The sequence below is a fragment of the Pirellulaceae bacterium genome, from assembly GCA_029243025.1.
Lineage (GTDB): Bacteria > Planctomycetota > Planctomycetia > Pirellulales > Pirellulaceae.
The window spans coordinates 1-57,671 of record JAQWSU010000052.1 but is presented as its reverse complement, the minus strand read 5'-3'; the positions used below and the strand labels follow the sequence as shown (position 1 = coordinate 57,671).

General features: G+C 53.7%; 46 protein-coding genes and 1 tRNA gene. 13 read left to right on the top strand and 34 right to left on the bottom strand.

Features of this window, described 5'->3' with window-relative positions; genetic code table 11:
- Window positions 1-946 precede the first annotated feature (946 nt).
- The 6 genes from P8N76_25585 to P8N76_25560 all read right to left on the bottom strand — a co-directional run bounded on the left by P8N76_25585 (window position 947) and on the right by P8N76_25560 (window position 5,878).
- Entirely contained in the window at window positions 947-1,768 is an 822-nt protein-coding gene (locus tag P8N76_25585; protein MDG2385069.1) for a DUF3137 domain-containing protein, read from the bottom strand.
- Window positions 1,769-2,020: 252 nt separating this feature from the next.
- Window positions 2,021-2,914, bottom strand: coding sequence for a hypothetical protein (locus P8N76_25580; GenBank protein ID MDG2385068.1), 894 nt, complete (start codon window positions 2,912-2,914; stop codon window positions 2,021-2,023).
- Window positions 2,915-3,274: 360 nt separating this feature from the next.
- Window positions 3,275-3,457: a hypothetical protein gene (locus tag P8N76_25575; GenBank protein ID MDG2385067.1), complete on the bottom strand. Its 183-nt coding sequence runs from the start codon at window positions 3,455-3,457 to the stop codon at window positions 3,275-3,277.
- A 114-nt stretch (window positions 3,458-3,571) separates the two neighbouring features.
- Window positions 3,572-4,279 (bottom strand): hypothetical protein, encoded by a 708-nt coding sequence (locus P8N76_25570; protein ID MDG2385066.1) that lies wholly within the window; start codon window positions 4,277-4,279, stop codon window positions 3,572-3,574.
- Window positions 4,266-5,144 (bottom strand): hypothetical protein, encoded by an 879-nt coding sequence (locus P8N76_25565; GenBank protein ID MDG2385065.1) that lies wholly within the window; start codon window positions 5,142-5,144, stop codon window positions 4,266-4,268. The genes P8N76_25570 and P8N76_25565 overlap by 14 nt, the downstream gene beginning before the upstream one ends.
- On the bottom strand, window positions 5,141-5,878 hold the full coding sequence (locus tag P8N76_25560) for a hypothetical protein (GenBank protein ID MDG2385064.1): 738 nt from the start codon (window positions 5,876-5,878) through the stop codon (window positions 5,141-5,143). Before P8N76_25560 ends, P8N76_25565 begins: the two co-directional genes overlap by 4 nt.
- Window positions 5,879-6,126: 248 nt before the next feature.
- On the opposite strand from P8N76_25560, the gene P8N76_25555 reads away from it, so the two are divergent.
- Window positions 6,127-6,510: a hypothetical protein gene (locus P8N76_25555; protein ID MDG2385063.1), complete on the top strand. Its 384-nt coding sequence runs from the start codon at window positions 6,127-6,129 to the stop codon at window positions 6,508-6,510.
- Between the two features lie 661 nt (window positions 6,511-7,171).
- On the opposite strand, the gene P8N76_25550 is transcribed toward P8N76_25555, so the two are convergent.
- Entirely contained in the window at window positions 7,172-8,332 is a 1,161-nt protein-coding gene (locus tag P8N76_25550) for an acyltransferase (GenBank protein MDG2385062.1), read from the bottom strand.
- Window positions 8,333-8,711: 379 nt separating this feature from the next.
- Window positions 8,712-8,897 (bottom strand): hypothetical protein, encoded by a 186-nt coding sequence (locus tag P8N76_25545; protein MDG2385061.1) that lies wholly within the window; start codon window positions 8,895-8,897, stop codon window positions 8,712-8,714.
- A 284-nt stretch (window positions 8,898-9,181) separates the two neighbouring features.
- Between P8N76_25545 and P8N76_25540 the strand changes: the two genes are divergently transcribed.
- A complete protein-coding gene (locus tag P8N76_25540; protein ID MDG2385060.1) occupies window positions 9,182-10,027 on the top strand; it encodes a hypothetical protein in 846 nt (281 codons plus the stop codon).
- A gap of 214 nt (window positions 10,028-10,241) precedes the next feature.
- Here the strand turns inward: P8N76_25540 and P8N76_25535 are convergent, their stop codons facing one another.
- The 6 genes from P8N76_25535 to P8N76_25510 form a co-directional block, all read right to left on the bottom strand.
- Window positions 10,242-10,685, bottom strand: coding sequence for a hypothetical protein (locus P8N76_25535; GenBank protein ID MDG2385059.1), 444 nt, complete (start codon window positions 10,683-10,685; stop codon window positions 10,242-10,244).
- A gap of 22 nt (window positions 10,686-10,707) precedes the next feature.
- Window positions 10,708-11,058, bottom strand: coding sequence for a DUF4357 domain-containing protein (locus P8N76_25530; GenBank protein MDG2385058.1), 351 nt, complete (start codon window positions 11,056-11,058; stop codon window positions 10,708-10,710).
- A 617-nt stretch (window positions 11,059-11,675) separates the two neighbouring features.
- Entirely contained in the window at window positions 11,676-13,328 is a 1,653-nt protein-coding gene (locus tag P8N76_25525; GenBank protein ID MDG2385057.1) for a leucine-rich repeat domain-containing protein, read from the bottom strand.
- A 33-nt stretch (window positions 13,329-13,361) separates the two neighbouring features.
- Window positions 13,362-13,514 (bottom strand): hypothetical protein, encoded by a 153-nt coding sequence (locus P8N76_25520; GenBank protein MDG2385056.1) that lies wholly within the window; start codon window positions 13,512-13,514, stop codon window positions 13,362-13,364.
- A 470-nt stretch (window positions 13,515-13,984) separates the two neighbouring features.
- Window positions 13,985-15,163: a site-specific integrase gene (locus P8N76_25515; protein MDG2385055.1), complete on the bottom strand. Its 1,179-nt coding sequence runs from the start codon at window positions 15,161-15,163 to the stop codon at window positions 13,985-13,987.
- A gap of 108 nt (window positions 15,164-15,271) precedes the next feature.
- Window positions 15,272-15,345: transfer RNA gene (locus P8N76_25510), tRNA-Met, on the bottom strand.
- A 337-nt stretch (window positions 15,346-15,682) separates the two neighbouring features.
- On the opposite strand from P8N76_25510, the gene P8N76_25505 reads away from it, so the two are divergent.
- Window positions 15,683-17,299, top strand: coding sequence for a squalene--hopene cyclase (locus tag P8N76_25505; protein MDG2385054.1), 1,617 nt, complete (start codon window positions 15,683-15,685; stop codon window positions 17,297-17,299).
- On the opposite strand, the gene P8N76_25500 is transcribed toward P8N76_25505, so the two are convergent.
- Together P8N76_25500 and P8N76_25495 are read right to left on the bottom strand one after the other, a co-directional pair.
- Window positions 17,293-17,790, bottom strand: coding sequence for a tRNA (cytidine(34)-2'-O)-methyltransferase (locus tag P8N76_25500; protein MDG2385053.1), 498 nt, complete (start codon window positions 17,788-17,790; stop codon window positions 17,293-17,295). The genes P8N76_25505 and P8N76_25500 overlap by 7 nt on opposite strands.
- A gap of 117 nt (window positions 17,791-17,907) precedes the next feature.
- Complete coding sequence (locus tag P8N76_25495; protein MDG2385052.1) at window positions 17,908-18,249, bottom strand: VanZ family protein; 342 nt, start codon at window positions 18,247-18,249, stop codon at window positions 17,908-17,910.
- Between the two features lie 433 nt (window positions 18,250-18,682).
- Between P8N76_25495 and P8N76_25490 the strand changes: the two genes are divergently transcribed.
- Both P8N76_25490 and P8N76_25485 read left to right on the top strand, forming a co-directional pair.
- Window positions 18,683-22,510: a DUF1592 domain-containing protein gene (locus tag P8N76_25490; protein MDG2385051.1), complete on the top strand. Its 3,828-nt coding sequence runs from the start codon at window positions 18,683-18,685 to the stop codon at window positions 22,508-22,510.
- 108 nt (window positions 22,511-22,618) lie between these two features.
- Window positions 22,619-23,821, top strand: a complete 1,203-nt coding sequence (locus P8N76_25485) for a DUF1552 domain-containing protein (protein MDG2385050.1) — start codon at window positions 22,619-22,621, stop codon at window positions 23,819-23,821.
- A 12-nt stretch (window positions 23,822-23,833) separates the two neighbouring features.
- Here P8N76_25485 and argJ read toward each other — a convergent pair whose 3' ends face one another.
- The 7 genes from argJ to P8N76_25450 all read right to left on the bottom strand — a co-directional run bounded on the left by argJ (window position 23,834) and on the right by P8N76_25450 (window position 32,909).
- Window positions 23,834-25,021 carry a bifunctional glutamate N-acetyltransferase/amino-acid acetyltransferase ArgJ gene (gene argJ / locus P8N76_25480; GenBank protein ID MDG2385049.1) on the bottom strand — a complete coding sequence of 396 codons (1,188 nt, stop codon included), beginning with the start codon at window positions 25,019-25,021 and terminating at the stop codon, window positions 23,834-23,836.
- Between the two features lie 38 nt (window positions 25,022-25,059).
- Window positions 25,060-26,067 carry an N-acetyl-gamma-glutamyl-phosphate reductase gene (argC, locus tag P8N76_25475; protein MDG2385048.1) on the bottom strand — a complete coding sequence of 336 codons (1,008 nt, stop codon included), beginning with the start codon at window positions 26,065-26,067 and terminating at the stop codon, window positions 25,060-25,062.
- 183 nt (window positions 26,068-26,250) lie between these two features.
- On the bottom strand, window positions 26,251-26,892 hold the full coding sequence (locus P8N76_25470; protein MDG2385047.1) for a CoA pyrophosphatase: 642 nt from the start codon (window positions 26,890-26,892) through the stop codon (window positions 26,251-26,253).
- Window positions 26,893-26,901: 9 nt separating this feature from the next.
- Window positions 26,902-28,470: a hypothetical protein gene (locus P8N76_25465; GenBank protein MDG2385046.1), complete on the bottom strand. Its 1,569-nt coding sequence runs from the start codon at window positions 28,468-28,470 to the stop codon at window positions 26,902-26,904.
- A 56-nt stretch (window positions 28,471-28,526) separates the two neighbouring features.
- Complete coding sequence (locus P8N76_25460; GenBank protein MDG2385045.1) at window positions 28,527-30,293, bottom strand: aspartate kinase; 1,767 nt, start codon at window positions 30,291-30,293, stop codon at window positions 28,527-28,529.
- A 69-nt stretch (window positions 30,294-30,362) separates the two neighbouring features.
- Window positions 30,363-31,565 carry a cofactor-independent phosphoglycerate mutase gene (locus P8N76_25455; protein MDG2385044.1) on the bottom strand — a complete coding sequence of 401 codons (1,203 nt, stop codon included), beginning with the start codon at window positions 31,563-31,565 and terminating at the stop codon, window positions 30,363-30,365.
- 39 nt (window positions 31,566-31,604) lie between these two features.
- Window positions 31,605-32,909 (bottom strand): homoserine dehydrogenase, encoded by a 1,305-nt coding sequence (locus P8N76_25450; protein ID MDG2385043.1) that lies wholly within the window; start codon window positions 32,907-32,909, stop codon window positions 31,605-31,607.
- Window positions 32,910-33,389: 480 nt separating this feature from the next.
- Between P8N76_25450 and P8N76_25445 the strand changes: the two genes are divergently transcribed.
- From P8N76_25445 to P8N76_25415, 7 genes are all read left to right on the top strand, one after another.
- Window positions 33,390-34,448: a M42 family metallopeptidase gene (locus tag P8N76_25445; GenBank protein MDG2385042.1), complete on the top strand. Its 1,059-nt coding sequence runs from the start codon at window positions 33,390-33,392 to the stop codon at window positions 34,446-34,448.
- A 411-nt stretch (window positions 34,449-34,859) separates the two neighbouring features.
- Complete coding sequence (gene groL / locus P8N76_25440; GenBank protein ID MDG2385041.1) at window positions 34,860-36,578, top strand: chaperonin GroEL; 1,719 nt, start codon at window positions 34,860-34,862, stop codon at window positions 36,576-36,578.
- A gap of 64 nt (window positions 36,579-36,642) precedes the next feature.
- Complete coding sequence (groES, locus tag P8N76_25435; GenBank protein ID MDG2385040.1) at window positions 36,643-36,945, top strand: co-chaperone GroES; 303 nt, start codon at window positions 36,643-36,645, stop codon at window positions 36,943-36,945.
- A 79-nt stretch (window positions 36,946-37,024) separates the two neighbouring features.
- Window positions 37,025-38,644 (top strand): chaperonin GroEL, encoded by a 1,620-nt coding sequence (gene groL, locus P8N76_25430; GenBank protein MDG2385039.1) that lies wholly within the window; start codon window positions 37,025-37,027, stop codon window positions 38,642-38,644.
- 244 nt (window positions 38,645-38,888) lie between these two features.
- On the top strand, window positions 38,889-40,043 hold the full coding sequence (gene dnaJ, locus P8N76_25425) for a molecular chaperone DnaJ (protein ID MDG2385038.1): 1,155 nt from the start codon (window positions 38,889-38,891) through the stop codon (window positions 40,041-40,043).
- A gap of 11 nt (window positions 40,044-40,054) precedes the next feature.
- Window positions 40,055-40,600, top strand: coding sequence for a nucleotide exchange factor GrpE (gene grpE, locus P8N76_25420; protein ID MDG2385037.1), 546 nt, complete (start codon window positions 40,055-40,057; stop codon window positions 40,598-40,600).
- A gap of 49 nt (window positions 40,601-40,649) precedes the next feature.
- Window positions 40,650-40,949 carry a zinc ribbon domain-containing protein gene (locus tag P8N76_25415; protein ID MDG2385036.1) on the top strand — a complete coding sequence of 100 codons (300 nt, stop codon included), beginning with the start codon at window positions 40,650-40,652 and terminating at the stop codon, window positions 40,947-40,949.
- Between the two features lie 50 nt (window positions 40,950-40,999).
- Here the strand turns inward: P8N76_25415 and P8N76_25410 are convergent, their stop codons facing one another.
- Window positions 41,000-41,254, bottom strand: a complete 255-nt coding sequence (locus P8N76_25410; GenBank protein MDG2385035.1) for a hypothetical protein — start codon at window positions 41,252-41,254, stop codon at window positions 41,000-41,002.
- 317 nt (window positions 41,255-41,571) lie between these two features.
- On the opposite strand from P8N76_25410, the gene P8N76_25405 reads away from it, so the two are divergent.
- Window positions 41,572-42,291 (top strand): CPBP family intramembrane metalloprotease, encoded by a 720-nt coding sequence (locus P8N76_25405; GenBank protein ID MDG2385034.1) that lies wholly within the window; start codon window positions 41,572-41,574, stop codon window positions 42,289-42,291.
- Between the two features lie 158 nt (window positions 42,292-42,449).
- On the opposite strand, the gene P8N76_25400 is transcribed toward P8N76_25405, so the two are convergent.
- From P8N76_25400 to P8N76_25355, 10 genes are all read right to left on the bottom strand, one after another.
- Window positions 42,450-42,950: a CPBP family glutamic-type intramembrane protease gene (locus tag P8N76_25400; protein MDG2385033.1), complete on the bottom strand. Its 501-nt coding sequence runs from the start codon at window positions 42,948-42,950 to the stop codon at window positions 42,450-42,452.
- Between the two features lie 393 nt (window positions 42,951-43,343).
- The gene (locus P8N76_25395) at window positions 43,344-45,083 is read right to left on the bottom strand and encodes a hypothetical protein (GenBank protein ID MDG2385032.1); all 1,740 of its coding nucleotides are present in this window, start codon (window positions 45,081-45,083) and stop codon (window positions 43,344-43,346) included.
- Between the two features lie 32 nt (window positions 45,084-45,115).
- Window positions 45,116-45,862, bottom strand: a complete 747-nt coding sequence (locus P8N76_25390) for an ABC transporter ATP-binding protein (GenBank protein ID MDG2385031.1) — start codon at window positions 45,860-45,862, stop codon at window positions 45,116-45,118.
- Window positions 45,855-46,763, bottom strand: coding sequence for a hypothetical protein (locus tag P8N76_25385; GenBank protein ID MDG2385030.1), 909 nt, complete (start codon window positions 46,761-46,763; stop codon window positions 45,855-45,857). The genes P8N76_25390 and P8N76_25385 overlap by 8 nt, the downstream gene beginning before the upstream one ends.
- A 968-nt stretch (window positions 46,764-47,731) precedes the next feature.
- Complete coding sequence (gene aroA, locus P8N76_25380; protein ID MDG2385029.1) at window positions 47,732-49,006, bottom strand: 3-phosphoshikimate 1-carboxyvinyltransferase; 1,275 nt, start codon at window positions 49,004-49,006, stop codon at window positions 47,732-47,734.
- An 8-nt stretch (window positions 49,007-49,014) separates the two neighbouring features.
- Window positions 49,015-50,220 (bottom strand): PQQ-binding-like beta-propeller repeat protein, encoded by a 1,206-nt coding sequence (locus tag P8N76_25375; protein ID MDG2385028.1) that lies wholly within the window; start codon window positions 50,218-50,220, stop codon window positions 49,015-49,017.
- Window positions 50,221-50,289: 69 nt separating this feature from the next.
- The gene (locus tag P8N76_25370) at window positions 50,290-51,438 is read right to left on the bottom strand and encodes a hypothetical protein (GenBank protein MDG2385027.1); all 1,149 of its coding nucleotides are present in this window, start codon (window positions 51,436-51,438) and stop codon (window positions 50,290-50,292) included.
- Between the two features lie 100 nt (window positions 51,439-51,538).
- The gene (locus P8N76_25365) at window positions 51,539-54,691 is read right to left on the bottom strand and encodes an error-prone DNA polymerase (protein ID MDG2385026.1); all 3,153 of its coding nucleotides are present in this window, start codon (window positions 54,689-54,691) and stop codon (window positions 51,539-51,541) included.
- On the bottom strand, window positions 54,688-56,007 hold the full coding sequence (locus tag P8N76_25360) for a DNA polymerase Y family protein (GenBank protein MDG2385025.1): 1,320 nt from the start codon (window positions 56,005-56,007) through the stop codon (window positions 54,688-54,690). The genes P8N76_25365 and P8N76_25360 overlap by 4 nt, the downstream gene beginning before the upstream one ends.
- Before the next feature lie 319 nt (window positions 56,008-56,326).
- Window positions 56,327-57,103 (bottom strand): hypothetical protein, encoded by a 777-nt coding sequence (locus P8N76_25355; protein ID MDG2385024.1) that lies wholly within the window; start codon window positions 57,101-57,103, stop codon window positions 56,327-56,329.
- Between the last annotated feature and the right edge of the window lie 568 nt (window positions 57,104-57,671).

The window sequence follows — 57,671 nt, the reverse complement described above, 5'->3', positions numbered from 1 at the left end:
CACATTCGCAAACTGGGGGCCGACCACAACTCGGCTGCATCATTTTGTTAGATGAGAACATCAGGTAACCGAACATACCAATTGAGGAATGCTACAAATGGCCTGACACAAATCGCCTGGATCAACAGCCCGCAGAACGATGCGATGAAGAACCAAACAAGCGACAAAGCCAGTGTGGATACTGTTGTAACCAAATTGTCGTGCGGGACAGCAAGAACTTGACTTGCGCTCCACCAGCCCGTGAATACAAGAGGCAGGAGACTCATCCATCGCACTTGCGAAAATGCAAGAATGCGAGAGAGAAGGATAGTTTTGGATTTAAGTGAATCAATCGCAATGTCGGATAGTTGAGATTTGGTGTGAAACATGTCGAGAAAGCGTTGGCGTGCGTCGTCGAGGCTCAGTGAATCGTCGCAGCTGATATCATGTGAGCGAAATGAGTTTAGGTCATACTGGTGCAGAATGGTGTCGCGTGATCTCAACAGATCACGCCACCCAAGCAAAAAGACCCGGGAGTGACAATGGTGAGCTCGGCGGTGTGGGTGTTTGTTGAGATGTTTCGGGCGTAGCCGCGTCCATAATCCGTAAGGCTCGGACTTGTGTCATCGAACGACCAGCGTCACCGGTCGGCAACTCCGGTGCATGCGTTTGTTATGCCGCTAGTTCAGGGTCAACCGAAGATTTCGGCATGTGTATCAGTGAATGCGATCCCGTCCATCGAGTTCACGATTACGCTGTGACCCCAAAACATGTTTTCGTCATCGTAAAAAAAGTCGAGCATGTTTCCGGTCACGTTGATGGCGTGAAGAGTCAATTTGTTTATGAATTCGTCTGGCGTCAACTTCGGATTGGAAACAGCTTTCAGCGTGCCATCTTACTCATAGGGATTACCTCAGGCTCTAGAACCCGCAGGGCATTCCTGGCGATGTCATGTCGTGATGCTGGATCAGGACGACGAGGAATTCGGTAGAAGGGACATCGCGGGCAGGAGATCGTCGGGCACCGCTTTCGTCAACTCCTCGAACCAGCGTATGCACTTTTCGAGGCCGACCGTGTTGTCGATGCTGTTGGAGTCGTATCGAATCACGACGATGTCACCCGTGAATTCGATCGCACAGTCCATGGTGATCTGGTTCAAGTAATCGATGGTGGATTGATCCAGGTAGTCATAGGCGGATTTCGGATCCGTGCTCATGACGATCCAGCTCTTGTTGAATTCCGTTGACTCGAACTCGACCTTGTGCCGGTTGCTGGGCCATGGGATCTTCGAAACAAGGCTCGCGGATTTTGACGACATGATCGTGATGTCGGGACATTTATTCGGATGGTGTGCGACCAGATAGTCGTCGTCTCCCTCCCCCTCATCGGTGTTCTGCTTTACGATGGAGCAAAGGACGACTCGGGAATCCCCATCTCCTCGGTGATACAGGTCACCCGAGTAGGCGGGATCCCGACTCCATAGATGGGATGAACCAAGCCCGGCCTGGAACGATTCCATGATCGAATCGGCCTGACTCAGGTTGCTTTTGACCCAGCCATTGCGCTGGGCCCAATTCTTCATCTCTTTCGAGCGTTGAATACTGAACTTCAGTGCGAAGTAGCACAACGGTGGACCGATCAGGAATCCGATCGGGAACCATGCGATTCCACCCAGGATGAATCCCACGACACAGGCAATGATGGTCTGGCCACGGGTCAAGGTCACGGATTTTGTGGAATCGATGAACGTCTTTTCCGTGCTCTGCAGAAGATCGTCGTCTCTTTTCATGACTGGCTGCTCAATATTTTCATGGGTTTGAGAAGGTCATCTGGAACCGCTTCCGAGAAGTGTTCGACCCATCTCATGGGTGTCTCACGACCGGCAACTCACAGAATTCACCCGCCCGCGGCACGCAACAAACAACACCAAAGAAATCTTTAACGTTGATGAGAGGCACGCTGGTGCGGGTCGGGTGGAATGATTTGTTGCTCGCATCGTTGTTTTCCAAACAACTCCGTGAATAGAGGCATCAGCCAAAAGTCACACAGCGGTCTTTGTCGTAGGGGGCCAGGGCGAACCTATCGCTGTTCGATCATTGAATAGGTACATTGAGATCGTTTCCATGATCTTGGCCTGATTGGTCGGCTCATGAAATCCAACATCGCTCAATTTCTGAAGGTACGTCCTGAAGTCATGGAACACCCTCTTGCCTGCGCCGGCGTGGAAGCGAATTTGATGCCATGAAAACTCCGGCCTGTATCCGAAGTAGGATAGCCCCAACAATTCTCGCGTGAGGACACGGGGACCACCCCAAGGAAAGAAGAACATCCTTTTCTGGGAATTGAGGAATGATTTCCACGCAATAATCAATGCCGGCGTATCTCCAAATCTGGTGGCGACGACCGCAGTTTTGTTCGCTTTTGCGCCATTCATGGCATTCCAATCCGCTTGCTCTGCAGGAGTCAAACCCAGGGCGAAGTCCTGACCTGCAGTGATTGCACCCAGAATCAGTGAGTCGTTCAGGATGGGGGTCCAACCTTTTTCGCTCAGGATGCTTTCGACGACGGTGACTGGCGCAGGCGATCGGTCTGGATTGCGCGAACTTGGATGGGGATTCATCGCCCGCTGATCACGCCTAGTCTGCTCTTCGCGAACCCATCTTTCGGTTTCATTGTCCTGAATTTCGTTTGCCGCCGACACCCCGAAATTCCGCACATAAGTCTCATCCAAGCGAATTTCTGTTCCGCCCAGCACAGTCAGCTTCAGGGCATTCCTCGCTGTGGCTGCACACAATGTGTATGCGAATCCGATGAATCTCGTCATGACGGCTTCGTTATTCCAACTTTCGTTCCAGTTGCCGACCCAGGCGTTGTCCTGTCGATATTGGACTTTTAAGTCAAATAACTGGTTCGTGAACTGTCGCACAGACAGCATGCGGACCTCCAGATCTTTGGTTACTGTGTAGTTGCCCAACGTCCGGGTTCACCGGGCCGCGGCGAACGACATTGTTTTCAAGACCCGCGCGGCCCGCGGCTTGACTCATAGGGATTTTGATCCACTGAGGGTCTGCATTTTGGCCGTACTTTGAGCGGTTGTCAAACATTCGGCCTCAATTTTCGCCGCCCCATTTGTCCCGTGACAATCGTGCGGTTCGAGTTTGGTGGAGCGGGGTTCAAATCGCTATCGAGTCATCCGAACTCGCTTGGATTTGAAGATAGTGTGACTTTCAGGCGACCCGTGGCGCGCACCGATTACGAGTCCGGGTTGACGGCGGCTAAAATGTCGCAAAACCGTTTACAGGAACTCGGGGTCGAGGACCAACTGTAACTCGCGTGATGCCTGCGTCTCGCGACACTGGGATTCGCGACACTGGGATTCGAGGAACTCGCCATCGGGAACCAACTCGAATTCGCTCGGTGGTGTCGGCTTGAGAAGGTCATCTGGAACCGCTTCCGAGAAGTGTTCGACCCATCTCATGGGTGTCTCACGACCGGCAACTCATAGGAACTTCCTTTATCGGCGGCTACGACATTCACCCAAGGGTAGGCAGAGACAGGATCGGTGCTTTGAGATAAGATCCCGTAGGGTGCTCTATTCCTGCCGCTTCGGCAGTTTGTCGGACGAGTTGAACAGTACTTCGCCCACGTGAAACTGCCACTCGTAATCGATATCGAATGCTTCGAGTTCATCCAATTCGAAAAGTGAGAGGTCCCCCGGTCGATCCATGTCACCCATCCAGATACCCTGACCAATCCGATCGAGGCGGCCGGCATACAGGCAATGCGCGGCCTCGTAATACGGCGCCACCAACTTGGTATCCATGGCAGCCCCCTGGCCGGGCGACTCCGAGGCCAGGGTTCCGTCCAGGTGCCAGGTGTAGTTGCGCTTTTTCATTACGCCAAACAGGCCATCACTTTCATTGCGGGCATATTGCAAAACGAAGCGGTCAATCGTGTCGATGGTCAACAGGGGATTACAGGCGTTGATCAGCACGGCGTACTTGAAGGGAAGCTTGTCCCACCATTCATACAGCAATGTCAGGGGAACGCCTTCCGCCTGGGCGGATGCAAGGCTCCTGTGGAAGATGTTCACGCCATATCGATGGCCAATGGCGAGCAATTCGGGTTCGTGTACCGCCAGGTAGAGTTGCTCTGCACCAAATACGGTGGAAGTAGTCATTTTCGTGACCGCGATGTCCAACAAGGTGGTGCCTGCGAATGGCCGGATCATTTTGTTGGGAACCCGCTCAGATTCAAGTCGTGCCTGAACGATGACTGCAATGTCGTCAAGATGTTTCATGTTGTCTTACCAATCGCGACAGGGTGTCATCCATGGTAATCCGACTGTCGCGCTGGACCAACCGACAAAAAATTTCGAATAGGTTATCTGCGTTGTGGTGGGTTCCATCTCCCTCGCGTTGTCGCAGGCCACCGTGAGGGCCGGGGTACCCATCATAGTCGTTTTCTCGATTGAAGGTGATGCCGGTGACATGGAGTTCACTGAGGTCGCAGTCCAGCAATTCACAAATGGCAAAAAAACCCGTGTTGACCACTCCCCGGGGCTTCTCTCCCATCCTGGCGAGATAGCGCATGGTCCTGCCATGGTGAAAGTCGGTTTGCGGAACCTTGTGCTCTCGGCACGCCGAGCTAATCGACGAATATTGATTGGGTAAGCCGGGTGGGTCAACCTCGGTGTCGCCGCTCCAGATCTTCCACCACCACCAGTGCAGGCTCTGGCCATTTACGTGCGGCATCAGCCGGACATGGAGAATATCTGCAAATCCTTCCGCCTGGCCGATGTGCTCAGAATGAATCACCTCGTTACACACGTGATACCAGATCTCGCAGCGTGCCCCAGTGTGTGCCTGCCGTTTGCTATCCACGGGCCAGGTATTGTTCAGGCGCACGATTACGTCGTAGGATTCCACGGCAGAACGATTGAGAAGTTCAATGGATTTCGAAGGACCGGCAATACACACTTTCCTGCCGCGAAGAATGTTCTCCAACTCCGCCGGTGGCCGTCCCGGGAAGAAGCGGAAAAACCAGCGGTCCGCCCAGACGACTGCTCGCAGCAACAGGCGCAGCGGTAACGGAGCTCCGTTGGGAAATCTTTGGGGCCAGGCATAGATCAGCTGGAGTGAAGTCTTGCCCCTCAGTAACCTCATTTGCGGAAATCCCGGAAGTGCCCCCCCCAGGGATCATTGAAGGCGGGAACCAGGGGCGCCAGTTTCCGTTTCAGGCGCCGCAGTGGACCGGGCAGGCTGAGCCCGATCATGATGACGTCGCGATGACCTGTACGGCAGTAATTCCCTTTGTGAGGAATATTGCTTTTGAAAATGATGGTGGTGCCGGCTGGCCCCGTCACCTTGTGACCATGTCCCGGATTCGCAATGCGCGTATCCCTCCAGCTCAGGGAAGAATCCGGTGGGTGATATTGAACGGGGGTGAGATACTCGAACGGTCCATTGTCTTCGCCCACATCGGTAAGGTAGATCAGTATTTTGAATGCGTCCGGGGGGTAATTATCGGCGTGCCAGAGCTCGGATATCCAGGCGCCTTTGGCCGGCGTCTTTTTACCGCGGTCTGATGACTGTTGTGTTTCCAGCAGGCGAAATACGGTCAATTCAATCACCTGGGCTTCGTAGCTGTTGGCGATTTTCGCAATATCCGTTTCAAGGAATGTGGTGTCACCCAGGCTTTTTCTCACGCCGCGCTCATCGGAATCGTCTGGCGCCTGTTGGTCCAGCTTTGCCTTGATGAAAGCGCCATGCCTGCGCATCAACGCGTGGTGTTTGTCGCTGATGTGAACCTCCTCGAGTTCCTTCAGCTCCGAGGGTAGCCTTTCCGGGCTGCGGTAGCGTAACCAGCGGCGTGCGAAGTGGAGAATACGGAGAACCATCAGCTGTTTTGTCTCGTCGGGGTAGCGGCGAACTGATTACTCATCGGGATTTTGATCCACTGAGGGCCTGCATTTTGGCCGTGCGTTGAGCGGTTGTCAAACATTCGGCCTCGATGTTTGTACAGCAACTGCTCGATTTCTCTCATTGAATTCGGTCGAAGCCCAGCATGATTTATTTCAATCTGAGAGTACGTTATCATCTTTAATGATAATTCAAGCCGATGTGCTCTGGGCGTAAGCTTTCAACGATGGATAACCCCTTTCACTCACCAGAAGCCGACACACACCGGCCGCAGCGTTCCTCGCCCCCCCCGCAGACTTCGCGTGGAACGCTTGTCATCTTCTGGCCACCCATTGTGTATGCGATCGCATTTCTTCTCAGCGAAATAGGCATTCGAGATTTTTACAACCCCGGTGGGTGGGGAGGGGGACTTGGACTTTGGATCCTGGGCAATCTCTTCTGTTTTTGGCTGCTGCCTCCGCTGGCCTTGTTGCAACTCGCATTGGGCATCTGGAAAGTATGCACGAAACGTGTTTCAGGCCAGCTTCATGTTTATTCGTTTCTGATTGTCTTCTTTCTGACGCTCGCCTACTTGGGGTGGGTCTCTATGGGGAATTTTCCCACGGTGTAGGCACACCTGATTAACGGACAAACTCTTGATTCGTCAGCGATCCTAGGGCATTGAATCGATGTTGAGAAAGCCAGTCGTCGTGATTGAATAGAACCTGCTCGTTCGAAAAAGGTTTCGAGCGTTGCCGTGTGAATATCTTCTGGGATTGGACCGATCGGGTATTCCGTGAGCGAAGGAATCCGTCGAATGCATCCCGCCATTGATTCTAGAGATTACAAACCATTCAGCCGATTCGACCTGGACAGCTCATTGGCCAGGTCCAGTTTTGGGTTTCAACCGGCAATTACATGAGAGGAAGGTATGAAATTGATTAGTGTGGGAAAAGAACGAGCATGTTAAATACCGCTTTTTCCGATTGGCCTTCGTAGACTCAGGAAGAGGTGAATGCTGTGACTCATAGGCATTACCGGTGGCAACGACTGGAAGTGCAGCGAGTGGAAGTGCAGCGACGGGTATTTCTTATGGCCTCACTAAAATAGGCGACACATCCTCTGCCTCCGCCAGTCTCTTCCTGCTTTATATACGCGGCGAGCAAAAAGTCTTTGGCTCAGAACAGCGACCTCCAGACGGATGTAGGTCCATGAGCAACAGAAACCTCAACAGTCGACTCTATGCCCGGTCCCGTTCCGCTTTCGCCGTCTTTATGTAGCCATGGACTCAGTCACACCACACGGCGGACAACCGGAATACGCCTCAACTGGTGACTCACTCCAAACGAGAGCACGATCCCAAGAACGGATCCAAGCAACCAGCTGACCCAATCGTTCAAGTCAACTAGCGAGATCACACCCATGACAAAAACAAGCAACAGCGAGTGGATGATGTAGGCCCCGTAGCTGTCGACGCCAGCTTGAGCAAGCCAATGACCCCCCAGTGCTTCATGGCGCTGCTTCCAGACAAGTAGATAGGCCATCACGCCCCAGCCAACGAAAGGGTTTAAGGCCGCTTTTAGCACGTCAAACCTGGCTACCTGTTTGGCGAGATCACCCTTCAGAGCCTTAAGATCAGCAACGCTGACGGTTCGATTTATTTCACTTGCTGCCTGTTTGGCGAGGTCACCCTGCAGAGCCAGCACCAACACAATGCCAAGCACGACGAGGGAAAGAAAAACGGACACACGGAACCAGCGGACGGCAAACTGGACATCGATACGCTCTAGCCAGCGGTGTGAAGCCGCCTTGCAGCCAACGGCGAACAAGAAGCCGTAGGTGAAGGAATGTGCCCCCTGGATACCTAAGCCATCTAGGGGAGACCGGGTCAGTGCCCTCCAGAGCCAGGTTTGCTGACCCATTAACACCTCCAGCAAAGCCAGCACCACCGCGCTGATCACCCAGTAGCGAACACCCGGTAGTGCCACGCTGTCGTCAACTTCGAATTCATAGCTGCGCAGAGCAACAAAGACACAATAGAGCAGTTCAAATCCAAACAGCATCACCAGGTACCACAAGACGGTGATGTGATTGAACGGAAATTCAGCCCATGATTTCCATTTGAATACGCTGGTTGGAAAGACGTCCCCGACCAGGAAAGTGAGATTGTTGATCAGTAGCAGGCCAAAAAGAAAAGGGAGACCAATCCGCAACAAGCGATCCTTGAGGTAACCCTTGATTCCTTTTTTATGCACGGAGCGTGGTGTGAAATAGCCTGCCATCAGGAAAAGTATGCACATGCCAAACGAATTAAGGAACCAATATGAAAAATCATTGATCGCTTGAAAGATAGGACCGGGTTCCTGACTGACAACAACACCAAACCACCCCCACGTTGTGAAAGCAAGGCCGGCGTGGTGCAAAATTACCAGAGCAATGATGATCGCTCTGATCTGATCAAAAAAGAGAATGTGGCGACGTGAAATGGTCTGAACTCCGGGCGGATGGAAATTTCAGAGGGCCATTCTACACACTGGGCCACGACCGGTACAGTTCACAGAGGGGGGACAGGGGCTTCCCTAGGTGGGCGGCGGTACACCAACAGGTGTTTGGCGAAGGTCGCGGGTGGCGCTTGGCAACGTGAGGCGGCGAAGCGCGGTCTGATCGCGTTTACGCATAGGTTGTGCGCACCTTACATGTAGGTCTCAGTTCGTTCGGTTCTTGGCTAGACGCAGAACGGGGGGATGTGTGGTGCAAGGTTCATTTTTCTAACGGTTGCTTTCCGGTCATCAAGAAATGGTGCAACTTGGTCGATCCACTTATGATTAATAGTTATCCGTCCAAAAACACTGCAATTACACCGAACCATTGATGAAGTTGCCAAGAGGTGTCGCTGGCGAACAGCAAACCGAAAAGTAGTTCATTCGGAAATGGAAATCGAATTGGAGTTGGTGTCGCAATCGGTGTCGCAATCGGTGTCGCGATGGGTGCGGCATACGGAGCATCATCGGGAAACATGGCACAGAGCGTAGCAATGGGAACGGCGTTCGGAGCGATCTTTGACTTCAGCCAACGTAGAAGATCAAAGGTGAGCAATCTCCGAATGTAACAATTAGGGGTGGATAACCAAGCGGTGAACGGGAGCCGCCGATCACGCGGATTTTGAAATCATAGTTTTTTTGTGACGGCTCCGTTACCGCTGTCGTTATTCCGCTTCCCCAACTACGGCAGTACTCTACGTGAGCTTGGCAAGGCCGCTACAATAGAATCTAGATCCTTCCGTTAAACATGTACCATCGCCCATGAACTTCATCAATCCAGTCTCAAACCACTGGCAGCCAGAGGACTTCAACTTATCACACTCAGTGCTTTCGCCTTCGATTCTGCACATTACTGAAACAGTCTGCCTCCTTGAATCTCGATGCGATGACTATGCGGACTACTTGCGGGCAATCTTTCGCGACCGAGAATCGCGTTGGAACATCGCCATCGACCAATGGAACACCGAGGAATGCCAACATGGCGTGATGTTGCGGCGTTTGTCCGAATCAGTAGATTCCTCATTCAATTTTCCTAATTCGATTTCGCACTACGAGGGAATCGTTACTTACCACGCGCCCACCGGGGAGTCTGTGCGTGGCTCGGTGGCTGCCGAAATGGTATCGAGGTGTGTCGTCGAGGCTCTGGCCAGCACGCTTTACAGAGTTCTCGCTGACGCAACTACGGATCCGTCCGGAACGAACGTCTATTCTGCACTTGCCCAAGATGAAGCACGTCACTTTGGGATGTTTTTGAAGATGTTGGAAACAGAATCTGAGAACCAAAACGTTGGGTTTTACACTCGCATCAAATTCGCGTTCCAACGGATGCTGGAACTTGAGGACTCCCAGATTATCGTCGCATCTTGTGTCGTCGCTGGCCGGTCGAAACAAACGATCAGGCTCCGACGCGAGGCCAACGAATATCTGGCAGGCCTATACGCACTCTATCGTTGGAGGCATCTGCGAAATGCGTCGAAAATGCTTCTGCACACAGTAGGAATTCGGCCGCGTCGTTTGCCGCTGTTTGCTGCTACGCTTGTCCTTTGGTCAGGCGTTCGGCTCCGCGGATTCTGGGCAAACGTGTCGCGTCGCATCTTCCCGCCCTAACCCACCGCAAGTAACGTAATTCTAGCCCTTTTGAAATGTTGAAATATGCGGAATAACAATGTGATGCACGCGAAGCCGGACTTGCGGGGGGGGCAAATCGCTATCGAGCGATCCGATCTCGCTCGGATTTGAAGCTAGTGTGACTTTCAGGCGACCCGTGGCGCGCCCCGATTACGAGTCCGGGTTGACGGCGGCTAAAATGTCGCCAAACCGTTTACAGGAACTCGGGGTCGAGGACCAACTGTAACTTGCGTGATGGCTGCGTCTCGCGAAACTCGTCATCGGGAACCAACTCGAATTCGCTCCGTGGTGTCGGCAGCGGTTGTTTGGCCGCCAGAGGCGCTCGCGGCGCGGCATGGGTGCGAATGAAACCTTGCCATAGACCGCAGTGGCGGAGTATTCGCTGAATGACATCCGTTTCGAAAAACTCGGCGTAGATACGCAAAAAGGCCGGCGTCGTCTGACACCAGCTTTTTGATGAGCGTTTATAACCCTGCGGTCTTCCAGTTTCGCTACTGGAAAAACAAGTGGCGGGGACAGGATTCGAACCTGCGACCTCGAGGTTATGAGGCGGATCGGTCGGTCCCGAATCAACTCTAAAAAACAAGTGCTGTGGCGCGATGATAACCGCTTTTCGACCCAGTGCAAGGTGTCGCATTCATGTGCACTTTTGAGCGTGTTTAGGCAACATCGCGCATTTCGTTGAGGCGCAACTGTACATAAGATTCGTAGAATCGACGAACGGCTTTTCTTTGTAGGAGTCTTTGGACATCCTCGTTGTTTTCAGCCGTGGTTTGCAATTGTTTTAAGGTCACACCCTCAGCTGTTTTCCAGTCTTTCCTGCCGTCAGTGCTGCGCCCCAGGATGACACCAGCAGCCGTTGATGGCGAAGGAAATACGTGGTCTTCAGCGAACAGGCTCTGATCGTCTTGGGCTTGAACAACACCTTGCTCGATCAAGTTTTTTCGGAGCGTTGAGATGTGTTGATGAATCGATATCGTCTCTCCGGACACCATTTCTGAACCGGCCATCACTACAAATCCCTTCGCGTCTTCGTAACCCGACGCCCTGACGCGTCGTCGGACCATGCGAGGCGAGTTGCGGAATAGGAGGCCTCGGGGAAGTGATTGCGAATCTAAAGGCCTAGACTGTATCCATAGCGTTTCAGCTACCGTTGTACCTGACGGACGCGGCCACCGGTGCCGAGCGAGTAAGCGGAGCCTGCGACTGGAGATGCCAAGCAGCTTTGCGTTGTTGGCCCTGAGTCTGTTGGCACTGTTGGGCTGCCGGTCGTCAAAACAAAATGCGAAGTCGTACCGGCTGTTACTGGCGAACGACTTGCTCCTGCGGGACGGCGAGAGCGGTGAGTCCTTCCGGCTCTCAGTAGCTAAGATCATATCACTTGCTACCACCGTTTCGACGTTGCCGAAATCCGTCTAGCCGAAGCCCCGCGAAAGCTAGCCGTCTTCGGCAGCCAGAGTTGATGCCAGCAAGGCAACGAATCGCAGTGTTCTCATGATATCCTCGCAAGAGCTTGCAGATGCTGGATTCAGGACCGGATAAGCCTAGTTGCAGACAACCCGGCATTGCTCGAGTGCTTAACGCGGCCTACTCGGCGAAAGTCCGCCAATGAAAACCCCGGGGATATTCAAACGCGTCTACGCTTTGTCAGTAAGAAGAGCCCGGCGAGCGTCAGCAACGCAAAGCTGCTCGGCTCCGGTACCGCATTAACTACCGCCTCTTGCTCGTAGCGTCCACCTGCCGAGTCGATGCCTCCAGAAAAAGCAACGATCAGATCGGCCGTATCGAAATCGCCATCGCTATTCCAGTCGCCTTCGGTCCAGTAAGAGTTCCCAGCAATATCGTCCTCGTACTTCCCAGACGCCAGAACCTGCACAAGGTCGCTGCTGTTGAACTTGCCGTCCAGGTTCGCGTCCCCATAGAAAATGACCGACAGCGTGTTTCCAGCTTCGGCAGCAAACCCATTCAGTTCGTCGGTATAACTTTTGTACAGGCCTTCGTCGACCGTTAGATTGCTGAGACTACCAATATTGAGTAGCCCTGAAAGGTTCGCAGGTTGATCACCGGAAAACCGAAGCCCAACCAGCGACACATTGGACAATGAATGCGTTTTGGAAAGAATGACGCGCAGAGACCGGTCGCTCAGCAGTGCATCGTCAAGCAACAAGCTGGCCACGGGAGCATCCGATCGGAGAAATCCCAGACTTTGCAAACTAGCTTGAGTCAAATTCAGTTCGGTGATTTGGTTGCCGTAAAGGTAAAGCATTTTCAAGCTGCTCAGCCCCTCGAAGCTACCGGGCTCGATGCTCGTGATTTGGTTGCTGCCGAATTCAAGCTCCGTCAAGCTGCTCAGCCCCTCGAAGCTACCGGCCTCGATGCTCGTGATTTGGTTGTTGCCAAGGTAAAGCGTCGTCAGGCTGCTCAGCCCCTCGAAGTCACCGGCTTCGATGCTCGTGATTGGGTTGTTGCGAAGGTTAAGGTTCTTCAAGCTGCTCAGCCCCTCGAAGTCACCCGGCTCGATGCTCGTGATTTGGTTGCCGAAAAGGATAAGACTCGTCAGGCTGCTCAGCCCCTCGAAGTCACCGGCCTCGATACTCGTGATTTGGTTGTTGCCAAGGTAAAGCGTCGTCAGGCTGCTCAGCCCCCCGAAGTCACCCGGCTCGATGCTCGTGATTTGGTTGCGGTCAAGGCTAAGACTCGTCAAGCTGCTCAGCCCCTCGAAGTCACCGGCCTCAATACTCGTGATTTGGTTCTCGGAAAGGCCAAGCGTCTTCAAGCTGCTCAGCTCTTCGAAGTCACCGGCCTCGATGCTCGTGATTTGGTTGCGGTCAAGGCTAAGACTCGTCAAGCTGCTCAGCCCCTCGAAGTCACCCGCTTCGATGCTCGTGATTTGGTTGCTGGGAAGGCTAAGCTGGGTCAAGCTGCTCAGCCCCTCGAAGCTACCGGGCTCAATTTTCGTGAGTTGGTTGCGGCCAAGGCTAAGACTCGTCAAGCTGCTCAGCCCGTGGAAGGTGCCGGCTTCGATGTTCGTGATTCGGTTGCCATTCAGCCCAAGCGACGTCAAGCTGCTCAGCCCCTGGAAGGTGGCGGCCTCGATGCTCGTGATTTGGTTGCGGTCAAGGCTAAGACTCGTCAAGCTACTCAGCCCTTCGAAGCTACCGGGCTCAATGCTCGTGATTTGGTTGTTCACAAGGTAAAGCCCCGTCAAGCTGCTCAGCCCCTCGAAGTCACCCGCTTCGATGCTCGTGATTTGGTTCTCGGAAAGGGGAAGGTGCTGCAACAAGCTGCTCAGCTGACTTGCACCATCTAGATCCTAAACGCCAGAATCAGCGTAATCACTTGAGAAAGCATCGGGATCAAACCCCGGCACATCCATCAAGTCCAATAAACCATCGCCATCGGTATCGACGGCCATGGCGACAGGCGACACAGATAGAAAGATGGCAAGTGCAAATAGTGATCTCATCGGTTCCCCCTCGTCCCGTTGAAGTGTGTAGCACGTCCGCCAGTAAACCATCTTGGCAAAGTTCTGTACAGCAAATCGTCTGTTAGGGCCTTCAGGTACACCGTCGAGAATGTGTACCTGAGATCGCCATTTTGGCCACATCTCCGCAGAAGGCCAATTTGAGCCTTTTGCACTAGTGTAGAAGTATTCATCGGCTCACATTGCTGGCTACTCCCGGGCACGTCACTGCGACTCAGAGCGGTTCTGGTCGATCGCCTATGTCCAACCTTTTCGACGGGGACTTTCAAGGCCAGAGTCGTCGCCCCTTTGTGGAGAGAGCAAGGGAAGGCCAATTGGAGGTGGGTACTCCGATGACTTTTGGGCGTGTGCCGACCGCCCTACCCGGCCTTTTCCCGTCAGTGCAGGTTTGGCCGGAGCTTTCGTTGAGACGATTGAGCAGCTTTTGCGTCAGGTCGGGGGCGACGTTGGGCTTAGCCTAACTCTCTGGCAATTTGCCTTGCCAACCGGTCGTTTCGTTCGGCATAAACCTCAGTGATGTTCGCGGTTTTGTGGCCCAGTACCACTTGGGCTGCTTCGATGCCGTATTGTTCGCGAATTTCGGTGGCGGCCGTGTGCCGAAGTCGGTTGGGTGACCATTTATCGACCCCCGCTTGTTGGCAGGCGTGATGGATGGCACGGCGATAAGAATTCGTCGTATAGCTTTCGCCAGCTTTTCGTTTTGGCGACGGTTTGCGATTGCTACCAGGACGATTGCCACAGGATGCGGGTGTCTTTCGTTGGGAATTAGCTTTAGCGCGGCGGTCAGCTTCGCTTTTGGCTGGTGAGAAGCAGAAGCGTTGCGGGTCTGACAGGTAAGGCCGCAGGATGTCCTGTGCCCGGGGGCCGATGGGGATAATACGCGATTGGTTGTGGTGTTGGTTTTTGTGATCGGCGACGTGGTAGCTCCAGACTTCTCCTTTTGAGTGAATGTGGCAGGGTTTTAAGGAGCAAATTTCGCCGGGGCGTGATCCGGTCAAACGTTGGAAGCGAACCCTATCGGCCACGACCCGCGGCAAATGGGGAAGTGTTTGGTTGATCGTCTCATCGTCAACGATTTGGACGGGTGGCCGATCAAAGGCTCTGGTCCTGCCTTTTTTGAGACCGGCGACCATTGCCAGGGCGTGTGGCGCGTCTGCGGGGATTAATTCTTCGGAGGCAGCCCAACGGAAAGCGCGTGTGATCCGGCTAATTTGCTTGTTGATATAACCGCGCGACCAATCCTTTTGGATCATTTGTTCGCGTACTGCTTTGAGAGCTAGGGGGCCAAAGTCGTGGACAGGCTGTCGACCGTACAGTTCACACATGAGGCGAAGCGCCTCGACGATACAGCCGACTTCACGCGTGGGTTTCCCGTGCTTGCGGTAGTATTGTTTTGCGTGGCGTTGAAAGGCGGCAGCCATTTCGACGACGGAAATCGTTTGGGTTTCATGGGGTCGGACGGGTTGCCGGCCGATGAGCAGCCATTCGGCGATGAGCCGATCGTACTCACGTTTGCTATCGGGGCTACCGAAGTGGCCCAGGTAGTGGGTTTTACCTGAGAGTGTGACAATGGCATGTTTGCCATTGCTGTGCCGACGATACTTCGGCATAGCGGCGGAGAGTTTCGGCATGCTGCGAGCTCCAAAAAGACACGTGTCGTTTTGCACGTGTCTTCCGAGCCGCACTGCCGACCGCCGGCAGGTAACCTAAAGTGAGGTTTCGGCGGTAATTAAAAAAAGTGGCGGGGACAGGATTCGAACCTGCGACCTCGAGGTTATGAGCCTCGCGAGCTACCGGGCTGCTCCACCCCGCGTCGTGATTTGGCCCATTGTAACTCATCTCTGTTTTCCGGAAAGGGGCCATTCCCGAAGTGAATAATGCAGATCGTCACACAAGGTCGAAACTCTTGACCCTTTTCTCCGGCAACTCCTATTATTCAACATGAAAAGGCTAGTTTTCGTCCTCCTAACCTACTTCCGGAAAAAGAGTTGTTGCTTGATGCAATGGGGGGACCGACTTAGACTGTAGTGGAGCGATGCTGCTCACTGGAATCAGATTGGAACGATGATTTCGCCGCGGTCCGTGTCGTCGAATTGCGGTTGGATCGGTCAGGCTCGGGTAAATTCGCTCGATTGATTGCGAGGCAAAATATGGATTCTCGACGGGATTCGTCGACCCTGTCGCCTTCGTCGGGCGTCACGCCTCCTCCGTTGGAGCCTTCTGCCGGAGCCCAAGCGGGTTCCCCGGGGGTATCCCCCCCCGTGCCGGGTAAGCCCCAAGGAACACCGGTCGGTGCAGTCCCATCGGAAGTTGGGCAGCGCCCACTTCCCGATCGACCCGCTGATCCACATGAACTGGTGATCCAGACTGAATCAGATTTGTCGGATCCTGAGGGGGCGCGGATGGAGCCAGATGATCCGGTTCGCCAAAATCTGGTTAACGCCACCCCACCCTGGTTGATCAGCCTGTTATTGCACATGGCGATGTTGCTCGTGATGGGGCTAATCTTACTGCCGACGGTGGCTCCGAAAGCGCTTCAGATCAGTGCTCAATTCGCCGATGAGTTTGGCGAGCAATTGGAAGAGGATTCCATTCGCGTGGCCCTGGATGACGAGGAATCTCTGGAGCAAGTATTGACTCCGGATGATTTGCCGGAGGTCGATCAGCCTTTAGTCGCTCCGGCGGAGGTGCAACTGGATCCCTTGGGGTTGAACTCGACCAGCGATTTAATTGCTCCTCATATTGGCGTCGCGTTGACCGGTCGCGAACCGGGCATGAAAAAAGCCCTGTTGGCCGCTTACGGCGGTAACGCAATGACGGAGGAAGCCGTCACGATGGGGCTCGAATGGCTTAAGAAAAATCAATTGCCGGATGGCAGCTGGTCGTTGGCGGGCCCTTATTCCGATGGCGGCTACAACGAGAATCCAACCGCTGCAACGGCCATGGCGTTGCTCGCTTTCCTCGGAGCTGGAAACACTCACAAGGCGGGCAATTTTAAAGCGGTTGTCAAACGGGGTAGTGATGCCTTATTGAAAATGCAAAATAAGGAAGGTGATTTCTTCAAGGGAAACGTTGCTCACCATCGCTTGTACAGTCAAGCTCAGGCGATGATCGCCATTTGCGAGCTCTACGGCATGACGAAGGATTCTCGCTTGCGCGAACCGGCTCAGCTCTCGGTCGACTATGCCGTTAAGACTCAAGATTCACTCGGCGGCTGGCGTTATCGCCCGGGGTTCGACAGTGATACATCGGTTACCGGTTGGTTTGTAATGGGGCTGCAAAGCGCCATGATGGCGGGGCTTGAGGTGCCCAGTGAGACGCTGGAGCGAATTAGCGGTTATCTCGATCGCGTTGTCGCGGCAGATGGGGCCCGCTATGGCTACCAACCCGGTAACGACGCGACCTATCCGATGACCGCCGAGGCGCTGCTCTGTCGGCAATATCTAGGGTGGGAAAAGGATGATCCACGTCTCCAAAACGGTGTGGAAATTATCGGCGACGAGCCGATGAATATGCAGCAACGAAACGTGTATTACTGGTACTACGCGACGCAGGTGCTCCATCACATGGGAGGGGATGCCTGGGATAGTTGGAACCGTGTGATGCGGAAGGAATTACCCGCAACGCAGACACGAGCTGGCGCGGAAAGAGGCAGTTGGTCTCCAGTCGATGATCAATGGGGCACCCACGGAGGACGGCTTTATGTCACCTGCCTTAGCCTCTACATGTTAGAGGTCTACTACCGTCATCTACCGATCTATCAGTAATTCTCAGCTGCATCATTCGATTGAGACGGGTCAATTCCCCGCTGTCGCAGCGCCTCGTAAAGCACAATGGCCACGCTGTTGGATAAATTGAGGCTCCGCACATTCGAGGACATCGGGATCTGAAGCGTGCGACGTTCGTCCTGTTCAATCAAACTCGGCGGAAGCCCTTTGGTTTCACTGCCGAAAACCAGATAGTCCCCACGTTGATAGGCAGCATCGGTGTAGCATCGTCGGCCACGTTTTGAAAAATACCAAATCCGTTCCGGGGCGACGTCAGCCGCCAACGCTTCCCAGTTCGAGACGTCCGACCAGTTTAAGTGTTGCCAATAATCCAATCCCGAGCGTCGCAAATTGCGATCGTCCAGTCGGAACGCCGTCGGCCGGACAATCCAGAGCTTGGAGTTGGTCGCGACGCACGTGCGGCCAATGTTTCCCGTGTTCTGCGGGATCTCGGGCTCATGAAGAACGACGTTGAAGAGTGGTTCAATCAAGCTTGAGGCTCGCGTTGGAAGACGCTGACTGAAATTGAAATCCTCATAACGCGCCTCCTGTCAGCGTCGTCAAGTCGCATCGTGGGCGCTGTGGTTCCTTGGCAGTGAATGACTGAGTCAGACGCTTGGGAAGATGCGGCTCGTGGTGAAAGCGGCAAGGGTGCCACAGCTATTGGCCGCCATGTCCCAGAGTTCAAACGCACGGCCGGGCACAAACAGTTGCCCAAATTCCAGCGCGACCCCAAGGGCGGTCAACGATAGAAGCAATCCAATTTGGTTGGTTCGACGCCGAAAGGCTGCGATCGCGAGAAGACCAACAAAAGCGTAGGCGACGAAATGCAGCAACTTGTCATTCATGCTTGGAATGCCGCCACCGTTGGATGGCTGTAATGATCCAATTGTCAAAGCGACGATGGAGATTGCCAGGATCGGGCGAATAACGTTTCGCAATGGTTGCATCAGTTGAGACTTCTCCAGATTTTCACGGTCGTTGACCTAAATGTTGACGTGTTTCTTCTCCGCATGCAACTCTGTCAAATTATCGAAACAGAAATGCGGCCGGCACTCTTCCATTTATCGGCTGTACATCCGTTCGCCATTTGTATTTTCGCTTGTACCGTTTCTTTGTTCCGAGTTCATCGGTGACGCCATTGCTGGCGGCCTGTCTGCAGGTTGAGCTGTCTGATACGTACTGGATTTGTTTCGGTTCGGAACACGCAGTGAATTCTCTGATAATGAAATGTGGGTACTCGTCTTAGTATCTCGAGTAAATCGTTTGGCACGTTGTTTTTATCTTCTGTTTGCCCTCTGGCGGCTACGGTGCTGTCAGTACTGATCGGATTGCCGAGTTTTTAGTGTTGCTTGCGGCGGATGCTTGCGTTGACTGCTTGTGTTGACTGCTTGCTGTCGCGAGAGTGCTGCCGAGGAGAAGCTTCTTGATTTGGCTTGGTGGAATGCCGATACCGTTAATGGAAATAGCAATGATCCAAAGATGAGTTGGGGCTTGCAAATGCGAATGTGGCAAAGATTGCTTGGTGAAACCCGCGAAGCGGTTTGCGATTCGACAGCGTTGGACGAGACGCACACCTTAAGCCCACGCGGAAATATTTATCTTGTTGTGCTTGCGTTTGTGGTTGCTCTTGTTGTGGGTGTTGTTGTTTCCCGGGTTGGGCGACTGGGTAACGAGGGGATGTCGCGAGCGGCAAAGCCTCGGGTGCTAGGTTTGGTGACGGGTGCTTCAAAAGCTGATGTGTCGAGTGACGCGACCGACACGTTTTACGTGGGAGCCCATGTGGTGCCTGGCAGTCGTGTCTGGAGCGGTGGCCAGCTGAGGCAGCGTTTGGATAGCGGTGTGCGAATCGCAATCGATGGTCCGGCTGAATTTGAAGTCATCGATGAAGATCATGCTCGTCTGACACATGGTCGATTGTGCGTCGATGTTCCCTCTGCCATGATTGATTTCGTCGTTGACACCGCTGAGCTAAGGCTAGTGGGGCGGGAAGCCAAATTCGAGGTTCGTATTCAGCCGTCCTTGACGGAAGTGATTGTTTCGAAAGGAACTGTCCGCTTTCATGATCCGACTAACGAAGGTGCGGTGCGGAATTTGGAGTTAGGCACGCATCGATTCGATGCCGAGGGTGTTTCCGTTGTGAGAAGCGAGGTGCCGTCGGACTTGTTTCCAATCGACGACGATCCACTTGTCGAACAAACCGACGGGGCAGTCCGTTATTTGCATGATCGTCCCGAGTCGCTGGGGAGTGCGACGGGGGAATATATTTTGGCATTCCGTGAAACGGATGTGCCTGTTCGACTTGACCAGGGGATTGCCGCTTGCGATGTAATACCAGGCAGAGCTCGTCTCGGTGGAGAGTCAGCCTCGGAAATCCAGGTGCTGGCCGGCGCAATGGTTGAGAGTTTTATGATTTCGTTTGGCGGTCCAGCAGCCGACGCCTTGCAGGGAGCTGGTCGAATTCGTTTTAAAAAACCCGTCTTGGGTTTGATTGTGAATCGAGCTGGGTTGGCGGCAACGAACTCGTTGTTCGGAGGAGAAGTCGATTTGGTGTTAGGAGGCGATGTCAATCGACTTCCCGCCTGGGTGACGGTAAGTGATGACCGCCGCACGCTCGGTTTTGAGTGGACGAATGTCACTGAAGTTCAGCAGTTGCGAGTGCTGGTGGATGCTTCCGTTGACTCGAAGTCGCAACTTGATTCGCAACTCTCCAGTGCGGTGATGGAGTTTACACGACGATATTGTCAGGACTGTCACTCGGGAAGTGAGCCCGAGGCAGCCGTGTCGTTCGATGAGCAGGACGGTGGCTTAACCGGTCTGGATTCTGTTGCCCTGTGGACTCGCGTGTATGACCAAGTTCAAGCATCGTCAATGCCACCCGAATCTTCCTTGTCGCCGACTGTGCCTGAGCGAGAACAATTTTTGCGCGATACCCAGTTGGCACTGTTGGATGCAGAACGCAACCATCGAAGGCGCTTTGGTCGGTCCGACGTGAGAAGGTTGAATCGGACTGAGTATGAGAATACTCTGCGGGATCTATTGTCATTGCCGAATTTGCAAGTCAAAGGGTTGCTTCCGCCCGATGGGATTGCTGACGGCTTTGATAAATCGGCCGATGCACTCGATATCTCTCCCGTGCATATCGTTCGTTATCTGGACGCAGCCGATCACGCACTTGCTCGTGCAATCCAACCGACCAGGAAAAAGTTGCCAAGCGAAATAATTCGATTTGAAATCAAAGCGTCTGACGAAGCGGGCGACCGAGAGACATTACGGAACAGCCTGCTAGGTTTTCATAATATGGTGAAAATGGGGATTGCTGTTCCGATGGTGGGAACGGAAGTCGATCGAAGCTTGGAGGTGGCGCGCGGGAATTTCACGCTGTTTGATTATGGTTACATCAAAGATCAAGCTCCTTTCTTTGATGGTGTCGCTATCCTGGTGAATTCCAAGGGCACCCAGCAGTTCTGGATCAAACCGCTACAAGCGAACCGTTCGGGTTACTATCGGTTACGTGTGCGAGGATTTGGTATCGAAACCCAAGCGGGTGCTTTAAAACCGGCGACCCAAATGGAGACGATTGCCTTCTATGCAAATAACTCGCGTTTACTCGGCCGCTGTGATGTGCCGCCGAATCAACCCGCGACAGGCGAGATCACCGTTTGGCTCGACGCGAAGGACCAGATTAGTGTGCTGCCGACGTCGGCGCCAAACAAACACCTTAAACTGCCTGAGAAGCAGCCCTTTGCGTGGCATCATTTTGATTCTCGCGGAGTGTGCATGCAATGGTTCGAGTTAGAAGGTCCGCTCGAATTCATGCCCTCCGACCAAGATCCATTGTTTGGGGGGCTGCAGAAAAAAACGGTGTTCTTTTCGAGCCAACCTTCTTTGACCAATGCGGAGGGGCGAAAGTTCACCGTCACTTCCCGCTACCCTCTCAAAGACGCAAGCCGTTTGTTGAATACGTTCGCAGAGAAGTTGTTGCGGCGCCCGATTCGTTCTGGCGATACCGAATTGGCAAAGCAAGTGGTGACTGCCAAAATCCGCGGGGGGGATGGCTTGCTAGAGGCCGTACTGTCAGGATACCGTACATTGCTTTGTTCGCCGGATTTCTTGTTGATGCATGAAAACATTGGTGAGTTGTCTGGCTATGCCTTAGCCAATCGGCTGTCTTATTTTCTCTGGGCGTCGGCTCCCGACGAAGAACTGATGCGATTGGCTGGCAGCGGCCAGTTATTGCGCAATGAAGTGTTGACTGATCAGGTGGATCGATTGTTGGATCATCCGAAATCGGATCGATTTGTCGCTCACTTTCTTAACCATTGGTTGGATTTGAAGAGTATCGAACTGACGGAGCCCGACTCGCAGCTCTTTCCGGAATACAATCAATTGATTCTGGAATCGATGCTCGAGGAAACGCGGGCTTATTTTGCTGAGATGTTGGCAGAGGATTTGGGCGTCCGCTACTTGGTCGACTCGGATTTCTTGATGATCAATCAACCATTGGCGGAACTCTATCAGATTGCCGGGGTTGAGGGGTCAGAGATTCGTAAGGTGCTTTTGCCTCCAGACTGCCATCGAGGTGGTTTGCTGACGCAGGCCAGCCTGTTGAAAGTGACCGCGAATGGCACGACCACATCGCCCGTGGTACGTGGTGAATTTGTTTTGACCAAGTTTCTCGGGACACCCCCGCCTCCTCCGCCCGAGTCGGTCGCGGCAGTGGAGCCAGACATTCGAGGCACACAAACAATTCGCGAGCAGCTTGCGGCGCATCGGGAGATGACTGAGTGTGCACGCTGTCACGATGAGATTGATCCTCCAGGCTTCGCGTTGGAAAGCTACGATGTGTTGGGACGATTTCGCACCCACTACCGCGTTGCCATTGGTAAGGCACAAAAGGGTGTGGCAAAGCGAGTGAATGGAAAGCCGGCTCTCTATAAGTTGGGCAAGCCAGTGGATGCGTCGGGTGTTCTCAAAGATGGGCGTGCCTTTGACGGCATCGATCAGTTTCGCGATTATCTGGTGGAACGTGATCGGGAGCTGGCGAGAAATCTACTGAAACAGTATCTGGCGTATAGCACAGGCGCTCCAGTAGGTTTTTCAGACCGTGAATTTGTCGAGCAAACGCTCGACAGAGTTTCGGAAGAGGAATACGGCATCCGGTCGATGATTCATGCGGTCGTGCAAAGCCGATTGTTTCGTGAAAAATAAAGGTTCACTGCGGAAGCTTTCAGGGATGGATAACGCGATATGGATATGAGCAGGATCGGACGAAGGACGTTTTTGCGATCAACAGGAGTGGTCTTGGGCTTGCCGTGGATGGAATCAGTCCCAGCTTTTGCTCGAGAGCAGGCAGCGCCGCAACGGATGGTTGCGATATGTACGGACATGGGCATGATTCCCGAATTCTTTTTCCCCAAGGGAGAAGGACGCCACTATCAGCTCTCACCCCATCTGCAGCCGCTAAAAGATCTACGAAACGACTTTACGGTTTTTTCGGGAGTATCCCATCCTGAGGTGGATGGTGGTCATCAAACTGACGTGGCATTTTTGACGGCCGCCCCGCACCCGGTCCGAGCCGGATTTCGGAATACGATTTCTATCGACCAATATGCAGCGGCGCGGATTGGGCACCAAACGCGTTGCCCATCCTTGAATCTTCGAGTTGGTTCGGGAGACGGATCGATCTCGTTTACATTCGACGGTGTCAGGAACCCGGCAGAGATGCGTCCTTCGGAAATCTTTAAACAGCTATTTGTGCAAGGGTCGGCTCAAGAGGTTCGCAGGCAAGTTCAACGTTTGCGCGAAGGGCAAAGTGTGATGGACTCGTTTGCTAATCGAATTAAGTCGATGCGGGGTTACGTGAGTTCTCGAGACCAACGCCGATTAGAGCAGTACTGTACGTCGGTACGTGAGACGGAACGACGACTGATGATTAGTGAAGAATGGGAGAAAAAACCCAAACCTCAAGTGGATGCAGAGGTGCCGCAGGATTTCGACCAGCCGGGCCAGTTGATTAATCGCAGTCGATCCATGTATGACTTGGCGAAACTAGCGATCGAAACGGACTCAACTCGTATCGTGACGATTTTTGTGACCCAATTGCATAGCCCTCGAGTCGACTTGCCACAGGTTACCTTGCCGCATCACGCGCTGACGCACCAAACCACCTTGCCTGAATCTCGGGCCCAGTTACAGAGAATCGAACGAGCGCAAATGAAGGTGTTCGGCGAATTTCTCAGTAGTTTGAAGTCAGCCAACGAAGGAGGACAATCGTTGTTGGATCGAACCTCTGTCCTGTATGGAAGTAATTTGAGTAATGCAAATCGCCATGACAACACGAATTTGCCCCTGCTGTTGGCAGGGGGAGGTTTTCAGCATGGACAGCATTTAGTCTTTGATGAACAGAATAATATGCCATTAAGCAATTTGTTCGTTGGCATGCTGAACCAACTCGGAATTCAGACCGAATCATTCGGTTCATCCACTGGCGAGATGCCCGGTTTGCAAAGAGTGGCCTGATGGAAACTTTGTTTAAGTGTGGTAGTCGGCGTTGAGATGGACATACTCAGCGGTTAGATCACAAGTCCAAAACCGAATCGCCGCTTCACCTTGTTGCAACCGGAAGTCGATGTGCGTATCACGATGATGGCGTATCAGCGCTGATGTCTCTTCTTCGTCGAATGGCATTGGGTTTCCGGCCTGGTAAAGCAGGATTCCATTGAGTCTGAGTTCCACGTCGGCCGGTTCAAAATCAATACCGGCGTATCCAGCAGCCGAGACAATACGTCCCCAGTTTGGATCGGCCCCGGCGACAGCCGTTTTGACCAGTGCGCTGTCTGCGATTGTCTTCGCCAGTTGATGGGCGTCTTCTCGGGTCCGACATCCGGAAACTTCCACTTCAATTAAATGGGTGGCCCCTTCCCCGTCATTGGGGATTGCCTTGGCGAGCTCGATGCATGTGTCTCGGACTGCCGTGGTGAATTGTTGCAGGTCGCTGCCGGTGAGATTGTTTTCGCCAACACGATTGCTATTCAAAAGCAGAACGGTGTCATTGGTGCTCATGTGGCCTTCCACGCTGATGCAGTTGAAACTTTCTTGCACGCTGTCGTGGAGTATTTGTTGGGCAACGGCCGCATCCATTTTGGCATCGGTAAGAATGACGCCCAGCATGGTTGCCATGTTGGGGCCAATCATTGCCGCACCTTTGGCCATCCCGAGGATCCGAATCGGACCCTGTTGCGTGTTTACAGTACGGGAGGCGAGCTTGTGAGTCGTATCGGTCGTCATCATGCCACGAGCGGCGGCGACGATGTGCTCCTCTTCCTTTCCTAGCTGATCGGCGGCCCGCTGAATGCCGTCAGCGATGGTTTTCATCGGAAGTGCTTCACCGATGATTCCCGTTGAGAGCACGAGTATCTGTTCCGCTTTTGCTTGGCAAACGGCTGCAGCTAAACGGGCCATTTCTTCGGCGTTTTGGCGACCTTGCTGGCCGGTGCAGGCGTTGGCATTACCTGAATTGATCACAATGCCTCGGATGGAATCCGACGGCGTGCGTTCGCGGTCGAGCAGCACGGGTGCGGCTACTACTCGGTTTTGGGTGTAGACACCGGCTGCTGTGCATTCGGTCTCCGAGATGATCAATGAGATGTCTTCTCGGGTAGCATCCTGTTTGATGCCACTGTGAAGGCCTGTGAGCGAAAAACCGTCGGGTAGATGCATAGAAGGATTCCGTAATACAGCGGATTGCCAGACGTCGATTAGAAACCTGTGGTTTCCGAGAGTCCAAACATGAGGTTCATGTTTTGAACTGCCGCGCCAGAGGCTCCTTTTAGTAGGTTGTCAATAGAACAGACGACAATCAGACGTTCCCCGACAACTCGGGCAGTGATGTCGCAATAGTTAGTAAAGCTCGTGTCTTTGGTTGTCGGTAGATGATCGACAACTCGCACGAAGGGGCATTGGTCGTATTGTTCGTGCAGACAGGCGATCGCACTTGCGTCAGTGAGGGGCTCGCGGATCTTTGCATAGGCGGTGGTGAGGATTCCACGATCCATCGGGACGAGATGAGGCGTGAAGACGAGTTTCACAGGTCGCGTCGCAATGGTTGAAAGGACTTGTGTGATTTCAGGCGTATGTCGATGGGAGCCGACTCCATAAGCCGAGAAGCTCTCGTTGCATTCGGGGAAATGGGTGGCCAATTTGGGATTGCGCCCGGCCCCCGACACGCCGCTCTTGGAATCGAAAATTAGATCCGTATCTTCCACCCGTTGGGATTTGAGAAATGGTCCCATGGCCATGATTGCAGAAGTGGGATAGCAACCGGGGTTGGCAACTAATTGGGCAGCTTCGATCCCTTCGCGAAACCATTCGGGCAGGCCGTAGGGGGTTGATCCGAGTCGGGCCGGGTCGGGGTGTTTCGTGTCGTACCAGGTTTCGTACAGTTCCAGATCGTTGAGCCGATAATCGGCGCTGAAGTCGACGACTCGCGTGCCAGCCGCCAATAGCTGAGCGACAATTTTGGCCGATGCCGCGTGAGGCAAACAACTAAAGACACAATCGCATTGCTCCGCTAACTGCGCTGCAGTGAATTGCTCCAGATGTAAGTCCAGTTGATTGGTAAGCGACCGGTGTACGCTGCTGATGTGTGGCCGACCTTCTTGGCGACTGGTTAATGCGGCGATCTCAACCTCGGGATGAGGAATCAGCAGCTTCAATAGCTCTAATGCGGTGTATCCAGTGGCACCGACGACTCCAACGCGAATCATTAAGACATGTTTCCTTCATAAGCGGTCACAGGCTTGACCGCCGGTTCATTCCTGTCTTTATGGGAGGCCCGTTCGAGTCGCGGAGTGATGCTGCAGTTGAACGGGCGGCCGGCGGCGTTTTTCCCACTTTATCGAGGGACCGGCTGTCAAGCCAGTGGTAGGACACTCTTCTTGCTTCCAGGTTCAGTCGGGGGATGCAACCTGCACAGCTTGTAAGATGGCGGAAAACTCAGCAATGATCATGCTCGTTGCCCCCCAAATGCGATGTTGTTCCCAGCGATAACAGGGGGCAGTGAGTTGGAGCCGTCCACGATGAATTTCCATTTGTTCGATCGTTTCAGGGACCTCAATTGCACGCAAGGGGATTTCAAGCAGCTCTGCGACCTCTGCGTCGTTTGGTGTAAATTGAGGCAATTGTTGGCTGTACCCGATCCAGGGGACGACACGGTAGTTACTGTTATACAGATACAGTTGTTGGAGGCGCCCCAAGATTTGAATCTGGGACGGCGGTACGCCGATCTCTTCGTCCGTTTCTCGTAAGGCTCCCTGATCGGATGGTTCTCCTGGTTCGAGCATGCCGCCTGGAAAGCTGATCTGACCACCGTGGTCTGGCAGATGAGGTTGGCGTACGGTCAAAGGGAGGAACCAACGATCATTTCGTTGAAACAGCAATAAAAGCACGGCTGCTGATTTGGCATCGTGTGCGGCAGGGCCCTGATGTCGACCAAAGCTGAGGTGAGGGGCCAAACTAGCCCGTGGCTTTTGGCTCTGGGTATGCCGCGGTAAATAGTCGGCGATCAATTTGGGAAGGTTCGACGCAAACATGCAACCGACTTACTTAATTTGAAGCAGGATGTAGTTGGAATTTTGGTAGCGAGGGATTAGTCTTTCATCCGTCAATTTGCCAGGCAGGTTGGCGGGACTTGGAAGCACGATGAAGTCGATGGCGTATTTTTCAGCCAGGTCAAGCAGCTGTTGCTTGGCCAAATGGTATTGCTGACTCTCAATTAGCCACGCCAATTGATCGACATTTTCTCGACGACGCTTCCATTCTACAATGGCTGCCGCGTCTTGAGGGATATCTTTCCAATTCACCAGTTCGCTACGGCCAGCGTACCAGCGAAATGTCTGATGGTAGGCCGGAGTTAACACCAGCGCGTCGGGAGCCAGGTTTTCGCTACACCAATCCCCTAAATCGCGCCATTGATTCCACTGTTGGGGTGACTTGATGTTGCCCTGTCGATCTGCTGCGGGGACGGTTTGGGAGGTTAATTGCCAGGCAGAACTAAGGACGCCGATGCTGGATAGCAGCAGGCAGCTTGTCAGCAATAGGGCTGAACGTCGAGGCTCCCTTGTTTCCCAATACCGAATCCAGCTAATCAGAGCGAATGAGATGCCGAGCGGTATGAAGACATCGGAGGGTCGAAACCAGTAATATCTGAGCAGGCTCGTGCCAAAGTCCGTATGGGCCAGGGTGATATCCAACACCGTGCCAGTCAAGGCAAGACCGACTGCTCCCACCACAAAGCCCCACAAGCGGTCGAAGTTCGGTTGCCGTCTTAATCGCCAGCCCATGCCGACGAAGGCAACGATCAGGATTAAATGCCGTACAATGAAAGAGGTTTCGAATGCCCGAAATAGCAAATGATGGGGCAGGCGTTGATGAACATAAATTCGATGAGCTTCAGCTCGAAGTTCTGGCGCCGTATTCAGGCTCAGTTGAATTGCCGGAATCAAGCCCGGCAACGCGAGGAGACCGCCGAAGGCCATTGCCGGCAGCATTGCGATGAGGCGGGGGCGTTGCTCACCCGGTTGTAGCCGCCAGCTGACAATCGCCATCACCACTGCCCAGCCCCCGACCAACACATGCAGCGCTGAGGCGATGCCAAACCAGAGCCAACAGCTGCGCCAGCGATTCCGGATCAAATCTGCCAAGCCGAGTAGGACCATCGGATAGGCAAAGATTTTTGCCTCAACTCCCCCGATGATCCATTCTCCTGACATGTGGCCGCGCTGAACGAGGACGCCCCAGAGTACCGCGGAGAGCACGCTGAAAAAATTCTTGGGCGCGATGATCCAACTTAGGCGTTGCCAAGCAATTGCCAGTAGCAGCCAGCCGGAGAAGCGACCGATCCAAGCCGCGCCCGTAAGAGTCGTGAAATGGGTGACCCAACCGAACACCCAATAAAAAGAAAAGTGTGCGTCGGCACTCTGGAGGAATGGATCGGTCGGGCACCAATCTGGATTCCAGAAATGTCTGGCCTTGCTTAAATAGTGCGCTTCATTCGAGTCCGGCGCGTGGCCACTCCCGACGACGAATAGGATCGCCAGGATCAGCAGAACTTCGACCACCGATTGGCTCAGTGATGATGTTTTGGATGAAGGCAATTCCGTTTCAGCCATGGTAGCCCTGGGTCCGGGGCAACGATTGATGGGATGAAAACCGGTCGAGGTTCCCATTACATGACATCGTCAAAAACTTGTAGTAAGGCGTCGCGAGCCGTTTCGCCGTCTGCGCCGTCGACGACCACATTCACTCGTACCTCGCTGGTATTGATCATTTCAACATTGATTTTTGCATCGGACAACGCCCGGAACATTCGGATTGCGACACCCGTGTGGCTACGAAGGCCGATGCCAGAGACAGAAAGTTTGGCGACATCTGGGCTGCTCGTAATACGCAGGCTAGGGAAGGCGTCGGTCAAGTTTTCAGCGACGGTTTGGCTGTCGATAACCGCGGCCTTAGGAACGGTGAAACTTAGATTCGCTTCACCTCCGATAGGATAACTTTGCACGATCATATCGACAAAAATTCCTGCGGCGGCGATTTCTTGAAAAACTCGTTCTGCGACTCCCGGGGCATTGGGTACGCCGTGAATCGTGACCCGTCCTTGGCTACCGTCCAGTTCAATGCGGTCGATGCGTAATCGCTCCATATCTTGAAGCTGTCGGACGATATCCACGGCGTCGCCGCCAGTCTTGAGATCTGCGACTAGCTCGGGGATTTGGGTAGGTTCTTGGTCAAGCTCGAATGCGTTGTGGACGACGCGAAGGGCTGCTAATGCTTGTTCTCGTTCGACCAACGCTGAGATTTTGATTTCGCTGGTCGTAATCATTTGAATATTGATTTTGGCGGCGGATAACGCTCCAAACATCTGATCCGCGATACCCGACTGAGTGGCCATGCCCTGCCCAACTACCGAGACCTTTGCCACTTGATCGTCGTGTGTGACTTCAAAAGATCCAAGTTCCTGTTGGGCATCCTGGACAGCGTCGAGGGTGACGGCCAATTCGTTGCGAGGGACGGTGAAAGATATATCCGCCTGTCCCCCATCGCCGATATTTTGCACGATCATGTCCACGCTGACATTTTTCTCAGCAATGCGCGAAAAGATTTCGAAACTGGTGCCTGGGATATCAGGCACGCCGGAAGCCGTGATGCGAGCTTCATCGCGAGTGAGGGCTGCACCGCTCACGGCTTTGTCCGGACGCTCTGGGTCGGAAACAATCATGGTTCCGGGGATGTCGGAAAAGCTACTGCGAACGTGAATCGGCACGGAGAATTTTTTTGCGAATTCAATGGAGCGGCTGTGCATGACGCCGGCGCCCAAGCTGGCCAATTCGAGCATCTCGTCATAGCTGACACGCGAAACTCGCCTCGCTTCGGGCATGATGCGTGGGTCCGTCGTGTAAACGCCATCCACGTCCGTATGGATCTCACAGGCGTCCGCCTGAAGCACGGCGGCCAGCGCGACAGCCGTTGTGTCGCTCCCGCCTCGGCCGAGCGTTGTAATATTGAATTCCTCGTCGATGCCTTGGAAGCCCGCTGCGATGACGATGCTTCCTGCATCCAAGTGACGCTGAAGCCGGTCAGTCGAGATCGATAGAATACGCGCTTTCGTGTGCGTGCTGTCGGTGCGAATCCCGATTTGAGCTCCCGTCAAACTGACTGCACGAAAACCAAGCGAGTCGATCGCCATCGCCATTAACGCGACGCTGACCTGTTCGCCGGTGGAGAGTAACATGTCCATTTCTCGCGCCGGTGGACGTTCGGTGATCTGGCCGGCAAGGTCAACCAGCATATCCGTGTTTTTGCCCATGGCACTGACAACCATCACGACTTGATTGCCTTCTTGCTGAGCACGAATAGCTTTTCTGGCGGCGGCGAGTATTTTTTCGCAGTCGGCAACACTTGTTCCGCCAAACTTCTGCACGATTAATGGCATGGTCTGATTCCCGTCTCGATGGTCGGCGTGTCCAATCTAGGCACGATTAAGATGCAATAAGGTGAAAATTCATTCGCCGATGAAGGTGGGCATTAAGCGAAATCCCTCTTCATAACTGTGTTCGCTTGCGCCCGCAGTCGGTTCGTCGTATGTTCGGTGATTGTCGCGGGTGATCCCCTGCCCTGTCATGGCGAAGGGGACGAAACCGTGGCTATGGGTTTTGGTTCGGATGGGCGTGGGGTGGTCGGGAGTGATCAGGATGCGGTAATCTCCCTGAGCTTGCAGCGCCTCGTGCAAAGGAGCGACGATCTGTTGGTCGATCGCTTCTAAGGAGGTGATTTTGGCATCCACGTCGCCTTCGTGCGACGCTTCATCGGTCGCTTCGACGTGTACGCAGATCAAGTCGGTTTCGTTCAAGGCCTGGATCGCCGCCTGCCCCTTCGCTGCGTAATCAGTATCCGTGTAGCCGGTGGCACCCTCCACTTCGATGCGTGGCCAACCAATCAACGCCGCGATGCCACGCAACAGGTCGACGGCCGTAATCATTTTGCCTTTGACGCCAAAACATTCCTGAAAAGTTGGCAGTGCCGGGGTCTTGCCCAATCCCCACAGCCAGATGTTGGTGGCGGGCAATCTGCCGGCTGCAGTGCGCGAGCGATTGACGGGATGGTCTTCGAACAACTGCATGCTTCGGGTCATGCAGTCGGTGAGAAAGTCACTGCCTGGTCCGCGCGGGAAATCATCGGTTACCGATTTGTCCGTAAGATCGTGAGGGGGAGTGCAACGAGTTTCCATCGAAAAGGGGGGCGGCGAGTTATCGCCCCGATAGAGTAGCAGGTTGCGATAGCTGACACCCGGCACAAACTGCCATCGATCTGAAGATAACTCAGCTTGGATCGCCGCAAGTAATTGAGTGGCTTCTTCAGTGCTAATGTGATCGGCCGTGAAGTCGCGCATGGTTTGTTCGAGAACGGTGACCAGATTGCAGCGAACTGCCCAATCTTGGGGGCCCAGTTCGATGCCTTGGGCGGCGGCTTCGAGCGGAGCTCTGCCGGTGAAATATTGCTCGGGATCGTAGCCCAACAAGGTCATGTTGGCCACGGCAGAGCCGGCTGGTAAGTGGGCGGGAACGTGGTTGGCGCGTCCTACCATGCCTGAGGTGGCAATCTGATCCATGGCTGGGATATTCGCAGCCTCTAACGGTGTTCGGCCGTTCAGAGAATCTTGCGGCTCGTCAGCACATCCATCCGGGATGATTATTGCGTATTTCATGGCATCTTTGCCTTTAAGTCGTGTTATTCGACCCGCGATTCAGTCCAGCACACGCATGCGGACACTGCCAGCTCGCACCGAGGGTAAGTTGTCAATCTCCTTGACGGCGGCCGCTGCTTTTCCCTCGCGGGCGCTGTGGGTCATGATCACAAGAGAAACGTCGTCGCTTCCTTCGGTCTCGCTGTCGATCTCGCGCTGGATCACCGAGGCAATGGAGATCTCATTCTTGCCAAGAACTCCGGCAACATCTGCCAAAACTCCTGGATGATCCTCCACGGTGAATCTTAAGTAGAAACGACCGTTAACGGCCGCATGGTCTGATAGGAGAACTCTGGGCTTCGATTGAGACCAAAGCTCAAGCGTTCGGAAGGTAATGGGTGTGCGACCGACCGCCATGTCGATCATGTCGGCAACAACCGCTGAGGCGGTTGGCAACTGACCGGCTCCCAATCCGTGGTAGAAAACGCGGCCTACCATGTCGCCGACCACGCTGATCGCGTTATTCGCGCCCCGTACCTCAGCCAGCGGAGTGCCGACTTTGACCAGGGTGGGCGATACATGTAGCTCCAAAGCGCCGTCCCGGAGCTGGGCCACGGCCAGCAGCTTGACGCGATAGCCGAGGTCACGTGCCCATCCCAAGTCAATTGGATTTAAGAGATCAATTCCCGTGCAAGGGATATCCGGCCACTTGACCGCTGCACCGAACGCCAGGTGAGCGAGGATTGCCAGTTTTTGGGCCGCGTCTGTGCCATCGACATCCATCGTCGGGTCGGCTTCGGCGAAGCCTAAACGCTGTGCCTCTTCCACGGCGGCCGCATAGTTCGCTCCATGTTCTTCCATCTGAGAAACAATGAAATTGCTCGTTCCATTGAGGATACCGCGTAATGAGAGGATTTGATTGGCGGACAGACATTGGCTAATGTTCGTGATGATCGGAACGCCACCCGCTACCGATGCCTCAAAGGCGATCGAACGGCCCAGTGAGCGAGCACACTCAAACAGCTCGGCCCCATGCTCGGCCAGCAGAGCCTTGTTGGCGGTCACAATATCCTTGCCGCTCTGCAGCAATTTCAACATGATCGTGCGAGCCGGCTCCAGGCCACCCATCAGTTGGGCGACCACCTTGATCTCGGGATCTTCGATGATCTCAGCGAGCTCCGTTGTCATCACACCATCTGGAAGTTGGCAGTCGCGGTTTTTTTCCCTATCTCGAACCACAACTTTGGCCAAATTCAGCGGCCGACCCGCGTGACGGCTGACCCGCTCACTCTCATCGAGAAGTATCTTGGCAACCCCGGAACCGACCGTTCCGAGGCCGATAATGGCAACTTTGGATTCAGTCATCTGAAACACCGTACAATGGACTCGTTGTAAATTTAGTTCGTAGCACGACTGAAATTTAGCTCGCAGCAGGGGCAAAGCTGCGAAAATGGACGCTGCGAAACTTGGTTCTGAGGAGTCGGTTGCGTGAGGAATCGGAATATTTGGAGTGTCAAAAAGTTGCCGGGGCAATCTGTTCGTGCTGCAGCACTCCGATTCGTCGCGTGCCCAGGGGGCTGGCTGATCGCCGGGATACGGCAGTTGGCTATCTGAAGCTTGGCAAGATGCGGGCCTTTGGACCCGGTCCCGACCATGTTTCCACACCCCATCGGGATATCCTAGGTCGATGGGCGACGCAGCGTCAAGCGTATGTTCGGGTTTGCGGTTGCGGTGCGGGCCCTTCCGACTTAATTTCCCTGATAAGTTCCAAGCCTTTGACAGCCACGGGTTCCGGGCCCTGCGCCGCGGAACCGATCACCTGAGATTTTGAGGATCGTTTCAAAGATGGATGCCAACGCTCTCGATTTTTTGAAGTCGTTACTGAACACGCCGGGGCCCTCCGGTTACGAGGCTGAGATTCAGCAGGTTGTTCGCGATTACGTGAAACCGTTTGCCGATGAAGTGACCACCGATGCCCATGGAAATGTTGCGGTCGTGCTCAACCCCACAGCAGAGCAGCGTGTGATGTTCGCCGGGCACTGCGATCAGATTGGCTTAATCGTCACCCATATCGATTCGGATGGTTTTATCTATGCTCAGACAATCGGAGGTTGGGATCCTCAGCAGCTGATCGGCCAACGGATGACGATCTGGGCCTCTAGCGGACCTGTGCCTGCCGTCATTTCGCGCAAGCCAATCCATTTGTTGACCGACGAGGAGCGACGTCAGGTCGTCAAACAAAAAGAGATGTGGCTGGATATTGGAGCCTGTAGCAAAGAAGATGCGGAAAAAGTGGTCCGAATTGGTGATGCAGTCACTTTGCAATTGGGCTTTCAACAATTGCGCAATAACTTGGCAAATTCACCTGGGATGGATAATCGTACGGGGGTTTGGGTGGTGCTCGAAGGTCTACGGCGATGTCGCGATCGGTCCTTGAATTGTGCGTTGTACGCCGTTTCGACGGTCCAGGAGGAGATCGGATTGCGAGGCGCTCGGACAAGCGCCTTTGGTATCGACCCGCATGTGGGCATTGCGGTCGATGTCACCCACGCCACCGACTGTCCCTCGATTGACAAAAACCAGCAGGGAGATCTCGCTCTAGGGGCCGGGCCCGTCGTCTATCGGGGCCCCAATATGAATCATCATGTGACCGAACGTTTAATCCAACAGGCCGAGAACGACAAAATTCCCTACCAATTGGCTGCGATCGGTCGTGCGACTCCAAACGACGCCAACGCACTCCAGGTCAATCGAGCGGGAGTGGCCACGGGACTTGTCAGTATTCCCAACCGATACATGCATAGCGCGGTTGAGACCATCTCGTTGGACGACATTGATCGGGCAGCCGATCTGTTGGCCGCTTTTGTAGGCGGCCTGAGTGGGACCGAAGATTTTACACCCTAGTCGATCCCAATGGGTCTGTTTCGTCCGCCGGCGCTCGGCACGCGTTTTTTTGCCAGCGTCGTCTGAAGCAGCTTTGCTTCCGATGCGAGGGGCTCGGGGTTGATTCGTGGCTCCGAGATTTTTGAAAGCCTGCTGCCAAATTGACAGTTGTTGTCGATTGGCAAGTCAACGGCAGGCCGGCCGACTTTTTTCGATAACTTGTAAGTGCCTGTTTTTAATAGGTTTACAGAAGTTCTCGGGCGGTTGGCACGCCGCTTGCATACTCAGGGGCCAAATTCGTATGGTGACTGCCATTTAGGTTTCGCTGTACGCGAAATCGCAATTGTGAATAAACGAGCGAATCGCCGAGTTGGCGGTTCGCATCGAGACTCCGGATGACTTTGCAGGAGGAAACCTGTCGTGGCAAAACAAATGGTGTTTGAAGATGAGGCACGTCAGCCGCTTCTTTCGGGTGTGTCAAAGCTGGCGAAAGCCGTGAAAAGCACACTCGGACCTCGTGGCCGAAATGCCGTCTTAGACAAGGGTTGGGGCTCGCCAAAGATTACCAAGGATGGCGTCACCGTGGCCGAAGATATTGAGCTAGATGACCCCTTTGAGAATTTGGGGGCTCAGTTGGTCAAAGAGGCCGCCAGCAAAACGAATGATGTGGCAGGTGACGGTACGACTACCGCTACCGTGCTGGCCGAAGGGATTTATCGCGAAGGCTTAAAGATGATCGCCGCTGGTGCGGATCCGATGGCTTTGGCCCGCGGAATCAACAAGGCGGTTGACGCGTTGACCGCTGCCATTGGCAAGCTGTCGACTCCGATCGACGGTAAGAATCGCAAAGAGATTCAACAGGTTGCCACCATCGCGGGTAACAATGATCCGACGATCGGCAGCGTGCTCTCTGATGCGTTCCTCAAAGTAGGCAAAGACGGTGTCATTACCGTCGAAGAGGGCCGAAGCAGCGAAACGACCGTCGAAGTCGTAGAAGGCATGCAGTTTGATCGCGGTTTTCTATCGCCTCACTTTGTGACGGACGCAGACAATCAAGTTGTCGAACTTTCGAATTGCTTGGTGCTTCTGTTCGAAGAGAAGATCTCGTCCGCCAAGAAATTGGTGCCGATTTTGGAAGCGGTAAGCAAAGCGAACAAGCCTTTGTTGATCATTGCCGAAGACGTGGAAGGCGAAGCCTTGGCAACGTTGGTCGTCAATAAAATGCGAGGCATTCTCAATGTTTGTGCTGTGAAGGCTCCGGGCTACGGTGATCGCCGCAAAGCAATGCTCGGCGACCTTGCCGTTTTGACCGGCGGAACTGCCGTGTTCAAAGATCTGGGGATCGACCTTGAGAGTGTCCAACTCAGCGATCTAGGCAAAGCACGGAAGATAAAGATTACTTCCGAGGAAACAACGATCGTTGGTGGTGGCGGTAAGAAAGATGAGATTGCGGGACGAGCTGAACAGATCCGTAACGAGATCTCCGGAACTGACAGCGAGTATGACCGCGAGAAGTTGCAAGAGCGACTTGCCAAACTTGCTGGTGGTGTTGCTCAAATCAATTGTGGTGCCGCGACCGAAACGGAAATGAAAGAACGAAAAGCGTTGCTGGAAGATGCCAAATCGGCAACCCAGGCCGCTTTGGACGAAGGCATCGTTCCTGGTGGTGGTATTGCCTTGATCCGTAGCGAAAAGGCGTTGAAAAATATCTCGACCGAAGGCGATGAAGAGCTGGGCGTCACCATCATTCGCAATGTGTTGGATTATCCGCTACGAGCGATTGCAAACAATGCGGGCGAGGATGGCGCTGTCGTGGTGAACCGGGTTCGCCGCCTGAAAGGCAAAAATGATGGCTACAATGCGGATAAAAATTCCTACGGCGATTTGGTCGCTGACGGAGTGATCGATCCGGCCAAGGTTGTCCGCTCGGCTCTGCAAAACGCCTCCAGTGTTGCTGCTCTATTGCTCACCACTTCCTCCCTGATCACGGAAGTGCCATCGGAAGAAGAAGAAGAGGGCGGTGATCATCATCATGACCATGGCATGGGCGGCATGGACATGGGTGGCATGGGCGGCATGGGTGGCATGGGAGGCGGCATGCCTGGCATGGGTGGTATGGGCGGCATGGGCGGCATGCCTGGCATGATGTAAGCCAAGCCACGCATTTACCAACTACAAACAAACGAAACAAATATTCAGATAAGGAAATTACATCATGGCTAAGAAGATCAAGATTCGACCCTTGGATGATCGCGTTGTCGTTGAGCCACTTGAGGCTGAAGAGATGACGGCGGGCGGTATTGTGCTTCCTGATACGGCGAAGGAAAAGCCGCAGCGAGGTACCGTCGTAGCTGTGGGACCGGGTAAGTTGCTGGATACGGGCAAACGTGGCGATCTTTCAGTCACCGTTGGCGACGAAGTGATCTACGGCAAGTACGGCGGATCTGACATGGAAGTGGATGGAGACGATGTCAAGATTCTGCGCGAAAGCGACATCCTGGCGAAAGTATTGAACTAACCGTGTTGATGAGTTCGGCGTCGGTTGCTGATTGAGTGATAACCGGCGGCAAGAACCCTAAGAATAAGGAACGACAAGCGTGGCTAAACAGCTGCTATTTGATGACCATGCTCGAGCGAAGATACTTCGCGGAGTCGACAAACTTGCCAACGCGGTTGCTGTGACGATGGGGCCCACGGGTCGCAACGTCATCATCGACAAATCGTTTGGCGGACCCACTGTCACGAAAGACGGTGTGACGGTCGCTAAAGAAATCGAATTGGAAGATCGATTCGAGAATATGGGTGCCAAACTGGTCAATGAGGTTGCCAGTAAGACATCCGACCTAGCCGGTGACGGGACAACGACTGCCACCGTTTTGGCACGAGCCATCTACCGGGAAGGCATCCGAAACATCGTGGCTGGCAGTAACCCTGCTGCGATTCGCCGCGGTATCGAACGTGCCGTGAATGCTGCAGAACAGCATTTGCTTTCAATGGCCAAGCCTGTTTCCAGCAAATCGGAAATTGCCAATGTTGGCGCGATCAGTGCTAACAATGACATGACGATTGGTGATTTGCTGGCGGACGCCCTCGAGCGCGTTGGAAAAGATGGTGTGATCACGGTCGAGGAAGGCAAGGCTGCGGACACGACGTTGGAAATCGTCGAAGGAATGCAGTTTGACAAAGGTTTCATCTCGCCGTATTTCATCAATAAGCCGGCCGAAATGGTCTGTGAGATGGATGATGCCTTGATCTTGATTCATGAGAAGAAGATCAGCAATCTGCGAGATCTCGTGCCGATCCTGGAGAAAGTCAGCCAGGCGGGCAAGCCGTTGATGATCATTGCCGAGGACGTCGATGGCGAAGCACTGACCGCTTTGGTGGTCAACAAGCTGCGTGGCGTGCTCAACATTTGTGCCGTGAAAGCACCCGGGTTTGGCGATCGTCGAAAGGCCATGCTCAGCGACATTGCTGTGCTGACTGGTGGGACGCTTATCAGCGAAGACTTGGGCATCCAACTTGACAGTCTGGCACTGGACCAATTGGGACGTGCCAAGAAGATTACCGTCGACAAGAATGATACGACGATCGTTCAAGGTGCCGGCAAAACGGATGATATTCAACAGCGGATTGCTCAACTGAAACGACAGATTGATCAGACCGACAGCGAGTATGATCGTGAAAAGCTGCAGGAGCGATTGGCGAAATTGACCGGTGGTGTGGCTATTATTTCAGTGGGTGCTGAAACCGAAGCCGACATGAAGCAGAAGAAAGCGCGTGTCGAGGATGCATTGCACGCGACGCGTGCGGCTGTCGAAGAAGGCATTCTTCCTGGCGGTGGCGTTGCCTTGCTGCGATGCGAGGAAGCGGTTGATAAAGCTCGCTCGGGAGCCAAGGGTGACGAGAAGATCGGTGTCAACTTGATTCTCAACGTGCTTTCAGCTCCGCTCAAGCAAATCGCCGACAATGGCGGGATTGACGGTTCGGTCGTCGTTGATGAAGTGAGTCAAAAACCAAAAAATACTGGGTTTAACGCCAACGAAGGCGTTTACGTCGATATGCTCAAGGCGGGCATTATCGATCCAGTCAAAGTCGTTCGGACAGCTCTGGGGAATGCTTCGAGCATCGCTGGTTTGCTGTTGACGACCGAAGCTTTGGTCACGACCTACGACAAAGAGGACAAAGACAAGCAGCGAGTGGAAGGCAGCGTGCAATAGCACGGTTGTCCGACCTGTTCTGGATACGTTGGTGTTCAGATCGCTGATTTGCCGATTTACCGAACGGGCCACTTCTACTGAGGTGGCCCGTTTCATGATTGGAGAGAACTCCAACTGAGGAGCTTCTTCCCACTCAGGATCAGCTCAATTGTTTCTAATTTCCGGTTTGTGCGGGCTGCCCCCGAAACGTGTTATGCGGGGTGCTGCTGGAACGGACTCGTTTTGAATAACAAAGATAGCGTTCATGTCGACCAAGCGTGATTATTACGAGGTGCTCGGTATCATTCGGGAAGCCTCGGATCGTGAGATCTCGGTTGCTTACCGACAACTGGCGATTAAGTTCCATCCGGATAGCAATCCGGGAGATGAAGAGGCGACCCTCCTGTTCAAAGAGGCGGCCGAAGCCTACGAAGTTCTCAGCGATGGGGAAAAGCGGAGTCGATACGACCGTTATGGGCATGCGGGAGTACAGAATTCAGGTGGGCACGCCGGCTTCGATAATGTCGAGGATATTTTCGACGCCTTCGGGGATCTGTTTGGCGGAGGCGGCGTCTTCGGAGATATCTTCGGAGGGGGGCGCGGACGGGGCGCTCGCCGACATCGAGGGAATGATGTGAAATGTGAGGTTGCACTCACGCTCAATGAAGCGGCCCAGGGTGTGACGAAGAAAGTGCATTTTGGGCGGCATGAGGCATGCGAGAGCTGTCGTGGGTCCGGTAGCAAGCCCGGCGCGTCCGGCGAAACCTGCCGACGATGCAATGGTCATGGCCAGGTGGTCCAATCGGCTGGCATCCTCCGAGTGCAAACGACTTGCCCGACATGTCACGGCGCCGGAAAAGTGATTAGCGATCCGTGTGATTTTTGTCACGGCGCCGGAGCACTTGCCAATCAGGTGGAACTTGAGGTTGCGATTCCAGCAGGGGTTGATGATGGAATGCGAGTTCGCTTGTCGGGTGAGGGAGAGCCGAGTCGAGATGGTGGACCGCCTGGAGATTGTTATTGTCTGATTCGCGTCAAACCGCATCCGTTGTTTAAGCGTGATGGATCCCATCTGTTTGTCGAATTGCCGATCGCCTACACCCAGGCAGTGTTAGGGGCAGATATCGAGATCCCAACGCTGGATGGGCCGGACACATTGAAGGTCCCCGCCGGTACACAGTCCGGCGAGGTATTTCGACTGCGTCAACGAGGGTTGTCTGATCCTCGCGGGGGCGCCGTCGGTGACTTACTCGTACAAGCCCACGTCGAAGTTCCCAAAAAACTATCCGAACGCGAAGAGGAGTTACTGCGAGAGCTTGCCGATTTGGAGCATACGAATGTAAGCCCCCGACGAAAATCATTTCTCGACAAACTCAAAGACTACCTGACGCCAGCGGAAAAAATTAATTCGGCGGAATAGGAGATTGAATTGTGACCGAACCATTCGAAGATAATGTCCCTAACGACGCGGGGGCGGATGCAAAAGACAGCCCGAACGGAGATGATGCTGGCAGCGCGGAACTCGAGCGATTGAAGTCCGAATTAGCCGAGGCCCAGGATCGGGTTCTGCGTTCACAGGCCGAAATGGAAAACTTTCGTCGGCGCACGCGACGCGATGTTGAAGACGAGCGGCGCTTCGCGACACAGTCGCTCCTGGGAGATCTGCTGCCGGTGCTGGACAACATCCAGCGAGCCATCGAGGCTGGCAAGCAGGCTGGCGATGGAGCGGGACTGTTGCAGGGATTTGAAATGGTTTACCACCAACTACTCGAAGTGCTCAAGCAGCATCATTGCCCACAGGTGGGTGTCGTGGGTGATCCGTTTGACCCGGCAGTGCATGAAGCGATCGCCGAAGAGCCCAGCCAAGAGTTGCCTAAAGGTGTCGTCAGCCGTGTGCATTTGAGCGGCTATAAGCTTCATGACCGTTTGCTTCGCGCTGCCCAGGTGGTTGTCTCATCGGGTCCGCCGACCGCCTAATCAGACGAGTCTTAAATTGGTTCCGGCCATTACGAATTGAGAATAAAAGATGCCGACCTACGATTACGAATGTGACGCTTGCGGGCATGAGTTTGAACTGTTTCAGTCGATTAGCGAGCCGGTGAAACGCAAATGTCCCGAATGTGGTAAGCAAAAGTTGCGACGACTGTTCGGCACCGGAGCTGCTGTTGTCTTCAAGGGATCTGGATTTTACGAAACAGACTACCGCAGTGAATCCTACAAAAAAGGTGCAAAGGCCGAGAAGGAGGCCCGTGATAAGAAGAGTGCGGACAAAAAGTCTGAAAAGAAAGACTCGGGCACCAAAAAATCGCCTAAGAAAGACAGCTAGTCTCAAATCTTGGTGCCAATCCGGGTCCGGGTTTCAAAGCCGCCCGGTCATTAGGCCGCTCGCTGGGCAGCGGCGGTACCCACTGTACTTGGCTTCATCACCATGAGCAGGTCACCATCTTTTCCGTGGAACTTGATCTGATCTTCTTCGCAAAACCAAACGGCTGAGAGAGGTCCGCTCTCGAAACGATGACCACAGTAATGACCGTTGCGGATCAGCAGCGATTCAGTGGTTATTTCGCAGCCATCACGTTTGAGCTTCAAAAACGTATCTTTGATCATGTCTCGAATTCGACGCGGCAGCATAGATGGTTCCAGGGAGGAAATGAAGGCGTTAATGGGATGCTAGGCGACTTGCTTTAAGGCAGATCGACCATTGGTATCGAAACCTGAGGTGCAAACTGCTTTGCCGGATGATCTTGCCCAGGCGGTAAGGCGGCTCTAGGTTGCCGGGTTTAACGGCCCGTGTGCATCACGACTAGGAAAGTTGGAATGAACGGTCGTGGAGTGGGCTCTTGAGTAGGAGGAGGCTTAGGAGGCGAGCCTGGGCAGATAGTGTCTTAATGCGTCTCATCCTGGCGTTGGATTAGATCGTTGGCGAGATAACCTATCGAGGAAATCGAGTGACAAATTCTCCTTTACGTCGGAACCGGCTGGCCCTTCTGTTTGCCATTGTGTTTCCCACGGTGCTGACCTGGATCTACTTCGTTGCTCTTGGGGAAAACTCTGGGTCTGCTCAACAGTTGGTCTATGCGATCGGTAAGGCAGTTCAGTTTGGCTTTCCAGTTTTCTGGTTCGTCTGCGTGCAACGCTGCAAGTTTAAGCTGCGGATCCCGTCGACTGACGGTTTGGCTCTTGGTATGGGCTTCGGCTTATTGGTGGTTGGGGCGATGTTTTTGTTTTATCAACTTGTCCTACTTCGGTTTGGATTGTTTGACGAAGCTCGACTGCAGATCCAGGAAAAAGTGAGTGGTTTTGGGATCGGATCGGTTGGTGCTTTTGTTGGGCTGGCCATGTTCTACTCCGTGTGCCATTCATTTCTCGAGGAGTACTATTGGCGTTGGTTCGTTTTTGGTCAGTTGCGACAAACTCGTTCCTTTGTGTTTGCCGCTTTGGTTTCAAGCCTTGGATTTATGGCTCATCACGTGATCGTGTTGGCAGTGTATTTTGGCTGGTGGTCACCGTTGACCTATTTGCTTGCCGCATCAGTGGCCGTTGGTGGATTTGTTTGGGCTTGGCTTTATGAACGCACGAACAGCCTTGCCGCGCCTTGGATCAGTCATTTGATCGTAGATGCCGGCATTTTTCTGCTTGGCTTTAACGTGATTCGATCGACTCTCTAGCGAGAGGATCTCTCCAAGATTGCGGCAGCCAGAGACGCGTAGCATCTGATTGAAATCAGCTAGTCGGCTTATTTAGGTTAATAGGAACGCCACAACGTTGTTCGCGAGGTGGACGATCATGCAGGCCCAGATACTGCGGGGTTTTACAAACAAAAGGCCTAGTAGAGTGCCAAGAATAAAGGGGGTAGCAGATGCCAAAACCCAGCCGATGCGGACGGCATCATTTGCAGCAAATACCATCCGGGGACGTGAAAACTCACAAAGGCAAGAGACGACAACGAGATGGCGGTCGTTGTTCCCCATTTACTAAACGCCTGAGGCAAATACGAGCGAAACGCGACCTCTTCGGCTGCGATCGTAAGCACGAGGTTCCCAATTGCTGGAAATGTCGCTAGCGGCAAAGTGATTTTCTTTCCCAAAACAAAGAGGTCAAGGGATGTCGTGATGGATATCCAGAGCATTCCGGTGAAGAGGCCTACGGCGATACGTTTTCGGCAATTTCCACAGAATCCGAGCGTCTTCCAGGGCGATACTGTGTCGCGATGCAAAATGAGCAACACGGGTACAACGAAAACACCTATCCGTATGCAGCCTTTTAACGAACTCTGTCCTGCAGGAAGAAGCGGATAGAGCAAAACCACATAGGATACCCATGCCACAAGGATTCACACCCAGTAGACAACTCCCATTTTCCACGAGGAAACCGCTGGGGTCGCATCATGGCGGTTCACTTTTCCTCTCTCAATTCATTGAGGTTTTTGGTGACGGCCCTTCGTCAAGGGCTGCATGAAATCTAAGTGTCTTATCGCATGCAAAGGCGGTGCTGAACAGAATCGGTTTCGAATATTTTGAGACGGGAAACGGGCTGCTTTGCATGATCACGGAATTGCAAGGGGTGACTTGCTCGCAAAATCAGGGTTTTGAGCGGCGTTAGGCAGTCAAGCAGATTTGAAGGGGGCAAAGAAGAAGCGGACGAAGAAGACAAAAGGAAAATCACTGCGTTGACGATGCAATGTTTCTGAAGTAGGAGTATCCTCATTTGTCTGCCATGATCAGCACATTTCCATCTGGCGAAAAGCCCGAAAGCCGAGACGCATCGGAATGACCGTGCAGAGAACCGAGACAGCGATTGAGCTGGTCATCGTAATTACAAGGCCCATGGTTTGCCAGCGAACTTGTTCTGCTGTGACCCAAAAGTAGGTGGCGATGGCGGGTGGCATCACCACGGTGACAATCAAAATGGCACTCAAGACCAATGTTAGTGTGCCGCCAAATCCGGCCGCAATCTTGGCGGGCGAGGCTTCCTGGAGATTGGGGAGATAGGCGCCTAGTCCAACAGAGAGGCCTGCGAGCCCGAAGCCCATACACAAACATAAGACTTGATGCAGGATGACAGACAATGGGGTTCGCGTCCAAAGTTGCAATGCGAGGTCGCTCAATAGAATGAGTACGGAACAGGGGAGGCAGCAGACAACCGACGCAAAAAGGAATTTGCTCCACAAAATGGTCGACCGATTGATCGGCAGTGTGCCCAAAATCCAAAAGCGAAAGCCTTCCATGCTAATCATCGGGAATACGAATCTCGTCGTGAAGGTGGAGAGAATCAAGCCAACGACCGCCAGATTCATGAATCCGATCATCGTCATCCATCCGGTCAAAGCGGTGCCATAGTTGAAACGTCGGACGTAGAAGAAGTACAAGCAAAGCAAACCGAAGAAGAGAAGGAACTGGGTCCACTGCAACGGGTCGCGACGGAAAAGCCGTAAGTCTTTTAGAAGGATCAGTTGCATGGGCACGGGAAGTGGATTCAAGATGCGTTGTGTCAGGCGATCGAGCCATTTGAGCTGAATGCCAAATGATTGCCGTGGACCTCCACTGAGGCTTCCGAAGCTTTTGCGCAGCAGTTTGTCGCTGAGTGCTCCGATGATCAATGTGATCAGCAGGCCATTCGAAATCAATACGCAGAGTAAGCCGATCGAGTCGATTGCTCCTTTCGGGGTGGAGTGAGCTGCCTCTAGCAGTCCCGTGCTTAACCACCAGCTTGGCAGCACACGCTGTTCGGCAAGCTGGAACTTGTTGAGCATCTGTTGCAGCCAAAGCACGCTGAGGATGTCGTCGTCGCGACCGCTGAATGCTGCCCAGGCAAAGTAGCACATCATGGCGACCGCCGCGGTGATGAGAATCGCCAAGCCATGGAGTCGCAAGCGGGGTGCGAAATAGATCAGGATCGTACAGCCGATCACTCCGAGTCCTGCTGCGATTGCCGAGAACGAGAGTAAAAAAGGCAGCAGTAACGCATAGTAATTCCAGGGAGCCTGATTCACGACGCCGTAAGCAACCAGCAGTGGGCTGCCGATCAAAATGAATCCCCAGCAAGCGAGTAGCATCGATTCCTGGTATTTATAGATGGCAATCCGTGATGTTCGAGCCGGCGTCGTAAGCAGCAGGCTGACTTCCTCGCTCTTGTAAACCGATCCGTAATATAAAATGCCGGAGGAAACGCCGACCATAAATAACAGTGACAAAAAGAAAACGTTGTAGACGGCGTGAACCGTGCGGGCGAGCGTTGCTTCGTGCCCGACTGCCGATTCAAGCAAGGCAAAACCTTCATGGAATAGCACGAACATACCAAGCCAAAAGGTCAACGTCAGAACGGCTAACAAAAAGATTCTCAGCCTTGAACCATGTAGAAATTGCCGAAAGGTGGCCAGCATCAGTTGTTTTCGCAGTCTGCCGAATAGTGCGGCCTCCGTTCTGCGATTGGGACGGATCTCGCAATGGTGGGTCTTCATGCGTGGCGCCGTAGCAAAAATAGGTGGGGAATTTAAACGGTGCGGTCGGCGCTGAGGGCTTCGCTAGTTAAGTCCAGGAAGACTCCCTCAAGTGACGCCCCTTCTTGATTCCGTTTGACTTTCAATTCGTTGACGGTGCCTAGGAATTGGATTTCTCCGTGTTGAATCACTCCGATGCGATCGGCAATTTCTTCGGCGAGCGTGAGAGTGTGCGTCGACATGAAGATCGTGACGCCTTGTTGCGATTTGGTCTTGAGTAGGTCTTTGACTAAACGCATGCTTTGCGGATCAAGGCCCACCATTGGTTCGTCGAGGATAAGCAGGTCGGGCCGATGCACCATCGCAGCCGCAAGCACGAGGCGCTGTTTCATGCCGTGGGAGTAGGTTTCCGAGAGTAGATCGACGAAGCTGGTTAGATCGAAAAACTGAATTTGATGCTCGATCTCCTGTAAAGCATCGTCGCCTTCCATGCCGTACATTCCCGCCATGAAATGCAAGAATTCCCGACCCGTTAGTTTGTCGTAGAGATGGGGTTGGTCCGGGATGTACCCGACTTGAGCTGCGGCCCGTCGCGGCTCCGCGACGGTGTGGTGGCCCCCAATTGAAATTGTGCCTTCGTCCGGTGTCAGCAAACCCACCATCATTTTAATCGTGGTTGTCTTGCCGGCTCCATTCGGGCCCAGAAAAGCGAACACTTCACCCCGGGGTACGTCAAGGGTGAGGCCATTAACAGCCGTTTTGTCATCGTATCGTTTTGTCACACTCCTAATTTCAATCATCGGTACGTTCCTCTACTGCCGGAGAATTCCTCGCCTCTTCGGGGGATGAAGGGAGTCGCTCGAAGGTCAATTCCAAGGAACCCCAGCGGACGCTTTGTCGCAGCACTTGACCATCGGAACGAACCCAGACATGGCCAAGAGTCTGGTCAATGTTCAAGATGACGCCGACTGGGCGACGGTAGACGACGTGATAAGCACGAATCTGCTCGGAATTCCACTCAATCATCTCTCTGGATTCAACCGTCGCTTCGATCGACTGAAGAGGGTGGGTCGGCGTAAGCGGCCGGTAGGATTGAAACGTCCAGGTTTGCCCAACACGTAACTGACCAAAGCGAGAGCGAGGGGAAAGCGAATCGGCCAATAGGCTGTCGGGTGGAAGCTTGATCTGACCTTTGTGAACCACTTTCGGCACCGGCTCTTCATCCGAATTCGCGTCGGGTAACTTCAGGTAGGCTACCAATTGCAGCTTGTCATCAAGAACCGTTCCACGTAGCGTTATACAATCTTGCAAATCGGCCACATCAACCAAACAGTCGAATCCGGTGAGCTCTCCAAAATGGTCAAACGACATCTCATTCTCGAGGTGGAAGCGGAGTGGTTGTGCGTCTGCCGAATCGCTCCCAAATCCGGTTAGCAACGAAGCACTCAGTCCACCAAATTGTTGGTTGACCAAGTCTTGGAGCGACAATTCCGGAATTGTGACGCTGCTGGAAATTGACCCGCGGCCGTCCGGATCTCGACGGATTCGGTTCAATGCCACTCCAATCACCCGTTGATTCAGCCGGATCGACCATCGCTCGGGCGGCAGTTGCACCGCCTCCGATGGCAAGACGTCCTCGTAACGTGGAGGCGAGCCCGTTCGTAACGGCGGGATCAGCTTTGTCGTGGTCAGCCAAGCCATCGACGCTAACCAAAATAACAGGATGAGGACGGGGATCGGTCGCATGGTCGTGGGACAAGGGTGTTGATGAAGATCGAAGACATTGTAGCAGCATAACGCTCGCGGGAAGGAGCGCAATCCTATCCGACATAGCCCCCCAAAATCGTGTAGAAAACGGTTGTCCACAGGGCGAACAGCCGCGGGTGAAGTGGGAAAGCCGAATCAAGTAACTGAACAGAGCCATCAACTCCAACAGCCGCCTGTCACAACGATTCAAGAAAATGAGCCGATTTTTGTCGACTGACTGATCTCCGAAGCAGGTGTAGGCGTTGTCTTTTTGCAACACCTGGCCCGCTAAGGTTTAGGAAAATGATCCTAGAGCCGCTTTTCTGTTCGTTCTTTTTAATCTCGGCGAACCAGAGCGAGTGGCCTTGCGTCCTTGTTGTCTGTGGTGGCCGCGCTGGTTGGCTCAAAAGCTTGAGATGCCTGTTTTGCCCGCTTCGTTTTGACGGTTAGATTGAATGAACGGAAACATTGGAATAACAAGGCATTAGAGGAGCTACAACAGTCTCCAGCCGGTTAATAAAACAGCTTTGCCGAAGTCGCTTCTTGGGTACCATATGTATTTTCTGCACCAAAATCTCTTTACATCTCGGGAATCGGGTCAACTTTTATTGAGCCTCGGAGGCGACTTTGTTATGTTGACGTCCCTTGACCGCTTCCTAACCGAGCGACAATAAGGAGATACGAGATATGCCAAGGAGTGCCTATTATTACCAGGACTGTCCGAGGTGTGGTCGAACTCTTCAGGTTCGTGTGGAGTACCTAGGACGATCAGTTGCATGCAGACACTGTCGTGGGGCATTTGAAGCCAGTGATCCTGCCGGCCACTTCACCGAGACGAGTGACTCAGGGGTGAAGTTACTTCAACGAGCAGACGAGTTGCTGGAATCCGTTCGAGTACGGGTTTAGCGATCCACCCGTTATAGCTAGTTGTTGCACAGCTGCTGCAGATCATCGAAGAAGAGCGGGTAGGTTTTACTCGTACAGCTGGGGTCTCGGATCACCACCTTGGGGATCCGCAGTCCGGCGATCGCGAGACTCATTGCCATCCGATGATCGTCGTAGGTGTCGATCTCTGCCCCGTGGAGATCGCGTGGCACGATTTCAAGTCCGTCGACGAATTCGGTCACCTCCGCGCCCAGTTTGCGTAATTCCGTTGCGAGGTCTCGGATTCGGTCGGTTTCCTTGTGGCGATTATGTTCGACGCCTCGAATCCGCGTTTTCCCGTTGGCGAAGAGGGCAACCGCTGCCAGGGTTTGCACGGTATCGCTAATGGCATTCATGTTGATATCGATACCGGTCAGCTTTGCTCCTTGCACACGAATTCCGTTCTCTAAGGCCTCGATCGAGCAGCCCATTTGGGCAAGGCATTGGCAGAAGGCCACATCACCTTGCATCGCTTCGGGTGTCAAACCTTCCACGGTAACATCACCACCCGTTACTGCTGCCGCAGCCCAAAAATAACTGGCTGCGGATGCATCGGGTTCAATGCGGTAGTCCAGTCCTTGATACCGTTGCCCGGCAGAGATTCTCAACGCGGACGATTCGTTTTTGACTGACACGCCGAATGACTCCATCACACGGCTGGTCATATCGACGTAGGGGCGAGAGACGAGCTCTCCGTCGATGTGAATGAGCACTTCGTTACCTGCGTAGGGGGCAGCCATCAGCAAACCGCTCAAATACTGACTCGAAATGTCACCTCGAATCGAGGTGGTGCCGCCGGTGAGTCCGCATGCTTTGACGTTGACGGGTGGACAGTTTTCGGTGAGTTCCGTTTTGAGATCAGCGCCCAGCGGGCGTAAGGCGTCTAACAGATCTCGAATCGGACGTTCCCGCATTCGGGTAACTCCGTCGAGGCGAAAGTCGCCGTTTCCGAGCGTCACGAGGGCCGTCAAAAAACGCATCGTGGTGCCGCTGTTCCCCACGAACAGATCAGCGGAGGACGCGGGGATTTGACCGTTACATCCCTTCACACGAAGCAAGGTCCGATCTGCTTCGTTCGTAACTCGAATACCGAGTTGGTTCAGTCCGTCGATCATGACTCGCGTGTCATCACTATCAAGTGCACCGCGTAAGGTGGACTCGCCTCTACCGAGTGCCGCGCAGACGAGTGCTCGGTTGGTGATGCTTTTCGATCCGGGAGGGCGGATCGAGCCAACGACCCTGTCGACGAGGGGAATGCGAATCGAGTCAGCCATTAACAGCCTTACTGGTCGGAAACTTTCCAGAGGAATTTGTCGCTACGAACGTACATGGCATTATCCGCGACGGCGGGTGAACCCTGGATCGTGTCGTCGAATTCCGACGTTGCGACAAGTTCGCCTTTATCTCCCAGGCTAACGACCTGAGCGGAACCGACATCGTTGATGCAGTAAAGATAGCCGTTGGCTAAGATCGGCGTCGCCCAAAAGCTACCCTTGAGTCTTAATTGCCATTGAACCTCTCCATCTTTAAGGTTGGCACAGGTCACAACACCCGACCGATTCACAGCAAATATTCGATCGCCGTGAATAATGGGACTCGCCGGACCCGGACGCAGGCGAGGCGAAGTCCAGACGACCGTGGGTTCGTTCTTTCCCCCGGTCGCTTGGAGCACCGTCATGCCATCAGCGGGCAAGTAGATGAGGGAACCATCGGTCACAATCGACGGGATCCCTCCTGCACTACCCGTGAAGCTCCACATCTTTTCACCTGTCTCGAGGTGATGAGCGTCGAGGCCGTCGTCCGATTTCAGCAGAACGAGTGGGTTGCCTTCAGCATCGGTCATGGTCACCGGGGATGACCAGTTGGCTCGATTGGGACGTGCGATGCGCCAGCGAGTTTCGCCTGTTGCCGTGTTAATTCCGGAGACGAAGGAATCGCCTTGGTTTTCAATTTGCACCACCACCGTCTCTCCGGCAACTGCAGGCGACGATGCCATGCCCACGTCGTTTCCTGCTTTCGGGAAATCATAAGCAAGACCGCGGTACCATTTTAAATTGCCTTCCAGATCCAGGCAGACCAAATCGTTTGAGGAGAAAAAGGCGAAAATGTGTTTGCCATCACTGGCCGGAGTAGGTGCAGCATTGGCACTGCTTGGATGTGAACGGGTTCGTCCGGTGGCCCAGAATTGCCGTTCCCACTGTTTCTCACCACTGGTGGCGTCAAAACTGACGACATGAAGTCGATCTTGCTTTTGACCGCTCGAGCAGGTCACGATCACCCGACCGTCGACCACGATCGGACTCGAGGGTCCGCGGCCGGGTAGGTCGGCCCGCCAGGCAATGTTTTTGGAATCAGTCCATTTTAAGGGTAGCTGAGTGTCGGCATCAGCAACGCTGTTGGCGGTTGATCCGCGAAATTGAGTCCAGTCCGCGCCGGTAAGGCTGACGGTGATCAGGGCTGCGACGAAAAAGAATGATTGGCGATACATGAGTTCACCCCGGTCGATGCAAGGAGGAAGGTAGTCGAACAGGAATTCGCGTGGCTGAAGGGATTGAAATTAGCGGTCTGTGGCAAGGACAGCCGTTCCTAGGTGGTCGCAAACTCGGAGCTGAAATTCCCAATCTTGGGCCCATGATTCGGTTTGCTCATTTTGACAGATCTTAAGCAGAATTATGTTTCTTCCTGCCTTTAATTGCCCCGTGCCAACATATTGATCGATGCCTTGACCCGCGTGGTAGACGTCATTGGCGGTGAGTTCTTGGCCATTGAGCCAGATCTTGTTGGCATTGATGCAGCCCAGTCGAAGGTCAACTGGCCGTGCGTCTTCCGATTCAAAGATAGCGACCGCGTAGGCGATGGCGCCTTTGTGTTTTTCGAGTGCAGTATTCAGATTGACTTTTCCGAATTCATCTTCGGTGGTGTGTTCGATCCAGGTTACTGTGCCATCCTTTCCTTCATAGCTACCCGCTAGATCGATGGTTTTTTCCGGCGGATACGCTTTGTCAAAGCCAGCTTGATTGGTGTTATCAAAGGGTGCGATGAGATGCCAGTTCATGATGAATCCGAAATGTTCCGGCAGATCGACCGTTTCGCCCAATTCACGTAATTGCTTGGTAGCCGTATCAATTTGGTCGACATCGCGAGCGGCTTCGAGCGAACTGCGATACATCGCGATGGCGGCACCTTGCTTCCCATCGGTCTTCGCCTGATCAGCTCGAGTTTGCAGAGCCGATACGGCCTCTCTCCGGAGTTCCAAGCTTGGATCGTCGATCAAACTAGGAATGATGCGTGATTGGGCCGCGGGGTCCGCTCTCACAATCCATTCGTAGGCGAGCCGACGACTGCGTGGGGCATGTGATCGGTCTTCGAGGTATGCCTCCAGTTCGGCGACAGGATAGGCCTGGTTGGCTTGGAGGACGCGTTCACTGATCGCGTCGACTGCTGCGCGGATCCAGTTATCGGCCAAGGGATTGTCATCGGACATGCCGGAAAGAATGGCTGGAAGATCCGACGCTGGGCGGCTGGCGATTTGCTGCCAGGCCAAGATGGCTTCTCGGTGGCCGGATCCCTGAGGCCCAAGTTGTTGGATCTGTTGGAGTGCGTTTGATAATCCGGTTGCTGGGCCAGCAGGATTTTCCGCAAACGCGAAAGGATGGAGCTGAATCACAAATAGGATCAGCATCACGTATTTTGCGGGTAGTTGCATGTTGCTGGTCTCCTGGGTCGGACGGTGAGGGGCTGTGAGAGCCCGCATTGTATCGAGATTTTAGCCTGCTTGCAGCCCGATCAGGACGGAATGCAATGGTTCAACGAAAATCTCGCGACGAGAGGCGTACCGGCGCGGGATGGCGTTGCAGCTGAGCAAGTTGTTGTGCCAGATCTTCCAGCCGTTGAACAATCAAGTGGATTACAGAATGGCGGGTTTCGACGCGTCCGTGAGCGAGCCAGGCTGAACTGCGACGAGCGATCGGATAAAACTTCTGCCAGATGTGTGGGTGGAGGACGAGATTCATCACCCCGGTTTCGTCTTCAAGGGTCACAAAAGTGATTCCCTTGGCAGTGCTGGGGCGTTGCCGAAGAAGGACGATTCCCGCCACAAGGGTCCATTGATTGTGTTTGCGAGCGTAGAGTTGATCGGCAGCCGTTACCGATATCTGATCGAGTTGACTGCGATAGAACGACATCGGATGTGCCTTTAACGACAAACCCGTACTATCATAATCGGCGAACACGTCTTCACTGGATTCCATGGGAGGAAGTTCAATCTGCGAATCGTCTTCGGCGGGAAGATTTTGGAATAGAGGCAGATTGCTTGCGGAGCGTTCCTGGCCAAGAGCTTCCCACAGCGCCTTACGTCGATTTTGACCCAGCGAGGCGAAGCAATCTGCTTGACTAAGGCGGACGATGACGGATTGATTCAGACGAGTCCGTTTGGCGAAGTCGTCGAGAGAGCGAAAGCGATGTTCGCCGCGAACATCGGTAATCACGTCCGCGTGTGACTGGGAGAATCCACGGATCAATCGCATACCGAGTCGCAGAGCGAGGGGGCGGGTAGATTTCATAGCGACTTCGCTCGGTTCCAACGTGCAGTTCCACTCACTGTGGTTGATGTCAATCGGCAGTACCTGAATCTCTCTTTGCTTCAGGTCGCGCACGAGTTGCGATGGAGAATAGAATCCCATCGGTTGGCTGTTGATGAGTGCAGCGGTAAAGGCAGCCGGGTAGTGATGTTTGAGCCAAGCGGATACGTAAACCAGTAACGCAAAACTGGCCGCGTGAGATTCGGGGAAGCCATATTCGCCAAAACCACGAATTTGTTGGAAGACCTGTTCGGCAAATGTTTGCGACAAACCGCGACGAAGCATGCCCTCACGCAGTTTCTGTCGGAATTGGTCAATGACTCCCGATTTGCGCCAAGCTCCCATAGCACGACGCAGTTGGTCGGCTTCGCCAGGTGTAAAGCCTGCGGCGACAACCGCCAATCGCATGGCTTGTTCTTGAAAGATTGGTACGCCCAACGTTTTTTGTAAGACCGCTTTGATTTCGGCGTTCGGATAAGTTGCTTGTTCCAGTCCCATGCGCCGGCGGAGATAAGGATGCACCATTTGTCCCTGAATAGGCCCCGGTCGAACGATGGCTACTTCCACAACAAGGTCGTAGTAACAACGTGGGCGGAGTCGCGGGAGCATACTCATCTGAGCGCGACTCTCAATTTGAAATACGCCCATGGTTTCAGCACGACAGATCATGTCATACACGTCGGGATCGGCGGGTGGTATATTCGCCAAGCTGAGCTCTCTGTCATGATGCTTTTGGATCATTTGGAACATTTTGCGGATGGCGGTCAGCATGCCTAACGCCAGGCAATCGACTTTCAGAATCCCCAATGTATCCAGATCGTTCTTGTCCCAAGAAATGACAGTGCGATTGGCCATTGCCGCATTTTCGATAGGGACGAGTTCGCAAAGTGGACCTCGCGTCATTACCATGCCGCCGACGTGTTGAGAGAGGTGTCGAGGGAAGCCGATCAATTCGTCGACCAAGTGCACCAGTTGCCGACCGCGGTCGGATGTGGGATCGATTCCAACCTGGCGACAGCGTGTTTCAAAATCAGCGTCTTGAGTGTACCCGTCGACTTGTTTTGCCAGGGCGTCAACTCGGTCGAGGGATAACCCCAGGGCTTTTCCTACATCGCGAATGGCGGAGCGGCTGCGGTAGGTAATGACTTCTGCAGCAAGCCCAGCACGGTCGCGTCCATATTTTTGATACAGATATTGAATGACTTCTTCGCGCCGCTCATGCTCGAAATCGACGTCGATATCGGGAGCTTCATTGCGTTCGCGGCTTACGAAGCGTTCAAACAAGAGGTTGGCATGCGCTGGATCCACGGCCGTTACATTTAAGCAGAAGCAGACTGCCGAATTCGCTGCCGAGCCTCGTCCTTGACAAAGAATGCCTTGCTGACGAGCAAAGCGGACGAGATCCCATACGGTCAGGAAGTAGGCTTCGTATTGCAATTCGCCAATTAGCTGTAATTCGTGATGGAGCAGTTGGCGGACGTTGGTGGGAATGCCGTTGGGATAGCGACGTCTGGCACCCTCCCAAGTTAATTGCGTCAGATATTGAAGGGGTGTCAGACCTTGGGGTGCGAGTTCCTCGGGGTACTCATAACGCAGCTCATCCAAGGAAAAGTGGCAGCGATCCGCGACCTCAAGCGTGCGGTTCATCGCAGCAGGAATTGCAGAAAATCTGGTTGTGAGATCGTCGAGTGATTTCAGGTGACGTTCAGCATTGGGAAAGAGTAAGTCGCCCGCTTCATCGACGGTTGTGCCATGCCGGATGGCGGTTAGTACGTCGTGAAGAGGGAGTCTCGCCGGCGAATGGTAATGGACATCGCCGGCCGATAACAAAGGGATGTGAGTACGGTCAGAAAGATCAACAAGCGAGTGGAGTCGCTGTTGGTCGTCAACGCTTGCGTGGAATTCGGCCAATAAATACAAGCGATCCGCAAAAATATCCCGGTATACCTGGCAATCCTCATTGAGTTGGAGTGAGTTGGATGGGTTCGGCAGAATTCCTGCGAGCAGTCCCTTGGCGTGTTCGGCAAGATCGTTTCGCGTGAGCCAGCATTCGCCTTTGGGGGCTCGACGCAATCCGCAAGTGAGGAGTTGCGTAAGTTGGCCATAGGCTTGACGATTGGTCACCCAGACAACGACCGATGTCGCATCTTGAAGTGCAATCTCGGCACCAATAATCAAAGGAAGTTGATGTTCTTTGGCAGCGGCGTGGGCTCGTACAATTCCCGACAAACTATTTCGATCGGTGATTGCCATGCTGGCATATCCAAGTCGTTTGGCGCGAGCAATCAACTCATCTGCATGAGAAGCGCCTTCGAGAAACGAAAAGTTTGATTTGCAGTGGAGTTCGACGTACATGATGGAGTCTGTTAAGGAGCTCAAAACCTTCCGTGCAAGTGCCAAGATTGATCGTTCAGTTGTCGGAAAATCCAAAAGCGACAGCCCGATTCACATTCGACTCGATAGTAGTCACGTCGAATACAGCTCCCTTGCCACCAGGCTGTCTCAATTCGCTCGGGGCCCCAATGACGGCCGACTTGCTGGCGTTTGCCTGCATGATCAAAGTAGGTCGGGGGGCCATTCGGAGTCACACTGACAACGTTCAGAGGTTGGGGCGGATGTAAGAGTTGCAAGGGCCGGTGTCCAGCCTGGAATGGAGCTCGCTTTCCGGCTGCTGAATTTAATCTCGCTAGCGAAGCCCCGGGGCCCGTCAAAGGAATCAAAGCGTAGCCTTCTTCTGGCAATGCACTGGAACGCAAACGTGCGGCCAGGATTGTCGCAGGCCCAAGTCGACTGCTCAAACGGTCAATCAGCTCGGCTAAAACGTGCGGTTGTTCGTGGTTGTCATCCTGCCAAAGTGCTTGCTGTTCATAAATCAAACGTGCGGTATGAATTGCTGCCAACACGATCTTGCTCACCGAACCCGGCAACTGACACGATTCGAGTTGCATGCTTAGTAGTTGAAATAAATGGTCCGCAACAGCTGTCGGTCGAAAAAGACCAGCCGTAATCGTGATGAACTTAGCCCCCATATGAAAAGTGCAATTGATTTGCAATGCGCCTTGATTTTGAGCTTGTAATAGGTGGGCCAAATGGTGCGTCAAGTGTTTGATCGCCTGCAAGAGTACCTGTTGTTGATCGGTTGGATGCTCCAGTGCCCATTCCGTTTGGAAATCAGTAGGTGGTTGGTGGGCCAAAATGATTTCATCGCTGTTCCCCAAAGCTTGATCGAGTCGCGTGGTGACCTCGTCGCCCAGGCGAGCCGCTAATTCATCTCGTGGCAGTGTTAGCAATTGTTCGATACGGTCGACGCCTAATCGATGAAGTAATTCAATTGACGTCTGCGAAATTCGCAACGCTGCAATTGACAAGGGGGCGATCGCTTCGGAGGTTTTTCGGGTTGAGACCACTTGGGGAGTTGGCAGAGCGATGGGAGCATTCGCGTCATTCGAACTGCTACCATTGTTGATGTCAGCATCGCGATGGGGGGAGATAGTGCTGGATGGTTCTCGTCCATAGTGGGCTAACCCCCAAGCTGCCCCAACGGTGCTCGCGATCGCCACTCGAGGCCAATAGCCTTGTCCGCGCAGCGAAAGCACGACTCGCTCGGCAAGTGCTTGATCACCTCCAAACAGATGACCGATACCAGTCACATCCAATAGCAATCCGGTGGGTGATTGGGCAGGATCCAGTCCCACGATTGGACTGAATTGCTCGCACCACTGGGCCAGTTGTTGAAGTATCTGGAGATCGGTTTGAGAGTCATGAGCTTCGAGAGTCAGTTGCCAGTGGTTAGCTGATCTAGAGGTTGCGATTGAATCACTTGCGAAGTTTGTATTTGGGTCTGTTGCCGATCCTCTGTGACGGTTCGGAGAATTTCTGTGATGCCGCGTTAACGTCGTAACTTCGGCCAAAGGCATGCCAACACGAACGCCGATCTGTTTCGCCAGCTTGGAGCAAAATACGACGCATTGGCCACGACGCGAATCACGCGAGTAGAGGACAATCGCGTTTTTCCTAAGCTCGGGTCGAGCGACGACAAGTCGTTGGATGGGCCAATTGGGTAGCCAGATGCAAAGCACTCGTTTCATGGCTGTTTGATTTGACCTCTCGTAATTCACCGGTCAACTCATTCATTTCCAGTTCCATGACAAATGGGCTACCCTGCCCTCGACAACGCACCAACTCCAATTGGAAGCGACGTCCCGCTTGACAATATTGCGGTCTAACTTGCAATTGCAAATCGGACCAAGTTGGACGATCTCGCGCCCGAGATGATCGCAGGAGCAAGCCTAGGCAGCCACTGCTTTCCGCTGCCAATTGAAAGCGGCGAAACCAGCGATTGTCGAGCTGCCCTAGCCAGCTCCAGACAACGGCCACTCCACGACAGCGTAGAGCTTGGTCGAGTGCCCAGTGGGTATCTTGCGATTGTGTCGTATGAATTAAAATCAGCTTGTCCAAATCGATCCCCCAGGCGGCGGCTGCAGGAGGATAGAATAACTTGGCTTGGTCTAATACCACCATCGCACCACCCTGCTGCAACGCTTGCCTCGCTGCCAGCAGCGATAAAAGCTCTGCACCGCTTCCTGGCTGGTCCGATAGCCACTCAATTAGACTGCCTTGCCGAAAACCTTGCTGAGGAAGTTGTCTGTCTAGGGCAACGCAGCCGCTTGAGATTCGCTCTGAATCATCCGCCGAAAAATCGTGTCGAACACCGCTAACTTGCTGCTGCAGGGCGTGCACAATTTGCGCATTGGAAGCAGCGGACGGCAGAGGATCTGGAGTGGATGTCATGGTGAAGTCCAAGGTTGCTCGATACTGTACAAATGTATCGTACTGAAGTCAACCGCGACATGAGAAGAAAAGGACTGGGATTTTGCGGAATGCTGCCGCAGCTTGCGATGCCGATAGGCGATCTGCGGCAGTTTTGAACTCTTCCTGCGTTCGAAGCTTGTGGGGTATCTCTTCCGGCAATGCAAGAAAAGGCCTTTGCTCGCTAAGTGGTGCGGATACCTTCCGGCCGAAGCCAACACGCACATCATGCTCCTACTTGCCAGTTCTGAAAGGTCACCCCAATTACGCTGCCAGCTATGCAGAGGCGGAGAATATCTGGCAACCGGTTCGCGAAGTTTATTGATGTTTATTGATGTTTATCGATGTTTATCGATGTTTATCGAAGAAAACTCTGAGCAGTTGGGAGCGTCCCGGCGTTCAAGCCCGCTGTGATGGGTGTTCCAGAGACCATTGCTACACGTTTGCTACACGTTTGCTACACGTTTGCTACACGTTTGCTACACGTTTGCTACACGTTTGCTACACGTTTGCTACACGTTTGCTACACGTTTGCTACACGTTTGCTACA

Bases quoted from the DNA above. Each gene is read 5' to 3' on its own strand.
- P8N76_25445 (MDG2385042.1), top strand. From the start codon at position 33,390: ATGGATGCCAACGCTCTCGATTTTTTGAAGTCGTTACTGAACACGCCG.
- P8N76_25370 (MDG2385027.1), bottom strand. From the start codon at position 51,438: ATGCAACTACCCGCAAAATACGTGATGCTGATCCTATTTGTGATTCAG.
- argC (MDG2385048.1), bottom strand. From the start codon at position 26,067: ATGATTCGCGTTGGAGTCGTCGGTGCCACTGGATACACCGCATTAGAG.
- P8N76_25395 (MDG2385032.1), bottom strand. From the start codon at position 45,083: ATGAAGACCCACCATTGCGAGATCCGTCCCAATCGCAGAACGGAGGCC.
- P8N76_25385 (MDG2385030.1), bottom strand. From the start codon at position 46,763: ATGGCTTGGCTGACCACGACAAAGCTGATCCCGCCGTTACGAACGGGC.
- P8N76_25465 (MDG2385046.1), bottom strand. From the start codon at position 28,470: ATGGCTGAAACGGAATTGCCTTCATCCAAAACATCATCACTGAGCCAA.
- P8N76_25560 (MDG2385064.1), bottom strand. From the start codon at position 5,878: ATGGTTCTCCGTATTCTCCACTTCGCACGCCGCTGGTTACGCTACCGC.
- P8N76_25410 (MDG2385035.1), bottom strand. From the start codon at position 41,254: ATGCTGCCGCGTCGAATTCGAGACATGATCAAAGATACGTTTTTGAAG.
- groES (MDG2385040.1), top strand. From the start codon at position 36,643: ATGGCTAAGAAGATCAAGATTCGACCCTTGGATGATCGCGTTGTCGTT.
- P8N76_25540 (MDG2385060.1), top strand. From the start codon at position 9,182: ATGAACTTCATCAATCCAGTCTCAAACCACTGGCAGCCAGAGGACTTC.
- P8N76_25580 (MDG2385068.1), bottom strand. From the start codon at position 2,914: ATGCTGTCTGTGCGACAGTTCACGAACCAGTTATTTGACTTAAAAGTC.
- P8N76_25555 (MDG2385063.1), top strand. From the start codon at position 6,127: ATGGATAACCCCTTTCACTCACCAGAAGCCGACACACACCGGCCGCAG.
- P8N76_25575 (MDG2385067.1), bottom strand. From the start codon at position 3,457: ATGAGATGGGTCGAACACTTCTCGGAAGCGGTTCCAGATGACCTTCTC.
- P8N76_25565 (MDG2385065.1), bottom strand. From the start codon at position 5,144: ATGAGGTTACTGAGGGGCAAGACTTCACTCCAGCTGATCTATGCCTGG.
- P8N76_25375 (MDG2385028.1), bottom strand. From the start codon at position 50,220: ATGTATCGCCAATCATTCTTTTTCGTCGCAGCCCTGATCACCGTCAGC.
- argJ (MDG2385049.1), bottom strand. From the start codon at position 25,021: ATGCATCTACCCGACGGTTTTTCGCTCACAGGCCTTCACAGTGGCATC.
- P8N76_25495 (MDG2385052.1), bottom strand. From the start codon at position 18,249: ATGCAACCATTGCGAAACGTTATTCGCCCGATCCTGGCAATCTCCATC.
- P8N76_25585 (MDG2385069.1), bottom strand. From the start codon at position 1,768: ATGAAAAGAGACGACGATCTTCTGCAGAGCACGGAAAAGACGTTCATC.
- aroA (MDG2385029.1), bottom strand. From the start codon at position 49,006: ATGGCTGACTCGATTCGCATTCCCCTCGTCGACAGGGTCGTTGGCTCG.
- P8N76_25570 (MDG2385066.1), bottom strand. From the start codon at position 4,279: ATGAAACATCTTGACGACATTGCAGTCATCGTTCAGGCACGACTTGAA.
- P8N76_25520 (MDG2385056.1), bottom strand. From the start codon at position 13,514: ATGAGATCACTATTTGCACTTGCCATCTTTCTATCTGTGTCGCCTGTC.
- P8N76_25355 (MDG2385024.1), bottom strand. From the start codon at position 57,103: ATGACATCCACTCCAGATCCTCTGCCGTCCGCTGCTTCCAATGCGCAA.
- P8N76_25485 (MDG2385050.1), top strand. From the start codon at position 22,619: ATGGAATCAGTCCCAGCTTTTGCTCGAGAGCAGGCAGCGCCGCAACGG.
- P8N76_25460 (MDG2385045.1), bottom strand. From the start codon at position 30,293: ATGCCATTAATCGTGCAGAAGTTTGGCGGAACAAGTGTTGCCGACTGC.
- P8N76_25505 (MDG2385054.1), top strand. From the start codon at position 15,683: ATGGATTCTCGACGGGATTCGTCGACCCTGTCGCCTTCGTCGGGCGTC.
- dnaJ (MDG2385038.1), top strand. From the start codon at position 38,889: ATGTCGACCAAGCGTGATTATTACGAGGTGCTCGGTATCATTCGGGAA.
- groL (MDG2385041.1), top strand. From the start codon at position 34,860: ATGGTGTTTGAAGATGAGGCACGTCAGCCGCTTCTTTCGGGTGTGTCA.
- P8N76_25535 (MDG2385059.1), bottom strand. From the start codon at position 10,685: ATGCGACACCTTGCACTGGGTCGAAAAGCGGTTATCATCGCGCCACAG.
- P8N76_25515 (MDG2385055.1), bottom strand. From the start codon at position 15,163: ATGCCGAAACTCTCCGCCGCTATGCCGAAGTATCGTCGGCACAGCAAT.
- P8N76_25415 (MDG2385036.1), top strand. From the start codon at position 40,650: ATGCCGACCTACGATTACGAATGTGACGCTTGCGGGCATGAGTTTGAA.
- P8N76_25455 (MDG2385044.1), bottom strand. From the start codon at position 31,565: ATGAAATACGCAATAATCATCCCGGATGGATGTGCTGACGAGCCGCAA.
- P8N76_25450 (MDG2385043.1), bottom strand. From the start codon at position 32,909: ATGACTGAATCCAAAGTTGCCATTATCGGCCTCGGAACGGTCGGTTCC.
- P8N76_25530 (MDG2385058.1), bottom strand. From the start codon at position 11,058: ATGGCCGGTTCAGAAATGGTGTCCGGAGAGACGATATCGATTCATCAA.
- P8N76_25545 (MDG2385061.1), bottom strand. From the start codon at position 8,897: ATGTTTCCCGATGATGCTCCGTATGCCGCACCCATCGCGACACCGATT.
- P8N76_25390 (MDG2385031.1), bottom strand. From the start codon at position 45,862: ATGATTGAAATTAGGAGTGTGACAAAACGATACGATGACAAAACGGCT.
- P8N76_25470 (MDG2385047.1), bottom strand. From the start codon at position 26,892: ATGTTTGCGTCGAACCTTCCCAAATTGATCGCCGACTATTTACCGCGG.